37 protein-coding genes and 1 tRNA gene (1 of these 38 only partly in view) are annotated in these 44,778 nt (G+C 68.6%); 17 read left to right on the top strand and 21 right to left on the bottom strand.

What is annotated here, in order from left to right; all coding sequences use genetic code 11:
- Together QLH51_RS06330 and QLH51_RS06325 are read right to left on the bottom strand one after the other, a co-directional pair.
- Positions 1 to 521: pseudouridine synthase (locus tag QLH51_RS06330; protein ID WP_283514450.1), on the bottom strand; the 521-nt coding region annotated here is incomplete at its 3' end.
- A 31-nt stretch (positions 522 to 552) separates the two neighbouring features.
- On the bottom strand, positions 553 to 1,365 hold the full coding sequence (locus tag QLH51_RS06325; protein ID WP_125655967.1) for a DUF4253 domain-containing protein: 813 nt from the start codon (positions 1,363 to 1,365) through the stop codon (positions 553 to 555).
- Positions 1,366 to 1,458: 93 nt separating this feature from the next.
- Here QLH51_RS06325 and fghA point away from each other — a divergent pair, with 93 nt between their 5' ends.
- Positions 1,459 to 2,298 (top strand): S-formylglutathione hydrolase, encoded by an 840-nt coding sequence (fghA, locus tag QLH51_RS06320; protein WP_125655969.1) that lies wholly within the window; start codon positions 1,459 to 1,461, stop codon positions 2,296 to 2,298.
- Positions 2,299 to 2,440: 142 nt separating this feature from the next.
- Here fghA and QLH51_RS06315 read toward each other — a convergent pair whose 3' ends face one another.
- The gene (locus QLH51_RS06315; protein ID WP_125655972.1) at positions 2,441 to 3,154 is read right to left on the bottom strand and encodes a FadR/GntR family transcriptional regulator; all 714 of its coding nucleotides are present in this window, start codon (positions 3,152 to 3,154) and stop codon (positions 2,441 to 2,443) included.
- 103 nt (positions 3,155 to 3,257) lie between these two features.
- Between QLH51_RS06315 and QLH51_RS06310 the strand changes: the two genes are divergently transcribed.
- From QLH51_RS06310 to QLH51_RS06300, 3 genes are read left to right on the top strand one after another with little or no spacing between them, the layout of a single operon-like run.
- Complete coding sequence (locus tag QLH51_RS06310; RefSeq protein WP_125655975.1) at positions 3,258 to 4,838, top strand: sodium/sugar symporter; 1,581 nt, start codon at positions 3,258 to 3,260, stop codon at positions 4,836 to 4,838.
- The gene (locus tag QLH51_RS06305; protein WP_125655978.1) at positions 4,829 to 5,698 is read left to right on the top strand and encodes a 2-dehydro-3-deoxygalactonokinase; all 870 of its coding nucleotides are present in this window, start codon (positions 4,829 to 4,831) and stop codon (positions 5,696 to 5,698) included. Before QLH51_RS06310 ends, QLH51_RS06305 begins: the two co-directional genes overlap by 10 nt.
- A complete protein-coding gene (locus QLH51_RS06300) occupies positions 5,695 to 6,333 on the top strand; it encodes a 2-dehydro-3-deoxy-6-phosphogalactonate aldolase (RefSeq protein WP_125655981.1) in 639 nt (212 codons plus the stop codon). The genes QLH51_RS06305 and QLH51_RS06300 overlap by 4 nt, the downstream gene beginning before the upstream one ends.
- A 284-nt stretch (positions 6,334 to 6,617) precedes the next feature.
- Here QLH51_RS06300 and QLH51_RS06295 read toward each other — a convergent pair whose 3' ends face one another.
- From QLH51_RS06295 to QLH51_RS06275, 5 genes are all read right to left on the bottom strand, one after another.
- Entirely contained in the window at positions 6,618 to 7,013 is a 396-nt protein-coding gene (locus QLH51_RS06295; RefSeq protein WP_206428904.1) for a hypothetical protein, read from the bottom strand.
- A complete protein-coding gene (locus QLH51_RS06290) occupies positions 7,010 to 7,765 on the bottom strand; it encodes an exonuclease domain-containing protein (protein WP_125655984.1) in 756 nt (251 codons plus the stop codon). Before QLH51_RS06290 ends, QLH51_RS06295 begins: the two co-directional genes overlap by 4 nt.
- Positions 7,766 to 7,938: 173 nt before the next feature.
- Complete coding sequence (gene pgmG / locus QLH51_RS06285) at positions 7,939 to 9,306, bottom strand: phosphoglucomutase/phosphomannomutase PgmG (protein WP_125655987.1); 1,368 nt, start codon at positions 9,304 to 9,306, stop codon at positions 7,939 to 7,941.
- A gap of 256 nt (positions 9,307 to 9,562) precedes the next feature.
- Positions 9,563 to 9,817, bottom strand: coding sequence for a J domain-containing protein (locus tag QLH51_RS06280; RefSeq protein WP_125655990.1), 255 nt, complete (start codon positions 9,815 to 9,817; stop codon positions 9,563 to 9,565).
- Positions 9,818 to 9,823: 6 nt separating this feature from the next.
- A complete protein-coding gene (locus tag QLH51_RS06275) occupies positions 9,824 to 10,621 on the bottom strand; it encodes a division plane positioning ATPase MipZ (RefSeq protein WP_241217898.1) in 798 nt (265 codons plus the stop codon).
- 84 nt (positions 10,622 to 10,705) lie between these two features.
- On the opposite strand from QLH51_RS06275, the gene panC reads away from it, so the two are divergent.
- Positions 10,706 to 11,545, top strand: coding sequence for a pantoate--beta-alanine ligase (gene panC / locus QLH51_RS06270; RefSeq protein ID WP_125655997.1), 840 nt, complete (start codon positions 10,706 to 10,708; stop codon positions 11,543 to 11,545).
- A gap of 245 nt (positions 11,546 to 11,790) precedes the next feature.
- Here the strand turns inward: panC and QLH51_RS06265 are convergent, their stop codons facing one another.
- Positions 11,791 to 12,525, bottom strand: a complete 735-nt coding sequence (locus tag QLH51_RS06265) for a glutaredoxin family protein (protein ID WP_241217899.1) — start codon at positions 12,523 to 12,525, stop codon at positions 11,791 to 11,793.
- 271 nt (positions 12,526 to 12,796) lie between these two features.
- Entirely contained in the window at positions 12,797 to 15,472 is a 2,676-nt protein-coding gene (ppc, locus tag QLH51_RS06260; protein WP_125656000.1) for a phosphoenolpyruvate carboxylase, read from the bottom strand.
- A 126-nt stretch (positions 15,473 to 15,598) separates the two neighbouring features.
- Here ppc and QLH51_RS06255 point away from each other — a divergent pair, with 126 nt between their 5' ends.
- On the top strand, positions 15,599 to 16,042 hold the full coding sequence (locus tag QLH51_RS06255; protein ID WP_125656004.1) for a hypothetical protein: 444 nt from the start codon (positions 15,599 to 15,601) through the stop codon (positions 16,040 to 16,042).
- 104 nt (positions 16,043 to 16,146) lie between these two features.
- On the opposite strand, the gene QLH51_RS06250 is transcribed toward QLH51_RS06255, so the two are convergent.
- Positions 16,147 to 16,827, bottom strand: a complete 681-nt coding sequence (locus tag QLH51_RS06250; protein WP_125656007.1) for an HAD family hydrolase — start codon at positions 16,825 to 16,827, stop codon at positions 16,147 to 16,149.
- A 56-nt stretch (positions 16,828 to 16,883) separates the two neighbouring features.
- Here QLH51_RS06250 and QLH51_RS06245 point away from each other — a divergent pair, with 56 nt between their 5' ends.
- From QLH51_RS06245 to QLH51_RS06225, 5 genes are read left to right on the top strand one after another with little or no spacing between them, the layout of a single operon-like run.
- Complete coding sequence (locus tag QLH51_RS06245) at positions 16,884 to 17,993, top strand: ABC transporter permease (protein ID WP_125656010.1); 1,110 nt, start codon at positions 16,884 to 16,886, stop codon at positions 17,991 to 17,993.
- The gene (locus QLH51_RS06240) at positions 17,990 to 18,838 is read left to right on the top strand and encodes an ABC transporter ATP-binding protein (RefSeq protein ID WP_125656013.1); all 849 of its coding nucleotides are present in this window, start codon (positions 17,990 to 17,992) and stop codon (positions 18,836 to 18,838) included. The genes QLH51_RS06245 and QLH51_RS06240 overlap by 4 nt, the downstream gene beginning before the upstream one ends.
- A complete protein-coding gene (locus QLH51_RS06235; RefSeq protein ID WP_125656016.1) occupies positions 18,838 to 19,803 on the top strand; it encodes an MlaD family protein in 966 nt (321 codons plus the stop codon). The genes QLH51_RS06240 and QLH51_RS06235 overlap by 1 nt, the downstream gene beginning before the upstream one ends.
- Before the next feature lie 22 nt (positions 19,804 to 19,825).
- A complete protein-coding gene (locus QLH51_RS06230; protein ID WP_206428906.1) occupies positions 19,826 to 20,404 on the top strand; it encodes an ABC-type transport auxiliary lipoprotein family protein in 579 nt (192 codons plus the stop codon).
- Between the two features lie 12 nt (positions 20,405 to 20,416).
- Positions 20,417 to 21,031 carry a LysE family translocator gene (locus QLH51_RS06225; RefSeq protein WP_125656020.1) on the top strand — a complete coding sequence of 205 codons (615 nt, stop codon included), beginning with the start codon at positions 20,417 to 20,419 and terminating at the stop codon, positions 21,029 to 21,031.
- Positions 21,032 to 21,034: 3 nt separating this feature from the next.
- Here QLH51_RS06225 and QLH51_RS06220 read toward each other — a convergent pair whose 3' ends face one another.
- Positions 21,035 to 21,895: a peptidylprolyl isomerase gene (locus QLH51_RS06220; protein ID WP_125656023.1), complete on the bottom strand. Its 861-nt coding sequence runs from the start codon at positions 21,893 to 21,895 to the stop codon at positions 21,035 to 21,037.
- 91 nt (positions 21,896 to 21,986) lie between these two features.
- Between QLH51_RS06220 and QLH51_RS06215 the strand changes: the two genes are divergently transcribed.
- A tRNA-Ser gene (locus QLH51_RS06215) sits at positions 21,987 to 22,077 on the top strand.
- Between the two features lie 104 nt (positions 22,078 to 22,181).
- Here QLH51_RS06215 and QLH51_RS06210 read toward each other — a convergent pair.
- Complete coding sequence (locus QLH51_RS06210; RefSeq protein ID WP_164516094.1) at positions 22,182 to 23,354, bottom strand: TetR/AcrR family transcriptional regulator; 1,173 nt, start codon at positions 23,352 to 23,354, stop codon at positions 22,182 to 22,184.
- A 219-nt stretch (positions 23,355 to 23,573) separates the two neighbouring features.
- On the opposite strand from QLH51_RS06210, the gene QLH51_RS06205 reads away from it, so the two are divergent.
- Entirely contained in the window at positions 23,574 to 26,237 is a 2,664-nt protein-coding gene (locus QLH51_RS06205; RefSeq protein WP_125656029.1) for a TonB-dependent receptor, read from the top strand.
- 26 nt (positions 26,238 to 26,263) lie between these two features.
- On the top strand, positions 26,264 to 27,127 hold the full coding sequence (locus tag QLH51_RS06200; protein WP_125656032.1) for a tyrosine-protein phosphatase: 864 nt from the start codon (positions 26,264 to 26,266) through the stop codon (positions 27,125 to 27,127).
- Positions 27,128 to 27,299: 172 nt separating this feature from the next.
- Here QLH51_RS06200 and QLH51_RS06195 read toward each other — a convergent pair whose 3' ends face one another.
- The 7 genes from QLH51_RS06195 to QLH51_RS06165 all read right to left on the bottom strand — a co-directional run bounded on the left by QLH51_RS06195 (position 27,300) and on the right by QLH51_RS06165 (position 38,219).
- Positions 27,300 to 28,304, bottom strand: coding sequence for a pectinesterase family protein (locus tag QLH51_RS06195; RefSeq protein WP_206428907.1), 1,005 nt, complete (start codon positions 28,302 to 28,304; stop codon positions 27,300 to 27,302).
- Complete coding sequence (locus QLH51_RS06190) at positions 28,301 to 29,101, bottom strand: rhamnogalacturonan acetylesterase (RefSeq protein WP_125656034.1); 801 nt, start codon at positions 29,099 to 29,101, stop codon at positions 28,301 to 28,303. Before QLH51_RS06190 ends, QLH51_RS06195 begins: the two co-directional genes overlap by 4 nt.
- Before the next feature lie 7 nt (positions 29,102 to 29,108).
- Positions 29,109 to 30,710, bottom strand: coding sequence for a family 43 glycosylhydrolase (locus QLH51_RS06185; RefSeq protein WP_125656037.1), 1,602 nt, complete (start codon positions 30,708 to 30,710; stop codon positions 29,109 to 29,111).
- On the bottom strand, positions 30,707 to 31,984 hold the full coding sequence (locus QLH51_RS06180) for a family 43 glycosylhydrolase (RefSeq protein ID WP_206428909.1): 1,278 nt from the start codon (positions 31,982 to 31,984) through the stop codon (positions 30,707 to 30,709). The genes QLH51_RS06185 and QLH51_RS06180 overlap by 4 nt, the downstream gene beginning before the upstream one ends.
- Before the next feature lie 56 nt (positions 31,985 to 32,040).
- On the bottom strand, positions 32,041 to 35,472 hold the full coding sequence (locus QLH51_RS06175; RefSeq protein WP_206428910.1) for a TonB-dependent receptor: 3,432 nt from the start codon (positions 35,470 to 35,472) through the stop codon (positions 32,041 to 32,043).
- 44 nt (positions 35,473 to 35,516) lie between these two features.
- Positions 35,517 to 36,851: a pectate lyase family protein gene (locus tag QLH51_RS06170; protein ID WP_206428911.1), complete on the bottom strand. Its 1,335-nt coding sequence runs from the start codon at positions 36,849 to 36,851 to the stop codon at positions 35,517 to 35,519.
- 114 nt (positions 36,852 to 36,965) lie between these two features.
- Positions 36,966 to 38,219: a pectate lyase family protein gene (locus QLH51_RS06165; RefSeq protein WP_125656045.1), complete on the bottom strand. Its 1,254-nt coding sequence runs from the start codon at positions 38,217 to 38,219 to the stop codon at positions 36,966 to 36,968.
- A gap of 259 nt (positions 38,220 to 38,478) precedes the next feature.
- Between QLH51_RS06165 and QLH51_RS06160 the strand changes: the two genes are divergently transcribed.
- Genes QLH51_RS06160 through QLH51_RS06150 form a run of 3 tightly spaced genes read left to right on the top strand, consistent with a single transcriptional unit; the run spans position 38,479 to position 43,131 of the window.
- Complete coding sequence (locus QLH51_RS06160; protein WP_206428912.1) at positions 38,479 to 40,902, top strand: glycoside hydrolase family 95 protein; 2,424 nt, start codon at positions 38,479 to 38,481, stop codon at positions 40,900 to 40,902.
- A gap of 55 nt (positions 40,903 to 40,957) precedes the next feature.
- Positions 40,958 to 42,463, top strand: coding sequence for a tryptophan halogenase family protein (locus QLH51_RS06155; protein ID WP_125656048.1), 1,506 nt, complete (start codon positions 40,958 to 40,960; stop codon positions 42,461 to 42,463).
- Positions 42,460 to 43,131 carry a DUF6445 family protein gene (locus QLH51_RS06150; RefSeq protein ID WP_125656051.1) on the top strand — a complete coding sequence of 224 codons (672 nt, stop codon included), beginning with the start codon at positions 42,460 to 42,462 and terminating at the stop codon, positions 43,129 to 43,131. Before QLH51_RS06155 ends, QLH51_RS06150 begins: the two co-directional genes overlap by 4 nt.
- A 109-nt stretch (positions 43,132 to 43,240) precedes the next feature.
- On the opposite strand, the gene QLH51_RS06145 is transcribed toward QLH51_RS06150, so the two are convergent.
- Positions 43,241 to 44,778, bottom strand: partial view of a hypothetical protein gene (locus QLH51_RS06145; protein ID WP_125656054.1) — the 3' portion only. Its footprint extends 508 nt past the window's final position; the window shows 1,538 of its 2,046 coding nt (coding positions 509-2,046); its start codon lies beyond the right edge, outside the window; its stop codon occupies positions 43,241 to 43,243.

Below are 44,778 nucleotides of genomic sequence, written 5' to 3'. Positions count from 1 at the left end.
GGCGCCACCCCCTCGACGCTCCACCCCCCGACCTGCCAGCGCACCAGCCGCAGCGTCGGCAGCCCGACCGCCGCGGTCATCCGCCGCACCTGCCGGTTGCGCCCCTCGCGGATCGTGATCGACAGCCAATGGTCGGGCACGGACTTGCGGAAGCGCACCGGCGGCACCCGTTCCCACAGCAGCGGCGGATCGATCGCAGCGACCTCCGCCGGGCGGGTCGGCCCGTCGTTCAGCGTCACCCCGCGCCGCAGCCGGTCGAGCGCCGCATCGTCCCGCGCCCCTTCGACCTGTACCAGATAGGTCTTTGGCAGCTTGAACCGTGGGTCGGCGATCCGCGCCTGCAAGCCGCCATCGTCGGTCAGCAGCAGCAACCCTTCGCTGTCGCGGTCCAGCCGCCCGGCGGGGTAGACGCCGGGCACGGCGACATGGTCCGACAACGTCGCCCGCGCCCCCCCGGTCCCGCGATCGGTGAACTGCGACAGCACGCCATAGGGTTTGTTGAGCAGGATCAGCCGCGCCATGGCCGCTCCTTCGCAAGTCCCGCGTGGCCGTTCAATCCCACCAGAAGAACCACCAGTCGCTGGCCATCAGCGTCGCGGCCAGCGCCTCGATCGTACCCACCCCCTGATCGACCGTGTCGGGACAATATGCATAGCATTCGCTCGCTACCGCCAAAGCTTCCACGCCATCCGTCGGCCGCCGTTTCACCCGCAGGTTGATCGTATCGCGGTTGATGCCGACCAGTTCCGCACCATGGCGTTCCTGCCAGCCGCGCAACGCCGCACATTGATAGGCGGGCGGCGGACAGCCGTTCCAATTGCCCCAGCGCAGATAGGCCGGCACCTCCCAACCATGCGCGGTCGGCAGCGTGACGATATGGACCCTGGCGAACGTCCGCCCGTCCAGCAGGTTGGTCGCGACGGTAAGGTCCATTGCCGCGACATCGTCGGGCCACGGACCGCTGGCCGGCCGCCTGTCCGGATCAGATCCGTTCCAGTTCGCCAGATCGCGTGGCATGGCGATCGTCCGGCTGGTCGCGATGACCTGCGCGACGGGCGGCACCGGCAGGTCCTGTGCACCCGGCGTCAGCACCGATGGCGTATCCATGCTGAACTGGTCGCAGATCGCATACAGTCCTTCATCGTCGCCGACGATCACCGGCCAGCCCTTGCCCTCCGCCCGGATGCGCTCCCACGCCGCCAGTGCCTGCGTACCCGGCACGGTCGTCACCGGATAGGGAAAGGCCGCGCGCAATCTCGCTTGTGCCTCGCGCATCTGCTGCTCCATCGGGTCGGGCGCCTGCGCCGGCGCGCGCGCCGCGGTGATCAGCGCCAGCAGCCCCGTGATCCAGTTGCGTCGCGTCATCCAAACCCCCTGTCGCCTGCGCCGGGGAACCGCCTGTCCCCCCGAACCGTCCTTGCCCTATAGCCCGGTCGCAGCCCATTACGGAGAGCGCAGATGAAAACCGTTTCGACCGCCCGCGCCCATGGCGGCACGCAGGGCGTGTACGCGCATGAATCGACCGCCACCGGCACGACCATGACCTTTTCGGTGTTCGTGCCGCCGCTGGAACCCGGACGGCGCGCGCCGATCCTGTGGTATCTCTCCGGGCTGACCTGCACCCACGCCAACGTCACCGACAAGGGCGAGTTTCGCGCGGCTTGTGCCGAACACGGCATCGCCTTCGTCGCGCCCGACACCTCGCCGCGGGGGGCGGACGTCCCCGACGATCCGGACGGCGCATGGGATTTCGGGCTGGGCGCGGGCTTCTATGTCGATGCGACCGAGGAACCATGGGCGAAACACTACCGCATGCGGTCCTATGTCGAGGACGAACTGCCCGCACTGATCGCCGCCGGGTTTCCGATGCTGGACGGCGCGCGCCAGGCGATCACCGGCCATTCGATGGGCGGGCACGGCGCGCTGACCATCGGCTTACGCAACCCCGACCGCTTCCGCTCGGTTTCCGCCTTCGCGCCGATCGTCGCGCCGTCGCAGGTGCCGTGGGGCGAAAAGGCGCTGGGCGGATATCTGGGCGACGACCGTTCGGCGTGGCGCGGCGCCGATGCGGTCGCGCTGATCGAGGATGGCGCGCGGATCGGGGAAATCCTGATCGATCAGGGCGACGCCGACGATTTCCTGTCCGACCAACTCCGCCCGGAACTGCTGGCAAAGGCGTGCGCCGACGCCGGGATCGACTGCACGCTGCGGATGCAGCCGGGCTACGACCACAGCTACCACTTCATTTCGACCTTCCTGCCCGACCATATCCGCTGGCACGCCGCGCGGTTGCGGTAGGCGCGGATCGAGCGAACGCAACGACCGGCCAGCGGCGACCGTACCTCCGCAGGCGGGGGTCCAGCGCCAGGCAGAACGACGGTCGCGCTCGCAACCCCGGCCCCCCGCCTGCGCGGGGGTACGACAGGGCAGATGCGAACTGCTACCCCTCCCCGCCGCGTACCTCGATCAGGACCAGCACGTCGCCGATCAGCGCGCGCATCGCCTCCCGCGCCGTCACCGGATCGCGCGCGGCGATCGCGTCGGCCACCGCGGCGTGTTGCTCGACGCTCGCCGACCGGCCGACGATGGTGTTGGTGAAGCGGATCGAGGTGCCCAGCGCGGTCGCCACCATCTCGCGGAACTGCGCATAGAACGGGTTCTTCGCCGCCAGCAGGATCGCGACGTGGAACTCGATGTCGGCGGCCAGCGGGTCGTCCTCGCCGCGCTCGGCCGCGGCCATCCGCGCCAGCCCTTCGGCGATCCGCGCCATATCCTCCTCGTCCGCCGCCACCGCCGCCAGCGCCGCCGCCTCGGGCTCGATCGCGACGCGCAGCTGGTTGAACTGGCGCAGCAGCTCGACCGAGAATTTCCGGTCGAGCAGCCAGTGCAGCACGTCGGGGTCGAACAGGTTCCACGCCGATGCCGGGCGCACGACCGTCCCCTGCCGCGGACGCGCGCTCACCAGCCCCTTGGCGGTCAGCATCTTCACCGCCTCGCGCGTGACCGACCGGCTGATCCCGTGCACCTTGCCGATCTCCGCCTCGGTCGGGAACGGCCGGTCGTCATATTCGCCGGTCACGATCGCCCGGCCCAGCGTGTCGAGCATCGCCCGGGTCAGGTTTCCGCCGGGCATCCCGCTCATCCGCACCGCCATCGACCGCACCTTCTCCGTTTCCCGCGTGCCGCTTCGTGCTGGACACATCGCATTCGTCGTATAATTGTCCGCGCCAAAGCACCAGAGGGCGGGGAGGAATAGCATGCGTCTCTCGACGATCGATCTGGTCGTGGTGATTGTCTACGCGATCGGCATCTTCGGTCTCGCGCAGTGGGTCAGCCGCGACAAGGGGGGCCATCAGAAGGACTCCTCCGACTATTTCCTCGCCTCCAAGTCGCTGCCGTGGTGGGCGATCGGCGCATCGCTGATCGCAGCCAACATCTCGGCCGAACAGATCGTCGGCATGGCCGGGTCGGGCTATGCCATCGGCCTCGCCATCGCATCGTACGAATGGATGGCGGCGCTGACGCTGCTGATCGTCGGCAAGTTCTTCCTGCCGATCTTCCTGCGCAACGAAATCTACACGATGCCGCAGTTCCTCGAACAGCGGTACGGCCCGTCGATCCGCACGCTGATGGCGGTGTTCTGGCTGGCGCTGTACGTGTTCGTGAACCTGACCAGCATCATCTGGCTGGGCTCGATCGCGGTGACGCAGGTGGCGGGCATCGACCAGACGGTGGCGCTGGTCGGCCTCGGCCTGTTCGCGCTGCTGTACCAGTTGAAGGGCGGGCTGAAGGCAGTGGCGCTGACCGACATCGTACAGGTCACGCTGCTCGTGTTCGGCGGCCTCACCATCTCCTGGCTCACCCTGTCGCAGATCGGCGGCGATGGCGGGGTGATCGGCGGCTTCCACGAACTCACCCGGCGCGCGCCCGAAAAGTTCGACATGATCCTGTCGCGCGACAATCCGTTCTACAAGGATCTGCCCGGCCTGTCGGTGCTGATCGGCGGCATGTGGATCGCGAATCTCAGCTACTGGGGCTTCAACCAGTATATCATCCAGCGCGCGCTGGCCGCCAAGTCGCTGCCCGAAGCGCAGAAGGGCATCGTGTTCGCCGCGTTCCTCAAACTGCTGATGCCGCTGGTGATCGTCGTGCCCGGCATCGCCGCCGTCGTCCTCGCGCCCGACCTCGCCAAGCCCGACGAAGCCTATCCGACGATGATGCGACTGCTGCCCTCGGGGCTGCTCGGCCTCGTCTTCGCCGCGCTGATCGCCGCGATCATCGCGTCGACCGCGTCGAAGATCAATTCGATCGCGACGATCTTCACCCTCGACCTCTATGCCAAGCGCACCAGCCAGAGCGGGGCGATGGACGCCGCGCAGGAACGCAAGCTGGTCCGCATCGGCCGCATCGCCGCCAGTGTCGCGATCCTGATCGCGATCGTCGCGGCCAGACCGCTGCTCGGCGGCGCGGATCAGGCGTTCCAGTTCATCCAGGAATTCTCAGGGTTCTTCACCCCGGGCATCACCGTCATCTTCCTGCTGGGGCTGTTCTGGAAACGCGCGACCGAAGCCGGCGCGATCGGCGCGGCAGTCGCGTCGGTCCTGCTGTCATGGGCATTCCGCACCATCGCGCCGGGCATTCCGTTCATGGACCGGATGGGCCTCGTGTTCCTGCTCAGCCTCGGCCTCGCGGTCGTCCTGTCGCTGGCGATGAAGGGGCGTGGTGACGCCAACCGGATCACGATGGACGGCGTGCGCTTCGGCACCTCTACGGGCTTCAACATCGCCGGGGTCGGCGTCGTCCTGATCCTGATCGCGCTGTACGCGACATGGTGGTGAGCCCGTTAATCGCCCTCGACTGGGGTACGACCAACCGCCGCGCCTACCGCGTCGAGGACGGCCGGATCGCGGCGACGCTCCGGTCGGCGCAGGGGGTGTCGACCACCCCGGCCGATGCCTATCCGGGCGAACTGGCGGCGATCCGCAGCGAACTGGGCGACCTGCCGGTGCTGATGGCGGGGATGGTCGGGTCGACGATCGGCTGGCGCGTGGCGCCCTATGTCGCGGTGCCCGCCGGTATCGACGACATCGCCGCCGCGCTGACCCGGATCGACGACCGCACCGCGATCGTCCCCGGCCTGTCCTTCACGCAAGGCACCCGTGGCGACGTGATGCGCGGCGAGGAGGTGCAGCTGCTCGGCGCGGCGCTCGCCGGACAGGTGCCTGCGGACGCGCTGCTCTGCCAGCCCGGCACGCACTGCAAATGGGTCGAGCTGCGGGACAACCGCATCGCCGCCTTCACCACCGCGATGACCGGCGAACTCTTCGCGTTGCTGCGCGCGAACGGCGTCCTCGCCCCGCAACTCGCCGCGCCCGTGCAGGCCGACGACGCGTTCCGCGAGGGCGTCCGCGAAGGCGCGAAGCGCGACCTCGCCACCAGCCTGTTCGGCATCCGCGCATCGCACGTCCTCGGCCTGCGGGACGATACGCACGCCGCCTCCTATGCCAGCGGCCTGCTGATCGGCGGCGATGTCGCCGCGCGGATCGACGGCGGCCGCGACGTCCACCTCGTCGCAGATGGCGATCTCGCCACCCTCTACGCCACCGCGATCGAGACACTGGGCGGCCGGGCCCTTGTCAGCGGGTGCGAGGCTGCCTTTATCGCCGGTATCACCCAGATTCGAAAGTTGTCCGCATGACCCATCTGGCCGCCTTCGACGCCGCCTTCGCCCGCCTGCCGCTCGTCGCGATCCTGCGCGGAATCCAGCCGCACGAGGTCGACGCGGTCGGCGACGCGCTGCTCGACGCCGGCTTCACCATCGTCGAAGTGCCGCTCAACTCGCCCGATCCCTATGAGAGCATCATCCGCCTGTCGAAGCGCCTCGACGGCTATGCCGCGGTCGGCGCGGGCACGGTCCTGACCGTCGAACAGGTCGACCGGGTCGAGGCGGCGGGCGGCACGCTCATCATCTCCCCCAACGCCAACCCGGCGGTGATCTCGGCGGCGGCGGAGCGCGGGCTGGTCGCCATGCCCGGCATCGCCACCCCCACCGAAGCCTTCGCCGCGCTCGACGCCGGTGCCGCCGCGCTGAAACTGTTTCCCGCCGAAACCGCCAGCCCGGCGGTGATGAAGGCGATGCGCGCCGTCCTGCCGCGCGACGTGCGGATGCTGCCGGTCGGCGGGATCGTGCCATCGGTGCTGGCGGACTGGCATCAGGCGGGCGCGGCCGGCTACGGCCTCGGCTCGGCGCTGTACGTGCCGGGCATGGACGCCGCCACGGTCGGCGAACGCGCGCGGGCGTTCGTGGCGGCGTGGAACGCGCTGGAGAAATAGGCGTCGGTTGGCCGTGACGGTCGCTCAGCGCAGGCCGGGGCGGGGCGGCGGGCGCGCGCCAAGCTCTCGCACCGTACTCCCCGCGAAGGCGGGGGTTCAGCGCCAATCAATCGTCGCTATGCGGCCTCAGGATAGAGCAAGCGCTCCTCTCCCCTACGCGATCCGTTCGGTTCGAGCAGCTTCGAGCGAAGTCGAGAAGCGTCCGTCGAGAACGCAGCGTTCGGGCAACGCCTTCTCGACAGGCTCGAAGCAAACGGAGAGGTAAAGTTGAAGGAGGCGGCAGGCTACCGCCCGACCAGTTCCACCACCCCGACCTCGACCACCGGCACTTCCCACGGATGGACCGCGACGATCGCCGCCAGCGCCGCGTCGATATCCGCACCTTCGGCGGCATAGCTCTTTACCACCACCGTCGGCACGACCTCCGCCGCACCGGCCTGCCCCGCCGCCGGCACCGCAGCGACGCCGGGCACGAAGCTCTCCAGCCCGAACCCCAGTTCGAACACGCCGCGATACGGGCCGATCGCGCCCAGCACGTCGCTGCCGCGGATCACGGCCACGACGCCCGCCAGCACCGGATCGTCGGCCAGTGCCGCCGCCTCGCCCGCCTGCAACCGCGCCAGCACGTTGCCCGACACCGGACAGTGCACCCGCACGACCTGCATGCGCGCACGCGTCACAGCAACAGCCAGTCGTTGCGGTTGCGCTTCACCTCGCCGCCACCCTGCCGCCGCGCCAGTTCGGTCTCGGCGGTGAAGCGCACATCCTCGTCGCGATCGGTCAGGAAGCCGTCGAGCGAATCGTCGTCGATCTCGGTCCACGCCCGTCCGCGATCGGGGCCGTAGCGCACGCGCGGCAACAGCCCGGGCTGGCGCGACCATTCGAGCAGCTGCGCGACCGACGCCTCGTTCAGCATGTCGCGCAGGTGGAATGCGGTCACATAGGCATCGGGGAACGCCCGGTGCGCCGGCAGCCCGCGTTCGTGCTCGATGCCGTACGGCTTGCGCCAGTATCGCAGCATCTGGTTCGAAAACCCCGGACTGTCGGGCCACAGCCGCAGCGCGCATTTCCACGTGCATATCCACTCGGCGCCGTGGGTCAGCTGCGCGGTGCAGAATTTCTGTTCGAAATCCGCACGATGCGCCGCCAGCGCCAGCCGCTTCGGGTACGGGTCGAGCACGCGGCGCGCGATATCCTGCCACCACGGCGCATCGGCGACCTGTTCGTCGAGGATATGGTGCACCGCCTGCGTCACCGCCGGGATCGGCCGGCCGGGATTGACGAAATAGGCGCCACCCTCGCCCGACAATTCCCAGCGCCCGTCCTCGCCCAGGGCCACATCCTGCCAGCCGACCTCGCACACGCCATGCACCGGCGGGGCCTGCCCCGTGGTTTCGAGGTCGACGACACGGATGATCTGCGCTTGGGCCATAGGGTCCAGATGGCGCGTCGGGCCGCGAAAAGCCACCCCGCGTCAGACCAGAACCGTTCATGCCGAGTAGAGACTGAGCTTGTCGAAGGCTCGTATCGAAGCACCCTTGGCGGTCCTTCGATACGCCGCTTCGACAAGCTCGGCGGCTACTCAGGACGAACGGATCGGGCTTACTACCCCCGCATCACGCCCGACGCCGCCAGCTGCGCATCCACCTCCGCCAGCAACCGCGCCAGCCCGGCTTCGTCGCGCGCCTCGGCCCGCGCGGTCAGCACGTCCTGCGTGTTCGACGCGCGCAGCAGCCACCATCCGTCCGCCGTCGTCACCCGCGCGCCATCGGTCGTGTTCACCGCCGCGCCCGCCGCCTGCAACCGCGCCAGCACTTCGTCGACCACCGCGAACTTGCGCTCCTCGCTTACCTGAAAGCGCAGCTCGGGCGTGTTGACCATCTCGGGCATCGCATCGCGCAGCTCGGTGAGCGACCGCCCGCTCAGATGGATCGCGCGGATCAGCCGCACCGCGCCGTACGGCGCATCGTCGAACCCATGATCGTCGCCCCCGAAAAAGATATGCCCCGACATCTCGGCCGCCAGCGGTGCGCCGGTCTCGCGCAGCTTGGTCTTCATCGGACTGTGCCCGGTCTTCCACATCAGCGGCACGCCGCCCAGTTCGGCGATCCGGTCGAACAGCGCCTGGCTGGCCTTCACGTCGGCGATGATCGTGGCGCCCGGCGTTTCCTTCAGCGCCGGTTCGGCAAGGATGGCGAGCAGCTGGTCGCCCCACAGCACCCGCCCCCGCCCGTCGACCGCGCCGATCCGGTCGCCGTCCCCGTCGAAGGCCAGTCCGAAATCGAGCTGCTTCTCGGCGACAAGCCGCTGCAGGTCGACGAGGTTCTTCTCCTCGGTAGGATCGGGATGGTGGTTGGGAAAATGTCCGTCGACATGCGTGAACAACAGGTGATGCTCGCCCGGCAGATGCCGGACCAGCGCCTCGATGACCGGGCCGGCGGCACCGTTGCCGGTGTCCCAGCCGATGCGATAGCTGCCCCCGGCATAGCCCGCGACCAGCCGTCCGACATAGGCGTCGGTGAAATCATGGTCCGAAACGGAGCCTTCCCCGTCGTCCCATGCGCCCGCCGCCGCCATCTCCCCCAGCCGCGCGATATCGTCCCCGAAGAACGGACGATGCTGCATCACCATCTTGAAGCCGTTGTAATCGGCGGGATTATGGCTGCCGGTTATCTGTATGCCGCCATCGACCTCCAGCATCGCCTCGGCATAATATAGCATCGGCGTCGGGGCGAGGCCGATGCGGACGACATCGACCCCGCTCAGCGTCAGCCCCGTGACCAGCGCCGTCTCCAGCTCCGGCGACGACACCCGCCCGTCGCGCGCCACGACGACCCGCGTCCCGCCGGCCCGCCGCAGCAGCGTCGCGAAACACCGCCCGACCGCGGTCGCATCCGCCACCCCCAGCGTCCGCCCGACGATGCCGCGAATGTCGTACTCCCGCAGCGAACTTGGGTGGAAATTGTGGGACATACGGGAAATCCTGCCGGTTGAGGGCTGGCGACCTTATGCTGAAGCGGTCGGGCTGAGTAGGGGAAGAAGTCAGGGGTTCGCGCGGAGGCGCGGAGACGCGGAGGAGGTCAGCCCCGCAGCGACCCCATCGCTATCGATAGACCATATAGACCGCTGCAACCGGGCTTGAAGCCCGCTGGCGCGGGTAACGTCGCGCCAAACGCGACCCCTCCGCGTCTCCGCGCCTCCGCACGAACCCCTAGCTTCTTCTAACCCCTCAATGCCGCAACCGCCCCAACAGCACGTCCCTCGCTGCGTTGATCCGCCGCGCCAGATCCGCCGATCCGCCCCGGTCGGGATGCACCGCCTGCATCAACCGCTTGTGCGCCGCGCGGATCTCGCCGGGCTTCGCACCCTTCGCGACGCCCAGGATCGCCCGCGCCTCCGCTTCGCCACCCACCTTCTTCGGTTTCGCGCGCAGCCACAGCCAGAAGGCCAGCACGATCGCAACGATCAGGACCAGCTTGACCATCGGGCGTCAGGCGGCGGCCGGCGCGCCGTGCGGTTCGGGCAGTTGCAGCCCGCCCATCATCTCGCGCAGTTCCTGCCGCGCGGCGACATGCGCCAACCCCATCTCGCCCAGTTCGTTGCGGTCGAGCATCGTCAACCCCGACGGGAACAGCTCGCGATAGATCACCCGCTCCGACAGCCCCGGCGTGACGCGGAACCCGACCCGCTTCGACAGCTGGTTGATCGCCTCCGACACGCGGCGCATGTTGCGCGCCTCGATATGCTGCAACCGGTTGCGCAGCACGACCCAGTCGATCGTCGACCCGTCGATCTTCGCGCGATGCTTGCGCGTCTCCCAGATCAGCTCGGAATAGAAACTCGGTCGCGTCACCTTGAACGTGTCGGGATCGACCTGCCCGATCAGGTCGAAATCGACGAAGCTGTCGTTCATCGGCGTGACCAGCGTATCGGCGTTGGTCACCGCGATCCGCGCGAAGCGGTCGTCGCGGCCCGGCGTGTCGATGACCATATATTCCGCCTGCTCGCCCAGCCGGCCGAGACAGTCGTTGAACCACGCCATGCTTTCGCCGTCGTGCGTCTCGTACACCGGCATCGGCAGGTCGCGTCCGGTCCGCCTGATCGTCTCGGCCCGGTTGTCGAGATAGCGGCCCAGCGTCCGCTGGCGATGGTCGAGGTCGAAACACGCGACGCGCGCGCCCTTGGCCGCCAGCGCGATGGCCACATGGACCGCCGTCGTCGACTTGCCGGTGCCGCCCTTTTCATTGGCGAACACGATGACGTGCAACCGATCCGAAGCTTCGTCCAAAGCGCACTTACCCAAGCTTGTTGATCCGCGGCGGCATGCCCCATAGAAGCCGCCTCCCCCGTCCATATCGAAGGGCCATCGGCCGTGCAAATTATCCGTCGACTGGAGGCGCTGAATGAAGCGCTTGGTCTCTATGCCCAGGCGGGCGAGGCCGTGGCGCTGGTTCCGACCATGGGCGCGCTCCATGCCGGGCACATGGCGCTGGTCGACGCCGCGCGCCGCCGCGCGCCGCGCGTCGTCGTCTCGATCTTCGTGAATCCCAAACAGTTCGGTCCGAACGAGGACCTCGCGCGCTATCCCCGGCGCGAAGCGGCCGACGCGCAGATGCTGGGCGAAGCGGGCGTCGACATATTGTGGGCACCCGAGGTCGAGGAAATGTACCCGGCGGGCTTCGCGACCAACATCGGTGTCGCCGGGGTGAGCGACGTCCTCGACGGTGCGCACCGCCCGGGCCATTTCGACGGCGTCGCCACCGTCGTGACCAAGCTGTTCGGACAGGTCCGTCCTGCGGTAGCGCTGTTCGGGGAAAAGGATTTCCAGCAGCTCGCCGTCATCCGCCGCCTGACCACCGACCTGAACCTGCCCGTGGAGATCGTCGGCGTGCCGACCCAGCGCGAGGACGACGGCCTCGCCCTCTCCTCCCGCAACATCTACCTCGACGAGGGCGAACGCGCCCGTGCCGTCACCCTGCCGCGCGCGCTGGGCGAGGCGAAGCGCGCGATCGAGCGCGGCGACGACGTGGCGACCGCGCTATCCGCCGCGATCGCGACGCTGACTCGGGCGGGCTTCGATCCCGACTATGTCACGCTGGTCGACGCCGAAACGCTCGCCGACCCGATCCGCGGCCAACCGGCACGCCTCCTCGCAGCGGCAAAGCTCGGTACGACGCGCCTGATAGACAACATCGCGGTGGCGTTCGCATAGCCTGCTCCGTCACCCCAGCGCAGGCTGGGGTCTCCCGGTTACGAAGCGGACCGGTCGCCGCAGGAAGAAAGTTGGTTCACGCGAAGGCGCGGAGACGCGGAGGAGGTTGCGCCGCCGGCCAACGCCCCCCGCGCAAGCGGCCTCATCGCAAGCGTGCAGCGCGCGATATCGTCTCCCGAACGCGGACGATCCCCGCGAATGCAACTCTCCGCGCCTCCGCGCCTCCGCGTGAACCAGACCTTCTGCTACATCCGCACCAGCATCCACAACGCCATCGCCACCATCAGCACATTCTCCAGCAGCGACACGAACCCCAGCGGCACGTTGCTGTTTCCCCCGACGCAGGCGCATTTGAGCGAGCGTTTCTCGACATAGACCGCCTTCACCACCGACACCGCGCCGATCGTCCCGATCACCAGCGCCACCGGAACCGCGATCCACAGCAGCGCACCCGCGATCATCAGCACCCCCGCCAGCCCTTCCGCCCACGGATAAACCCACGCATAGCGCACCACCCGCTGCGCCAGCAGGTCGTAGTTCAGGAACCCGTTGGCGAACCCGTCGATGTCGCGCAGCTTCTGCAACGACAACAGGCACATCGCGATGCCAACGAACCACTCGGCCGCCCGCATCGTGAACACGTCGCCGAACGCCGAGAAACTGGCCGCCCCGGCGATCGCCGCTGCCATGCCGAAGATCGCCGCGACCGGCGCATAGGTCGTCGCCCCGGGATCGCGGACCTTCAGCCCCAGGAACCGGCGCAGGTCGTCGTGCCCGCCGATCCGCTGTCCATCGATGAAGGTCTGCGGCGTGGTCTTCACGCCATGCCCGGCCTTGAACGCATCGACCTGCTCGCGGGTCGTCAGGTGCCGGTCCTCGACCGCATAGCCGTGCCGCCGCAACAGATCGAGCGCGCGCCTGCCGAACGGGCAGACGTGATCGGGCATCACCATGCGGTACAGGGTAGCGGTCCGGGCCATGCGTCCTCCTTGTCGATGCAATGCGGGATACGCAGCCGGCACGGTCATCCCGCACGATGCGCTTTCCTACAGCGCACCAATTTGTCAGGCTCCGGCGGCTTTTTGACATCGCCGACATCCTCCCGCCGCTTGGGGGAGAAACAACCGTACCCCCGCGCCGGCGGGGATACGCCATAAGCACGAACCGTCGCGAGTGTGACCTTTGTGACCTTTGGCCCATCGCCACCCGACACGCAAACCGCGCGCGAGTGTGACTTTCGTGACCTTTGGCCTACCCGCTGTTGCGCAGCGCGGTCGCGATCGCATTGATCGACAACAGGATTCCTTCGCCGATCCGCGCATCCGCCTCGCCGGCACGGTGGCGCTTGAGCAGTTCGATCTGCAACAGGTTCAGCGGCTCGATATAGGGCGTGCGCAGCCGGATCGACGCTTCCAGTGCCGGACTCTTCTCCAGCAGCCGCGTCTGGCGCGTCACCGACAACAGCCCGTCATGCGTTTCCTGCCACCCCTCCCGGATGCGGCCGAAGATCGCCTCCGACAGCGCCTTGTCCTCGACGAGGCCGGCATAGCGTGCCGCGACGTCCATGTCGGACTTGGCCAGCACCATCTCCATGTTCGCCAGCGTCGCGGCGAACAGCGGCCACGCGCTCGCCATCTCGCGCAACAGCCCCTTGTCCTCGAACCCGCGCAGCGCCGCGCCGACCCCGTACCACCCCGGCAGCATGATCCGCGCCTGTGCCCAGCTGAACACCCACGGGATCGCGCGCAGATCCTCGATCGCGTCGGACTTCTTCCGGCTCGCCGGGCGCGATCCGATCTTCAGGCCGGCGATCTCGGCGATCGGCGTCGCCTGGCGGAAGAAGGTCGTGAACCCCTCGGTGCCATAGACGAGGCCGCGATAGGCGCGGAACGCGGTGTCCGACAGCGTGTCCATCGCCGCCGCAAAGCGCGCCGCATCGGCCGGATCGACCGAATCGGGCTCGAGGCTGGCGAGCAGCGTCGCCGACGTCATCGCCTCCAGATTCGTCACCGCGCTGTCGCGCGTGCCGTATTTCGCGGCGATCACTTCGCCCTGTTCGGTGATGCGGATGCGGCCCTGCACCGTGTCGTGCGGCTGCGCGCGGATCGCGGCGAACGACGATCCCCCGCCGCGCCCGACCGCGCCACCGCGGCCGTGGAACAGCTGCATGCCGATGCCCGCTTCCTCGAACACCGGCGCCAGCGCGGTCGACCCCTTCGACAGCTGCCACGTCGACGTCAGATACCCGCCGTCCTTGTTCGAATCGGAATAGCCGATCATCACTTCCTGATGCCCGCGCGCGCGGGTGATCGCCGCGACCTCGGGCAGCTTCAACCACCTGGTCATGATGGCGGGCGCGGCTTCCAGATCGGCGACCGTCTCGAACAGCGGGATCGCCATGATATGCGCCTGCGGCGTCTCGCCGGGGACATAGAGGCCCGATTCCTTGAGCAGCAGATGGACCTCCAGCAGGTCCGACACCGACTGCGCCATCGACACGATATAGTGCCGGATGCACTCGCGGCCGTAGCGGGCATGGGCATCGGCCGCCGCGCGCAGGATCGCCAGTTCGGACGCGGTCTGCTCCGAATAGTCGGCATAGGGGCTGACCAGCGGACGCGGACTTTCCAACTCGCGCCGCAGCAGCGCGACCCGCGCCTCCTCGTCCAGCGCGACATAATCCGCCTCGACGCCCGCTACCTTGAGCAGCTCGGCGACGACGCTCTCGTGAATCACGCTGTTCTGTCGCATGTCGAGCGTGGCGAGGTGGAAGCCGAACGTCTCGACCGCGCGGATCAGCCGGCCGAGCGCACCGCCGGTAGACAGCGGCCCGTTGCCCTGCTGCACCAGCCCGCGCGCCAACGTGGCAAGGTCGGCGCGGAACGCGGCGGGATCGGCATAGGGTTCGCCGGTCAGGTTGCCCGGACGCGGCGCGGCCTTGCCGGTCAGCTTCTGGTAGGTGGCGGCAAGGCGCGCATAGACGCCGCTGATCGCCCGGCGGAACGGCTCGTCGGCGCGCGATGCGGCATTGTCGCCGCTCTTGTCGGCCAGCGCCGCGATCGCCGCGTCGACCGCGACATGCTCGGTCGAGATCGACAGTTCCGCGCCGAGGCTGTGGAGCTGGTCGAGATAATAGCCCAGCACCGCCTCGGCCGCCCTGGCCAGCGCGAGGCGCATCGCGGCGGCATCGACGAACGGGTTGCCGTCGCGGTCGCCGCCGATCCAGCTGCCGGGCTTCAGGAACGATGGCGGCCGCTCGCCCAGCACCCGCTCCCACCGCGCGTACAGCGCGGGCAGCGTCGGCAGGAACACGTCGCGCAGGTAGCTCAGCGCCGTCTCGACCTCGTCGGCGACGTACAGCCGCTCACGCCGCAGCACGCGGGTCTGCCACAGCAGCGCGATCTGGCGCAGGATCGCCTCGTCCACCCGGTCGCCCTCGGGCGTTTCCTCGGCGCCGTGATCCTTGAGCAGCATCAGGTCGGCGATGCGGTTCTTGTGGTCGATCATCGACTTGCGCCGCACCTCGGTCGGGTGCGCGGTCAGCACCGGTGCGATCAGCGCCTGGTCGAGCAGCGCCAGCACCGCCTCGCGCCCGATCCCTCCGGCCTTCAGCTTCTCGATCGCGGTCGCGACGTCGGCGCCCGGCTCGGCGGCGATCCCCTGCCGGTCCTCGGCCAGGTTGGCGAGCATCGAGAACAGCATGAACCCGCGCACGAACGCGATCGTGTCGTCGAGGCTGAGGCTGTCGAGCCCCAGCTCGATGCCGTCCGCGCCCGCCACGCCCCGGTGCCGGTCGACCGACGTGGAACGGATATGCTCGATCCGCTTGAACAGCGCCTCCCCGCCATAGGTGCGGATGACATCGCCCAGCAGCCGGCCGAGGAAGCGGATGTCGGGATTGTTCGTGATGGGGGGCAGAGTCGTCATGGCCACTTGCTGCAATGCGGCAGGATGCGGGTCAAGGCATGATGACTGCCATGGCGCGAAGTGCCGCCATCGCGTAGGGCATGGGCGCTGCACCCGTTCGCGGCGGACCGTTCGAGGGAATTACCGATGACGACGCCGATGACCGCCTGGTGGCAGATCTGGACCGACAGCGCGAGGACCGGCCTGCGGCTGTGGGAAACCATGGCGGCGTCCGCCGTGGTGATCGACCGGCGGATGCCGATGATCGATGCCGGCATGCGCAATCCGTGGACCGCCGATCATGTCGAACTGACCGGCATGGTCACCGAAAAGGCGCAGGCCTTCGCCAGGGCGGGCGATTCGATGGCGCACGACATGGCGGCGATGCAGCGGCTGTGGATGCAGGTCGTTCAGGACGCGTGGTCGATCGGTACTGCCGGACGGGTACCGTCGCCTACGCGGATCGCGGCGGGCAATGATCGCGCGATGCGGCTGGCAGCGGGGATGATCGGTGCCGGTGGACGCGCGCTGAACCCGATCCACGCCACGGCGACCGCGAATGCCAAACGGCTTAGTCCGCAGAAAAAGTGAGCGCTCGCTCACAAAAATTGAACCGTTCGCCGTACGTAACGTTTAGCCGATCGATCCAGGGTCCACGTACGAGCCGCGCCATTCCCATTTTCCCGCCCACTGCGTCACGTCCGCCAGTCGAGTACCGGCCAGCCGCGCTTGCGTGCCAGCGCTTTCAGCGGGGCATGGGCGTTGACCGGAAACGGTTCGTCGGCCCAGTCGAACACCGGCGCGTCGGATACGTGGTCGCTGTAGAAGCGGACCGCCACATCGCCCCGCGCGATGCCCTGTCCCGCCGCCCACGCCTCGATCGCGCGCAGCTTGGCCGCGCCGTAGCAGTTCTCGCCGTCGATCCGCGACAGCACGTCGCCCGCCGCGCCCCGCGCGCTGTCGGTGGCGATCACCGCGTCGAAGTCGAGCAGCGTGGCAATCTCCTGCGCATAGAAGCGGTAGGAGGCGGTCGCGAGCACCAGCATCCGCCCCTCCGCCCGGTCCGCCTCGATCCGCGCCCGCGCGCCGTCGAGCAGGCCGGTGGCGACCGTCGCCCGTGCAAAGGCGCGCGCCGTCTCGACCAGCCGCGCATCGGGCACCGCGCGGCCCAGCACCAGCCGGTGGGTCATTTCCTTCAACCGGTCGCGGCCATAGAGCTTCAGCGCATAGCCCGCGACCGCGACGCCGGCGACCGGCAGCAGCCACAGCGCGCCCCGGTCACGTTCCTTGAGCGCATGGCGCAGGAACGGCGTCCAGGTCGCGACGCGGGTGATGGTCTTGTCCATGTCATAGATGGCGAGGTCGCGATGGCCCATGGCGTACGCGCGTACCACCTTGCCGCGGCGCCGCAAATCGCCGATGGGTGGCGGTGATGAGCGCCTCCGCCGATTTTTCGCACGACCGGGCCGATGGCGGCGGCGTGCTGCGTTTCACGGGCGACCTGTCGCTCAGCGCTGTCGGGGACCTGCCCGAACGGCTGAACGCCGTCGACGGCCCGGTTTCCCGTATCGACCTGTCGCAGGTCGACCGGATCGACACCGTCGGCGCATGGCTGGTCCATCGCTTCGCCCGCGACCGCGACGTCACGATCGACGGGCTGAACGCCGACAGCCAGCATCTGTTCGACCAGGTTGCTGCGGCCGACGATCCCGTCGTCGCCAAGCAAAAGGCGCTGAGCCCCCCCTTGCGCGTGCTGGAGGAGGTCGGCGACGCCGTATCGGGCAGCGCGAAGCAGTTGCTCGGCCTGCTCGGCTTCATGGGCGCGACCGTCATCGCCTTCATCAACGTGCTGCGCCATCCCCGGCGCTTCCGCTTCAACGCGACGGTGCAGCGCTTCGAGGTCGTCGGCGTCTCGGCGCTCGGCATCATCGGGCTGATGAGCTTCCTGATCGGCATGGTCATCGCCCAGCAGGGCGCGGTGCAGTTGCGCCAGTTCGGCGCGGAAGTGTTCACGATCAACCTGATCGGCCGCCTGACCTTCCGCGAACTGGGCGTGCTGATGACCGCGATCATGGTCGCGGGCCGTTCCGGTTCGGCCTTCGCCGCGCAGCTCGGCACGATGAAGCTGACCGAAGAGATCGACGCGATGCGCACGATCGGCGTCTCGCCGATGGAGGCGCTGGTCCTGCCGCGCGTCATCGCCGCGATCGTCATGATGCTGCTGCTCGGCTTCTACGCCTCGATCGTCGCGATCATCGGCGGCGGGCTGCTCAGCTGGGCGCAGCTCGGGATTCCGCCGATCACCTTCGTCACCCGCATCCGCGAAGTCGTACCGATCACCGACCTCTATATCGGCCTCATCAAGGCGCCGGTGTTCGGTGCGATCATTGGCATCTCTGGCTGTTTCCACGGGATGCAGGTCGAAGGCGACGCGGAACAGGTCGGCGGCCGCACGACCGCGGCGGTGGTGCAGGCGATCTTCCTCGTGATCGTGCTCGACGCGTTCTTCGCCATCTTCTTTGCCTGGATCGGATGGATATGAGCGACGACGACGCCATCATCCGCGTCCGCGGCCTGAAGAACCAGTTCGGCGAACAGGTGATCCATGAGAGTCTCGACCTCGACGTGCGGCGCGGCGAAATCCTCGGCGTGGTCGGCGGGTCGGGTACCGGAAAGTCGGTGCTGATGCGCTCGATCATCGGCCTGCAGACACCCGCTGCCGGCACGATCGAGGTGTTCGGCGAGAATACGATCGGCCGCGAGGAAACCGAAGCGACCGAAATCCGCAAGAAATGGGGCGTGCTGTTCCAGGGCGGGGCACTGTTCTCGACGCTGACCGTTGCCGAGAACGTGCAGGTGCCGCTGAAGGAATTCTACCCGAAGCTCAAACCCGCGCTGCTCGACGAGATCGCCGGGTACAAGGTCGTGATGACCGGCCTGCCCGCCAATGCCGGCCCCAAATACCCGTCCGAACTGTCGGGCGGCATGAAGAAGCGCGCCGGCCTCGCCCGCGCGCTGGCGCTCGACCCGCAGCTGTTGTTCCTTGACGAACCGACCGCCGGGCTCGACCCGATCGGCGCGGCGGCGTTCGACGAACTCACCGCATCGTTGCAGAAGACGCTGGGGCTGACCGTCTTTCTCATCACCCATGACCTCGACACGCTGCACGCCATCTGCGACCGGGTGGCGGTGCTGGCGGACAGGAAGGTCATTGCCGTCGGCACGATCGACGAACTGCTCGCGCTGGACCATCCGTGGATCCAGGAATATTTCAACGGACCCCGTGGCCGTGCCGCCACCGATGCGCAGGAACGCATCGCCAAGGCGCAGGACCACCCCCGCGATCCCGGCACCCAGCCGGTCTCGCCGCAAGCCCAGAGGCGCTGATGGAAACCCGGTCGAACCATGTCCTAGTCGGCGCGGTGGTGCTGATCCTGCTGGTCATGCTGGCGCTGTTCACCGTGTGGCTTGCCCGCGTCGGCGGCGGCAGCGAAAAGGAATATGACGTCTTCTTCAAACAGGCGGTCGACGGCCTCGCCAAGGGCTCGCCCGTCTCCTTCTCCGGCGTGCCGTCGGGGCAAGTGGAGGACATCGCGCTGTGGCCGAAGGATCCACAGTTCGTCCGCGTCCGCCTGAAGGTGAAGGAAGAGACTCCCGTCCTGCTCGGCACCACCGCGACGATCGTCGGCAGCTTCACCGGCGTGTCGACGATCACGCTGGACGGTGCGGTCAAGGGCGCACCGCCGATCGCCTGCCCCGAAACCAACCGCGAACAGTCGTGCCCGATGGGCGTGCCGGTCATTCCGCCGAAGGCCGGCGGCGTCGCCGCGCTGCTGAGCTCGGCGCCACAGCTGCTCGAACGCGTGACGACGCTGACCGAACGGCTGGCGGACGTGCTGTCGGACCGCAACCAGAACTCGATCGCCGCGATCCTCGACAGCACCAACCGGCTGACCGACGCGCTGGCCGATCGCGGTCCGGAAATCGCCGCGACACTGGCCGAGACCCGCATCGCGATCCAGCGCGCGGGCGTCGCCTCGCAGCAGATCGGCGAGCTGGCGGCCACAACCAACGGCGTGCTGGCCAACGACGTCCGGCCGACGATCCAGCAGCTCAACCGCACCATCGCCAGCGCACAGAAGAGCGCCGACACGCTCAACGACGCGATCGGCGAGGCGAAGCCGGGGCTGCAAGCGTTCAGCAAGCAGACCATTCCGCAGGTCAACCAGCTGGTCGGCGACCTGCGCGCGATGACCGGTGCCCTCGCTTCGGTCGCCGAAAAGCTCGATCAGGGCGGCGCCACCGCGCTTGTCGGTCGCTCGAAGCTGCCCGATTACGACCCCAAGAAGTGACGCGGACGATATGAGGCCCCCCATGAAGAAGCTGTCCGTTCTGCTCCTCCTGCCGCTGGCAGCCTGTATCCGCTTCGGTGCCGAGCCGCCGCCCGCGCTGCTGACGCTGACCCCCGCGACGCCGATCGCCGCGGGGCAGACCCAGACCTCGGCCGCGGCACGCTCGATCACTGTGCAGGTGCCGGTCGTGCCGCAGGAGCTGGCGGTCAACCGGGTGCCGGTGCAGTCGACACCGACGACCATCGCCTATGTCAAGGAAGCGCAGTGGGTAGAACCGCCCGCCCGCCTCTTCGCACGGCTGGTGTCGGACACGCTGACGTCGCGCGCGAACATGGTGGTGCTCAGCCCGCGCCAGGGCTTCACCGATCCGGGCGCACAGCTGACCGGCGAACTGCGCGAATTCGGCATCGACGCGACCCGCAACGAAGCCGTCGTCGTCTATGACGCGACGCTCCAGCGCGTCGGCGCCACCACCTTCGAAAAGCGCCGCTTCGAAGCGCGCGCGCCGGTCGCCACGATCGACGCGAACAGCGTCGGCCCGGCGATCAATCAGGCGGCGAACACCGTCGCGACCGCCGTCGCCGACTGGGTCCGGGGCTGACGGACGGCGGCGATGGCGCTGCATGGCTGGTTGCTGTTCGTAGCGGCGGTCGTCGTGCTATGTGGAACGCCGGGGCCGAACATGCTCCACGTCCTGACGCGCAGCGTCGCGCTGGGCTGGCGTGGCAGCGTGCCGGCGATGGCGGGGTGCCTGACGGCGCTGGTGGGGGTTCTTGCCGCGTCGGCGGCGGGACTGGCGGCGGTGCTGAGCGCGATGCCCGGGCTGTTCGACGTGTTGCGCTACGCCGGCGCCGCCTATCTCGCCTGGCTGGGTTTTCGCGCATGGACCGCGCGGTCGGCGCCGGTCGATCTTGCTTCTGCCGAACTGCCCCGCGCGCACCTGTTCCGCGGCGGCTTTCTCGTCGGGATCAGCAACCCCAAGCTGCTGCTGTTCGCCACCGCGTTCCTGCCGCAGTTCGTCGACCGATCCGCCCCGCAAGCCCCGCAGTTCGCGATCCTCGTCGCGACCTTCGCACTGGTCGAATGCCTGTGGTACGCTGCCTATGCGCTGGGCGGCATCTCGCTGGCGCGCCATCTTGCCGGCCCGCGGGTCCGCCGCTGGTTCGACCGCGCGACCGGCGGGATCTTCGTCGGCTTCGGCACCGCCCTGCTCGTCGCGCGCGCCTGACCGTCAGGCTGAGGCCTTGCGTACCGGCGGCATCGCGTTGCACACATCCGCCCCGCCCGCCGGCACGGTAAAGAAGGGCGGCTCGCGGCTCTCGCGCCCGCGCAGCCACGCCGCGAACCGGACATTGTCGGCGGCACGATATTGATAATGCGGCCGCGTCGCGGCGGGCAGGTCGCTGGCCAGCCGCACCGACAGGATCGGCGTCGGCGCCTGATCCGGCGCGTAAAATCCCAGATTGCCGGTCCCGCGCGGCAAGGACGACAGATGTTCGATCCCCTCGATCACCCGCCCGACCAGCGCGATATTGCGGTCGAGGTGGCGCGGCGCATGGCCGATGACCGTATAGAGTTCGGCGCCGCTCCCGGTGCTCGGCGCCAGGTCGCGACCTACCCCGACCATCGCATAGCAATGCGTCAGCCACGCGCCCGTGCCGTCCCCCGCCACCGGCCAGCCATCCGCGCTATGCCCGCTCTTCGCCGCATAGGGATCGGGTCGCGTCATCCGCGTGACGGCATCATAGCGGCTGCCGACATATTCGGGCGGCGGATTGGCGACGACCCCGGCGGGCAGCGGCTTCTTCTCGGTCACGTCGCCCCATTGCGCGACATAATTGTCCTGAACGCGGTAGACCGACGTGCCGTCCCACCAATGCGCGCGCGCCAGCGTACGCAGGTTGGCGACATGCACCGGGGCATAACGCGGGGCCAGCCGGATCACGACCCGCCGGTCCCCGGCAAGCGTCATCACCAGCAGTTCGTCATCGGGGATCGCCCGCCAATCGGCCGCAACCGGGTCGGAGGAGGACGGCGCGGCGGCCGGTGCGGCGGCCTGAAGCAGCGCCGCGATCAGGGGAGCGAGGATCATCGGCACATCGTGGCACGCGGGCCACCCGTCCCGCAACTGCCGCTTGCACGAAACCCCGCCGCGCCCTAGGGAACCCACCTCCCGGCAATGCGGAGCGGTGGCCGAGTGGTCGAAGGCGCTCGCCTGGAAAGTGAGTATACGTCAAAAGCGTATCGAGGGTTCGAATCCCTCCCGCTCCGCCACCTGGTCGCCTGACCCGCTTTGCGGCTGGCGAGATTCATCGCGCGATCGCAGTTTCGCCGATGCGATGTCTCGCCATAGCGTCGCACCCGCCGTCGCGCGATGCCTATCGCCCCGACAACCGGTCCAGTATCGTCACCACGCCCTCGTCCAGCCTGGGCGTTCCGCCCCCCGTCAGACGCGCGCGGGTCTGGCCGGAGAACAGGGCCGACAGCAGCGCGCCGTCCGCCGCCGAAGGGACGCGGCCGGTCGGAAGGATCGCGCGCAGATGACGGATCGACGTCCGCCCGCGCAGGTAGCGCAGTTGCGCGGCGAAGGGCTGCAATGCCGGATCCCGCGACGCCGCCAGCGTCAGTTCGAAGAACGCCCGCAGCGCCAGGTCGTCGCCGGTGCGTTCGGTCCGGCTGGCGATCAGGTCGACCGGCGCGTCGCCATCGCCCAGTGGACGGACGATCTGCCGGTACAACGCCTCGCACGCCGCCCGCAACAGGTCGGCGCTGCTGCGGAACCGGCTGGAGACGATGCCCAGCGTCTGCTCTGCTTCCGCGGCGACCGCGCGGTGGGTCAAGCCGGGAACGCCGCGTTGCGCCACGGTGCGCGCCGCGGCGGCGGCGATCCGTTCGGTCGCCGCATCCCAGTCGGGCACGGCCGGCTGCCCGGCCAGTGCCTCGCGAATCGCCAGCATACGCCACGGCGCGGGCATCCCGGCGCGCCCCTCGATCCATCCGGCCCATGTCGCACAAAGCTCGGCCATTGCCGACCGGTCGATCAGCCGCCGCCAGCGCACCAGATGCAGCGACGTCTCGCCATCGAACAGCAGCACCACCGACGGCGCCAGCGCACCGACCCCGAACCGGTCGCAGATCGGCTGCCAGAACTCCGTCAGCAACCGCCATCCCGCCTGCGCCACGCCCTGCCAAGCGGCGTGACGCATCGCCTGCGACTGGACCTCGCGCCAGGCATAGGCAAGCCCGCGCCGCTCCTCACACCAAGCATCGATCGTCGCCGCGAGCAGGTGGGCGAGGTCCGCCGCCCCGCCCGTCGCGCCGGCCAGCAGCCGCGCCTGCGTCGCGAACCAGTCACTCGCGCGTGCCATCACCGTATCGGCGGCCAGCAGCAACAGCCCGTCCATTTCGCCGAAATGATGGTAGATCGACGAAACCGGTATCGCGGCGTCGCGCGCGACGCCGCGTGCGGAAATGCCGGCCGTCCCGGCAACTTCCCATTCCCGGATGACCGCGCCGATCAACCGGTCGCGCGTGGGCTCGTTCGCGTGCATGGGCATGAGATAGGCCGTCGATACCCTGAAGTCTCGTTGATACGTTCGTTCTATTCGTTTTGCGGCATGCCGAGGAAGCTGGACCAGCTCCCGCGCCATCAAGCGATAGCTTGACCTTAGTTGTACGCAAATGTCACGGAACTGACGTCGTACTGACGACGTGCTGCAATACATATGTTCTAGCGACGCCCCCAGCAAATATTTCCGGGGGAAAAGACCATGCCGACGTTCCAGCAGACCACGGTGTCGGGCGTCGCCATCGCCGTCGCTACCATCGCCGCAATCCCTGCGTCCGCGCAGCAGCTTGCGATGTACGCGACACCCGCCGGCGACGCGGGTTCGCCGGCCGGAGATCCGGCGGCGTCCGACGAAATCGTCGTCACCGGTTCGATCGTCGAGGCGCAGCGCTCGTCGATCCGTCAGAAGCGGATGGCGGACAACGTCGTCGACATCGCCGCCGCCGATGCCGTCGGCCGCTTTCCCGACCAGAATAGCGCCGCGGCGCTCGCCCGCCTCCCCGCCGTCGCGGTGCAGCGCGACCAGGGGCAGGAACGCTATATCCAGGTGCGCGGCGCGCCGAACCGCTGGACCTCGGTCAGCATCGACAATGTGCCGGTCATCGGCGTCGACGAGGGCGGCACGACCCGTGCCTATCGCTTCGACGCGATCCCGGCGGTGTTGCTGAGCGGCCTCGCCATCAACAAGTCGCTGACCTCGAACCTGCAGGCGGAGGCGATCGTCGCCAATATCGATCTGCGCACCTATTCGCCGATGAGCGAGAAGGGGCTGAGCGTTCAGGGGGATCTCGGCTACGGCGTGATGGGGCTGGGCAGCGGGGAACAGCGGCAGGGGTCGCTCCGCGCCAGCTGGTCGAACGACGTCTTCGGCGTGGTGCTGGGCGGGTCGCATTATCGGCGCCACCAGGTGACCGACAATCGCGAGGTCGGACTGTACGACGAACCCACCGGCGCCAGCGATACCCAGTTCGGCCCGACCGAGATCGACATCCGCAGCTATCGCCTGATCCGCGAGAACAACGGCCTGTTCGCCGGCGTGGAGTACCAGCCGGTCGAAGGCCAGCGGCTATGGGCCAAGGCGATCTACACCGACTTCGGCGACAACGAACAGCGCAACCAGTACGAACTGCGCCTCGACCGCGCGGCATCCGGCACGCGCAACCTGACCGCCGGCGATCTGGTACGGGTGCCGGTGCGCGGCACGTTCAACGACGGCCGGTATCTGACCCGCAACTACATCAATACCATCGGCGGTGAACTGGACGGCCCGAGCGGGTTCAAGGCCGCGGTCGCGCTCAACTATACCCGGACCGAGAACACGACCTACCTGCCGCTGGTGCAGGCGAGCACGCCGGCATCGGCCTCGCCGTCGCTGACCTATGATTTCAGCGACCCGCGCTTTCCCTTCGTACAGCTCTACGCCACCAATGCCGGCACCGTGCCGGGGCGCGGTGCGCCGCTGCCGGGCTTCGACCAGCGCACGCTCGCCGGCCCGATCGCGATCATCGGGCGGCAGGACAGCTTCACCGACAGCTATACCGTCAAGCTCGACCTGTCGCAGGAACTGGGTGCGGTCACGCTGTCGGCGGGTGGGCTCTATGCCGACCGCACGATCACCGGCTTCACCTTCGCTACTGCCAATATCGTCAATCTCGCCAGCTTCCCCGCCGGGTCGGGGCTGGTCTTCGACGTGAACCGCTACGTCACCGACCAGCGGTGGGATACCGGCTTCCCGCTCGGCTTCACGCTGAACACCATCGATAACAAGGCGATGCGCCGCGACCTCGATACGATCCTTGCCCGGCTGCGGACGCTCGGCACCTATGATCCGGCGCGCGACGTTCCGGTCAGCAACCGCTATGCGCTCGGCGAGAAGCTGCTCGCAGGCTATGGCATGGCTAGGCTGGCGTTCGACGGTGGACAAGTCGTCGCGGGCCTCCGCGTCGAGCATTTCGATCTGGACAATCGCGGTACCGCGACGCTGGCGGGCGGGCGCCCGCAGCCGCTGTCGGTCGGCCAGCGCTATACCGACCTGTTCCCGAGCGTGGACACGCGCTTCGACCTGACCCGCGCCCTCGTCTTCCGCATCGCCGGACAGCGCGGCATCGCCCGCCCGTCCTTCGGCGAGATACGCGTCGGATCGTCGATCGACGACACCGCCTCGCCCGGGCAGATCGGCGGCGGCAACCCGACGCTGCGGCCGGAATATACCTGGGGAATCGACAGCAGCCTGGAATATTACCTGCCGGGCAGCGGCATCCTGTCGGTCGCGGGCTTCCACCGCTGGGTCGACAACGTGCTGTACGGCAATACCCGGCGCGTCGGCAGCGATGCGTTCGACGCCGGCGGCATCGATCGATCGAACTACCTCCTGTCGTCGACGTTCAACGGCAAGGCGGGAACGCTCTACGGCGTCGAACTGAACTACCAGCAGCAATTCGCCTTCCTGCCCGGCGCGCTCGACGGTTTCGGGTTCCAGGGCAATGTGACGCTGATCGACGGGAGCTTCGACACCGCGGAGCGGCAGGACATCCGCTTTCCGGGCACGTCGAACCGTATTGCCAACGCCTCGCTCTACTACGAAAAATTCGGCCTGTCGGCGCGGGTCAGCTATCAGCATCGCACCCGCTGGCTCGATACGCTGGGGGGCCTGGGGCTGGGCGGCGGCAGCGACGAATATCGCGCCGGCTACGACAATGTCGACGTCGCGATCCGCTATGCCGTGACACCGAACCTCTCGCTGTTCGCCGATCTCAACAACCTGACCGACGCCGTCTACTCGGCGTATCAGGGCAACGCCGGGCGTCCGACCGAGGTCGAGCAGATCGGCCGCCGCTATCTGGGCGGCATCCGCTTCAATTTCTGACCCGCCTGCCAACGAAGGATTCCGACATGCGCCATCTCTTTGCGCTGACCGCGCTGCTTGCTCTCGCCCTGCCCCCCGCCCCGCTCGCCGTCGCCCGGCCGGGCAAGGTCGCCGTCGCACACCAGCGGGTCGTGCCGCTGGAAGGCGGCCAGAACTTCCGCGACCTCGGCGGCTACCGCACCGCCGACGGGCGGCAGGTCAGATGGGGGCTGCTCTATCGATCGGGCGCGATGAACGGCCTGACCGATCGCGACTTCGCGCAACTGGAGGCGCGCGGCATTCGCACCGTCTGCGATCTCCGTTCGACCCGCGAACGCACCGGCGCGCCGGTCCGCTGGCCGGGCAGGGCGAAGCCGGCGATCTTCGCCGATGACTATAGTATGGACCGCGACTTTGCCGGGCTGATGCGTCCGGACCTGACCGGGGCGCAGGCGGCCGATGCGATGACCGCGGCCTATGCGCAGATGCCGCTGCGTTTCGCGGGCCAGTATCGGCGGATGTTCGGGGAAATTCTTGCCGGACGCGTACCACTCGCCTTCAACTGCTCCGCCGGCAAGGACCGCACCGGCATCGCGGCCGCGCTGATCCTCGCGACGCTCGGCGTCCCCTATGCGACGGTCACCGAGGATTACCTGTTGTCGAACCGCTATTACGACCCGCGCAAGAGTGCGAGCGGCACCGCCGCCGACGATCAGACGGCCAGCTTCATGAAACGCCTGCCGCCCGACGCGATAAAAGCGCTGATCGGTGTGGATCGCCGCTATCTCGACGCGGCCTTTGCGACGATGCGGGCGCAGCCCGGCGGGTTCGACGGCTATCTGCGTGACCAGCTCGGACTCGACAAGGCGGCGGTACAGACGTTGCGCGCGCAGTACCTGACTCGCGGTTGACGGCACCTTGCGACCGGTCCGCGGGACGGTCCAAGCCGCCTTCGAACGCCGGCACCCATGCCCGGCCCCCGGATCCCCAGCGGGATCATGGCGGACATGGGTGCCGTCACAGTACCATTGACAGGCCGGCCCGACGGTCACTTCGTGAACCTGACTCGTCCGAGCCTCACCCTTACGGCGTGCGAACCCAGTCCCCATCGGCACCGAAGAACGCGCCGAGGCGCCAACGGGCCGCCTGATCCGGGCGCAACTGGTGTGTGCGCGGTTCGCGGGTGGTGGGGGCGGCGCCGCGTTTGGTCGAACGATATTCAACGAAATAGGCGGTATCGAGCGTATGCGTCTTTCCGGGCGTCCACTCGGTCCACCCGGCGGGAAGGATCGGCGCATCGAGGCGTGCGTTGAGCAGTATCACCCGGGCGTAGGGCCGCCATGCCCGTCCCAGCGCGATGTTTCGCGCGCCCGCATCCGCCGTGAAGCGCGACCGGTCGAAGACATAGGCGCTGCCGTCGTCATCGGGGGCGTTGCGGCTTTGCGCGGTGTACCACACGCTGTCGTTGGCCAGCGCGTGGATATGGCAGCGATCGAAATAGGCCATCGCATCGCCGAAGATGAAATCGACATGCCCCTCGATATAGCAGTCGCGGAAATACTGGCGCGTCGTCCGCCGGTTCGGCCCGCGATTGGCATAGAGCGTGTCCTGATGCCCGAGCAGCCGCACCCGGCGCACCACCGCACGGTCGCCGGTCAGCGCGAGCGCCACCGCCTGCGACGGAGGATGCGCCGGGTCGAGCCAATAGTCGTTCTGCACCGTCAGATTGGTCGCGCGGAAGTCGTCGCCGCTGACGGTCAACGTCGCGGACTTGAGCGTGCCGCCGACCGTCGCCGACGCATCGCCGAACACCAGCACCACCTCGGCCGGGTTCCGCCCGGTTCCCCGCAGCCGGACACCATTGCCCCGGATGGTCAGCTTCTCCCGGTAGCGCCCCGGTGCGATCAGGACCGTGCCCCCGGTCGCGGCCAGCGCGTCGATCGCGCCCTGTACCGTCCGGAACGCTCCCGGTCGGTCGGGCGAGACCTGCACCATCGGCGATACCGCCGGGCGCGGGGCGGCCGGGGCGGCGACGAGGATCGCGGCGACGGCAAGGAGCGGCAGGAAGCGCATCGATCGTCCGGTCACCGCAGCGGCAACGCGGCCGGCTGCGTCGGATAGAGCATCGGTCGCATGTCCGGCACCGCCTGCGCCAGCGCACCGGCCATCAGCGCCGCGACGTGATCGGCACCGGCCCGGCCGAGATGGGTGCGATCGAACGACAGCTTGCGCTGGGCAAACGGCGTGTCGTTCACTTCGCCCGCCCTGGCCGGCCGGGCCACCGCGGCGGCGGTCGGCGGCAGTTGCGCGAACCGTTCGGCCCAGCCCTCGCCATTGCGGTTCAGTTCGGCCAGCGTCAGCGCGTTGAGATCGACCATCGGCACGTCCATCTCGCGCGCGACGCGGCGGACGGCCTCGGCCCAGGGGGCAAGGTCGTTGTCGACCTTCCCGTCCCTGTAGATGCGGCGGCTGAGCGGGGTCACGAGGATCGGCACCGCCCCGGCGGCGCGTGTCTCGACGACGTAGCGGCGCAGGTTCGCGGGAAATTCGGTGGCGAGGTCGGTCGAGCGGCCGGGCTTGCCGGGTTGGTCGTTGTGACCGAACTGGATCACTACCCACGTCCTTGCGAACCCTGGCGTCTTCATTTCGGCCAGCGCGAGGTCCCATGACCCTTCGGTGCGATAGCTGCCCGAAGATCGCCCGCCGCGGGCCAGGTTCACGCAGGCCAGAAAGGACGCGACATGCTCCGCGCAGAAGCTGCCGCCCCACCCGCCGCTGACCGCGGTGGTCGAATCGCCAACCAGCACGACCTTCGACGCGCGGATCGGCACGACGGGGGGAGCCTGTCCGGCGAGGAGCGCAGCGAGCAGCAGCGACATCGTCATTCCCCCCTCACAGTGCGGTGAAGCGGAAGTCGCGGAAGCGGGCGGTGCCGCTGCCCGCCGAATACAGCCCCGGCCGCAGCATCAGGAACCCGCCGCGGACATTGTGGTGATAGCCCGACACCTCCATCCCGCGATCGAAACGGTTCCAGGTGCGCCCGTCGTCGCCGCTGGTGTGAAAGGACACGATATGCCGGTCGTTGGTCACCCGCATCCGCATCCTAGCCCCATGCGGATTGGCCGGCCGCCCGCGTTCGATGCCATATTGGTGCGTGACGAAGCGCTTCTCATCGAAGCCGAGCCCGCAATACAGCTTGTCGTCGTAGAACAGGATCAGCCCCGCCGTACCGCCGGGCGCGATCTCGACATCGCATTCGAAGCGATAGCCGGTATCGCCCGCGATCAGCAGCAGCGGCGCGCCGTCCGACGGCGCCTTGCCCTTGCCATCGAGCAGCAGCGCGCCGCGATCGACCCGCACCCGCGCACGGTCCTGCGGCGTGGGGCGGAAGAAATTCCATTTGGTGCCGAGCGCCAGCTTCGCGAAATCGTCGGACAGCGCCTGTCCGTGGCGCACCGCCTGCCCGCCCTTCGGCTTCGCGATCGGCTGCGACAGGTCGCCGCCGGTCATCCGGAACCACCCATCGGGCGTCCATTCGACCGGATCGAGCAGCGCCTGCCGCCCGAGCGTCCAATAGCCGTTCTCATAGCCGTGATAGACCGACCACCAGCTGCCGTCCGGTCCCTCGATCAGCGTCGCATGGCCGCGCGACCACCATTTCTCGCCGAGCGACGTGGTGCGCACGATCGGATTGCCGGGATGATGTTCCCATGGCCCGTGGATCGAGCGCGAGCGGGCGGCGATCACCATGTGCCCGGTCGGCGGCCCCGCCGTGCCGCCGACGGCGGTGACGAGATAGAACCAGTCGCCGCGCCGGGTGACCTTCGGCCCCTCCGGGCTGAACCCCTCGACGTCCCAGGTGTCGGGATAGCGCCACGGGTCGTAGACATGCTCGACCTTGCCCACCGTCTTCAGTCCGTCGTCGGACAGGCGGATGCGATCGCCGCCCGACAGGAACAGCCAGCGCGACCCGTCCTCGCCCACGGCATGGCCCGGATCGATATGGTCGGGCAGCTTCAGGTCGATCGGTTCCGACCATGGCCCGTCGATATGATCGGCCCAGATGACCCAGCTGGTCGTCGGATTCTTGGTCGGGATGTAGAGGTAATAGCGCCCCTTGTGCTTGGTCAGCTCGGGCGCCCACACCGCGCCGATATTGGTGGTGAGCGCGGCGGTGCGGGGGGTCCAGTTCACCAGATCGCGCGAATGCCAGATGACGAGGCCGGGATAGGAATCGAACGTCGAGAAGGTCATATAATAATCGCGACCATCCTTCAGGATCGTCGGATCGGGATGATCGCCCGCCATCAGCGGGTTGAGGAAGCGCCCGTCGCCCAGATCGGCGACGCGCTGGTTGTCGAACCCGCGGCGATAGCCGGGCGTGCCGCCGGTCGGGGCGACCGGCCCGGCCGCCGCGGTCCCGATCGTCGCCGGCAGGGTCGCGACCGCGCCGGCCGCTCCCAGCGTGCAGAATGCGTCGCGGCGTGAAATCATGTGGTTGCTCCCGGGGTAAAGCGACGTTCGGCAAAGGGCTGGTCACGGTGGAACACCACATGCCCGCGCGCGTCGAAATCGATCCGGGCAAGGCCCGGCATCTCGCGGAACGGCGATGGCGAACCATTGCCGAAAAAGGTCACCCACCATCGTCCCTGATGGTCGCGAAAGACGTTGCCGCCGCCGCAATCGGGCAGTTCGTGGCGTTCGCGATACGGGCCGGTGATGCGGTCGGCGATCCACATCGCGAACGAATAGCGCCCGTCATAGCGGTCGACGACGCCGAGATAATAGCGTCCGTCGCGCTTGAAGAGCGTCGCGCCCTCATAACCGAAATGCGCGAAACCCTTTTCGGCGCATTGTTCGCGGTGATGGCGCGGATCGAGGTCCCACGCTTGCGCCGTCAGCTTCTGCCACGGGCCGGCAAGGCCGCTCAGATCGTCCTTCAGCCGGACGATTTCATCGGCGGAACCGGCCGTCAGCCACACCGAACCGTCGTCGTCCTCGAACAGGGTCGCGTCGATGCCGCCGCGGATCGGCCTGTCGGGCGAAAAGGCGTGGACATAGGGCCCCTCGGGCCGGCCGCTGGTCGAACGGAGCACCGCGATGCCGCCGCGACTGACCGAATGGCAGATCAGCCATTGTCCGCGGATATGGTGGATCTCGGGCGCCCACAGCGCGCGGAACGGTACGCCCTTGCGCATCCGCCACGATTTCTCCCACCCGCCGTCGCGGTCGAACGACCATACCAGCCCGCGATAGTCCCAGTTGGCGAGGTCGCGCGACTGCCACAGTTCGACGCCGTCGTTGGTCGCCCAGATATTGTCGCCGGTCGAACCGGTCATCCAGTAGCTGCCATCGGGGGCGGGCCGGATGATCGTGTCGCGGATATGGACGTGGTGGATCGGCCGCAGCGCGGGCAGCACGCCGTCGCGCACCGCGGTGCCCGCCGCCGCATCCCGCCATGGTTCGACCGGATATCGCGGCCGGTCGGGGCCGCGGTAGCGGACGCCGGGCAGACCCGACACCCAGCCCTGGCCGATGCTGGCCGCGCTCGCCGGCCGCCCGGGGCCGCTTGTCCCCGAATAGGGCCAATATCCCGCAGGCGGCGGCGGCACCAGCCGGCCGCTGTCGTCGCCCCCCGGATCGAGCACGTCGCCGGTCAGCCGCGCCCGGCCATAGGGCGCACCCGCCGCTCCCTGTCCGAAGGCATCGCCCGCGATCAGCAGCGTCGCACCCGCGGCGAGCACCCCCCGCCGGTCGATCCGGGACAAGACCCCCGCCGCCGGCGCGGGGCCGGCAGCGGGGAGGCGGCGTCCGGGGAGGGACATCAGAACCGCAACCGTGCGCCGACGCGGTAGATCGGACCGGCCGCGCTGTACTGCGTCACCGCTTCCTGCCCCTGATAGGCATAGCGTTCGCTCGGCTGGTTGGTCAGGTTCAGCCCCTCTGCGCTGACCGACAGCCAGTCGGTGAACTTGTAGCTCATCGACGCATCGACGTTGGTCGTGTCGCGGCTGAAGACGAAGTCGTTGACCAGCGGCGCGTCGCACGGCGTGCCGGCGACCGAGGGGTTGGCCGGGCTGTTCTGCAACCCCGGCGCGCAGGAACCGCCCGCGATCGGATAGGTCTGCGAATAGCCCTTGCGATAGGCGACCGAGACGCGCGCGCGGAACTTGCCGGTTTCATAGGCCAGCGTGCCGTTCACCGATTGCGGCGAGACGCCGAGGAACGGCGCGGTGCCGGTGGTCGCCGGGATTGCGGCGAGGCTGCCCGATGCGGCCCGGCCGGGGTCGAGGATATAGCTGAGTTCCGACTTGATATAGGTGTAGTTCAGCTGGAGCCCGAGGTTCTTGAAGTACCATGGCAGGAAATCGAGCTCCTGCTGGTAGCTGATCTCGAAGCCGCGCAGATAGCCGCCCGGCGCATCGGCGAATTGTCGGGCGACGAAGGGGTTGTTGGCATTCAGATAGGCAAGCTGCGCCGGGTTGGTGAGCTGGGCGCGGATCGCGTCGATCGTGGCGGCGTCGGTGAATTGCGACAGCGGCCCGGAGAACGAGATCGTCTGCGGGAAGCTCAGGATCTGCTTGTTGAACCCGGCGAGGCTAAGCAGGCCGCCCGGCGCGAAATACCATTCGATGCTGGCATCGAGGTTGGTCGAGCGGAACGGGTTGAGCCGCGGATTGCCGATGGTCAGCGTCGCGCCGACCGAGTCCCCGGTATTGGGGATGCTGAGCCCGGTGATCGACGGCGACAGGTTGCCCAGCAGCGGGCGGGCCATCACCCGCGACGCGCCGAGGCGGACCAGCACGTCGTCGACCGGCTCGAACACTGCGTTCAGCGACGGCAGGAAATCGGTGTAGCGGTTGCTGCCGACGATGCCGCGTCCGGCGGGCGTGGTGCCGTTCGAGGTGACGTCGGTGATCGCGATGCGCGTACCGGCATTGCCGCGGAAGGGACGGCCGAACAATTCGCTGGTCCAGTCGAACTGGACGTAGAAGCCGGTATCCTTTTCGAGGACGTCGAAATTCTCGCGCCCGCCGTTGCGCCGGTCGGTCAGGCGCCAGTCGCCCCATTTGTTGACGCAGTTGCAGGTGAAGTCGAACAGCTGGTCGAACGCGGCGATGTTCGGCGCGTAGAAGCTGGTCAGCGATCCTTCGGGGACGTTCAGCCCCTGACCGAAATCGACCACCTGCCCCATCGCCGACGCCCGCGTGCCCGCTTCCCGCAGGGTCGGGTTCAGCAGGTCGTTGTTGCGTTCGAACTGGCGGGTGGAAAATTCATATTCGCGATAGTTGCCGCCGAAGCCGATGCTGAAATCGGGGTTCACGCGCCAGTCGAAATCGACCTTGCCCTGCTTGTAGGTGTTCGTGGTGTAGCGCAGGTAGCGGCGAATGCCCGAAAAGCCCTTCACCGTATCCCAGTTGTTCGGATCGGCGGCGTCGAAGCCGAGATCGATCAGCGGCATGTTGCCGCCGCCGCGGGAGTCGAACACGAAATTCCCCGGCGAATCCATCCGGTTGAATTCGACCAGCGTGCCTTCGGAATCGTTGGTCGATTCCGACATGCCGCCGATGAACACCGCGCGGAAATTGTCGGTGAATTCATGTTCGAGCTGCAGCGACGCCTGCTTGAACTTGGTGGTGTAGATCGACTGGTCGACGCCCGAGCGGAAATCGACGTTGTTCGCCACCAGATAGTCGACATTGCCGTTGGTGACGTTGACGTCCTGCACCCGCACCGCCGGACGCCCGATCAGCGACCCGCGATAGGCGAGCCGGTTGCTCGACGGGATGTAGCCGACCGAACTGGGGTTGTTGTAGTAATCATAGGGATCGAGGTTGAACGGGTTGGTGCTGAAGATGTTCGACGTGGCCGGATCGCCTGCCGCCACCGTGCCCGGCACGACCGCCGACGGGGCGAGCACCGATGCCACCAGCTGCCCCTGCGCATTCAGCGCGGTCGAAAAGGCCGGCGTGGTGCCGTTGAGCTGCTGTCCGCAATCCTGCGCCGGCACCAGCGCCGATCCGGCATTGGGCGCGCAGATGCCGGGATAGAGCGCGCGCGCCGCCGACGGCGTCAGGTTGTTGCCCGCGGTGTTGTAGACCGCGTTGGTATTGTTGCGGTTCAGCCCGACCGGCGACACCTGATAGATCGAGCTGCGGTTCCTGAAGCGCGAATACAGCCCGTCGATGCTCAGCCGCGTGCGGTCGCCGATCTGCCACTGGTAGGCGGCGGTGAGGCCGAGGCGCTGATATTCCACGTCCTGCTGCTCGACCGAGGGCAGCGCGGGGAAGCGGACGGTCGAATTGTCGAAACGGCCCGGCGTGTTGAACGGCGCGCCGGGATAGAGTTTCGCATAGGCCTCCGGGTTCGATCCGGTCAGCGCGGCGATGGCGTCGGGATTGGTGATCGCGCTGCCGAAGCCGGTCCCGGCCGGCGCGGCGAAGCCCGCGCGCTGCGGGTTCTCGTTCCCGGCCCAGGTCGATCCGCGATAGACATAGTCGGACTGGCCGGCGCCGCGGCGATACTGGTCGATCGAGTTGCGCGACTCGCTCCACGCCGCCGACACCAGCAGGCCCATCGTCCCGCCGGCAAAGGTCTTGGACGCAAGCCCGGCGAGGCGCGGGGTCCATTTGCCGATATTGTCCTGATAGCTCCCCTCCGCCGACAGCGCGAACGCCCCCTTCTTGTAATCGAACGGGCGACCGGTCTGGAGATCGATGGTGGCGCCGAGCGATCCTTCGTCGGTCTCGGCCGAGGGCGTCTTTTGCACCTTCAAGGAACTGAACAGCTCGGATGCGAAAGTGTTGTAGTCGAACGAGCGGCTGCGGTTCGGGCTGGTGCCCGAATCGTTCGAGCCGGCGGTCGCCAGCGCCTCCAGCCCGTTCAGGCGGGTCCGGTTGAAGTCGCCGCCGAGGCCACGGACGGTGATCGAGCGGCCCTCGCCATTGTCGCGGTCGATCGAGACGCCAGGCAGGCGCTGCAGCGATTCCGCCAGATTGTTGTCGGGGAAATCGGCGATATCCTCGGCATTGATCGAATCGATCTGCACCGATGCGTCGCGCTTCTCGACGATCGAGGTGCGCAGCGACGCGCGATAGCCGGTGACGATGATGTCGGCGGCGGTCGCATCGTCCGCTACCGGCGCTTCCCCCTGCCGTGCGGCGGGCGCGGCGGCGTCCTGCGCATAGGCGGTGCCGCTGCCGGCGATGGCCAACGCCAGTCCCGATACTCCCAGGAAATCCATCTTGCGAACCATCATCATCGTCCTCCCCAGACATTCTATTTTGGAAACCGGTGTCATCACCGCGTCAGAAAATCGAGATACGCCTCGAGACTGGTTCGTCCGTCGGCAGGACGGACGCGGTTCCCGTCGGCGCGTCGCGGGTTCAGTCCGTTCGCGCGTTCCCACGCATCGGCCATGCCGTCGCCGTCGCTGTCGCGGGCCGGCGTGCCGCCGCGCAGGGTCGGCCAGCCGCCGGCATCCGCCTCGGTATCGATCTGGCGCCCGGTACGGCGACGCACGCCGTCGATGACGGCCAGATCGACGGCGTCGCGCACCTTGCTGGCGCCGGCCCGTGCCAGCACCCGATCCGCCGCCGTGGCGGCCGGTTCGGCGGCGATCGGCGGCATGTCGATCGGCGCGGCCAGACGGTAGGCACCGCCGGTTTCGCCCGACACCAGCGACCAGGGATCGGACGGCACCCGGCCATCCATGCTGTTGCCGGCGAACCACGCGCGGGCGTGACGGTTGCTTTCGGCGAAGGCGATCCGCCCCTTGCTGTCGGGGCCGGGCAGATAGGTGTTGGCGACGAAATTATACCGCGCGACGCTTTCGGTATCGGCGTTGTAGCCCGACCGGCCGCCGCCCCAGTTGTAGAAGACGTTGTTGCGAAAGTCGAAATCCGCCCCGCGCGGATCGGCGTCGAACCGGGCGTAATTGCCCGGGCGCGGCATGCGCGCGGCATGGTTGGCCCACAGATTGTGGTGGAAGCTCATCCGCGACCCGCGTCCGCCGCGCACGAGGCTGCCATAGCCATGGTCGCCCTTCATATGGCCGGCGCGGCGCAGCGAGTCGGCGATCACGCTCCATTGCACGGTCAGGTCGCCGATGCTGTTGGCGGGATCGCGGTAGTTGGCGGAGGCCGACAGCGTCTCGTCTACCGACCAGCTGGCCGACACATGGTCGAGGATGATCCGCGTCCCGCCGCTGATCCAGATGGCGTCGCCCTGCGTCTTCGACGCCGCGCCCAACCGCGAGCGGATGTAGCGGACGATCACGTCGCTGGCGGCGATCTGCAACGTCTGGTCGCGCAGGGTGATGCCGTCACCGGGTGCAGTCTGGCCGGCGATGGTGATGCGATCGTTGCGGACGACCAGCGGCGAGCGCAGGGCGATGGTGCCGGCCACGTCGAAGACGACGGTACGCGGCCCGGCAGCGTCGATTGCCGCGCGCAGGCTGCCCGGTCCGGCATCGGCGAGCGTGGTGACGCGGATGACCCGTCCCCCGCGACCGCCGGCAGCGAAGCGCCCCGCCCCTTCGGCTCCCGGAAACGCCACCACCTGACCGGCGGCAGGCACAGCCACGACGGCAGCGGCCAGCGATGCGACCACGATGGTCGTCGGCGATGCGAACATCCTCGTCTCTCCTGCTCGTCCCTGCGCCTCGTTGATCGGGCAACATTGGAAACCGGTGTCATTACGAAGGTTAGCGGTAACCTTGTCAACCCCGACAATCGCTTGCAGCCAATTTTACCCGCGATCGCTCGCGCCGCGGGCGAGCACGTCGTAGCCGCCGACGCTGCGTTCGTCGTCGATCACCCGCCCCTCGCCCGATCGCAGCTGCGCGACGATCCGGCGGTCGACGGCGTCGCGATCCCATGGGCGTGCGCCGGCACGCGCGCCGACCAGCGCCTCGACCCGATCGGCGGGCAGTCGCTGCAACCCGGCCGGCCAGACGACCGGCCGCGGGCGATCGAGGATCCGCGGCGTGCGTTCGGTCGGGATGATCCGGATCGGCCGCATCGGCCGGCCATCGGCATGATGTACGTGGTTGTCGGCCATGTGCAGGCCGAGGTCGCCATCGCCCTCGACGATCAGGAACGGCAGGTCGGCGCGCGTCGACCGCCCGCCGCGCACGACGTTGCCGACGATGCTCATTTCGCCGGTGACATACGGACGGTCGCCCCATTCGAAGCCGTTCAATGCGTAATGGATGCAGCGATTGCCGGGATCGTAGATCAGGTTGTTGACGCAGGCGACCTGCGCCCCGCCCTTCACCAGCGGATGGCGTTCGTAATTATGCGCATAGAGGTTCTGGGCGACGAGGATCCCGGTGGTGTTGTCGTGGATCAGCGAACCCTTGCTGTGTTCGCCCTTTGCGTGCGACGCGTTCGACAGCCCCTCCGCAACGATGTTGCGGGTAAGCGAGATGTTGCGCGAGGTGTGGGCGCGCCAGTCGGCAACGCCGTCACCACCGGCGAAGCGCGGTCCTGATGCCGACAGATTCTCGTCCGTCGCCCATGCGAACGAGCATTGGTCGATGATGACGTCGTGCGCGGCGGTGCAGGACAGGCCGTCGACTTCCCATCCGCTGCGCGGCGCGGCGCCATCGGCCCCCGCCCGCACGCGGATATGGCGGATGACGACGTCATGGGTCGCGACCGAGAGGCCGCCGCGGATCAGGGTGATGCCCGGGGACGGCGCGGTTTCGCCCGCGATGGTGACGAACGGGTTGCGCAGGTGCAGCGTCGTGCGGCCGAGGTCGATGATACCGGCCACCGCGAAGGTGATGCGGCGCGGCCCCGATGCCGCCAGCGCCTCGGCAAGGCTGCCCGGACCGCCGGGCGCGAGCGTCGTGACGATCAGCGTACGCCCGCCATCGCCGCCGCGCGTCGCGGTCCAGCCGGGCAGCCGGTCGTCCGCCGCAGCGGACAGCGGCACGGACAAGCCGGCGGCCGAAGCGGCGAGCGGGACGGCGACGATCTGTCGGCGGGTCAACTGCATGGCGCTATCCGATATGATGAAGGCCGAAACCGCACTGTCGCGCACCGCGAAGGACCATCGATGCGGCGGGTGACGGGATCGACCCGACGAATGATGCTGTCCTTATGGGTAAACCGGTCACCCCACGCTGTCTATCGCTGGCAATTGTTTTTATTAGAGAAAATACGTTGCGCAAATGGATAATCGGTAGCAATTATCGGGCGTTGCGCGAACGAGCCGAACGCGATCGGCCAGAACAGCGCGCAGCGGGAGAGCGCGGATGCGGCAGTCGATCGAAGTGAATCGTCGGGAAGCGGTATCGCTGGTGGCAGGGCTGACCGGCCTTGCCGCGGCGGGGGGCGTGTCGGCCCGCGCTGGCGATCGTCCTGCCCGACCGGGCGATGCGCTGCTATGGTATGCGCAGCCCGCGGCGTCGTGGGTCGAGGCGCTGCCGGTCGGCAACGGGCGGATCGGCGCGATGGTGCATGGCGGGACCACGACCGAATATCTGCAGCTGAACGAGGACAGCTTCTGGACCGGCGGGCCCTATGATCCGGCCAGTCCCGAAGCACTGGCCGCGCTGCCCGAGGCGCGGCGGCTGATCTTTGCCGACCGCTTCACCGAAGCGGTCGAACTGATCGGGGCGAAGGTGATGGCGCGGCCGTTGCGGCAGATGTCCTATGGCACGTTCGGATCACTGGTGATCGGCCCGGTCGACGCGGCCGGGCCGCGGCCCGCGCGTTCGCCCGGCGGCCTTGCCAGCGCGGTGACGCCCGACGTTCCCGCCGCCCTCCTGCCCGGCTATCGTCGCGAACTCGACCTCGACCGGGGCGTGGCGACCGCGCGGTGGCGCGACGGCGGCGTGGGCTATCGCCGCGAGGTGCTGGCCTCCGCCGTCGACCAGGTGATCGCGGTGCGGATGACCGCCGGGCGCGCCGGGGCGATCACGACCGCATTGTCGTTCGACACGCCGCTCAAGCGCTGGAGCGTCGCCGCCGATCCGGGCGAACTGGTCCTGTCAGTCCGCAACGACGCGGCGCACGGGATCGACGGCGCGCTGCGCGGCGAGGCACGGGTGCGGGTCCGCGCGCCCGGCGGCACGATCCGCGCCGAGGGCGATCGGCTGATCGTCACCGGCGCCGACGAACTGGTGCTGCTGATCGCGATGGCGACCAGCTATCGCCGGTTCGACGACGTGACCGGCGATCCGACCGCGATCACCGCTGCGCAGATCGCCCGCGTCGCGGACAAGTCGTTCGATCGCATCGCCGCCGATGCGCGCGCGGATCATCAGGCGTTGTTCCGGCGCTGCTCGATCGATCTCGGCCGCAGCGCGGCGGACCGGCTGCCGACCGATCGCCGGATCCGTGCCGGCGAGAGCGGCAAGGACCCGGCGCTCGCCGCGCTGTATTTCAACTATGCCCGCTACATGCTGATCGCCTGTTCGCGGCCGGGCAGCCAGCCGGCGAACCTGCAGGGGCTGTGGAACGACGCGACCAACCCGCCCTGGGGCAGCAAATACACCGTCAACATCAACACCCAGATGAACTACTGGATCGCCGAGCCCGCAGCGCTGCCCGAATGTGTCGCGCCGCTGGTGGCGATGGTACGCGACCTGGCGGTGACCGGCGCGCGCACCGCCCGAACGATGTACGGCGCCCGGGGCTGGGTGTGTCACCACAATACCGACCTGTGGCGCGCGACCGCGCCGATCGACGGCGTCAATTTCGGCATGTGGCCGACCGGCGGGGCGTGGCTGTGCACCCATTTGTGGGACCATTACGATTATGGCCGCGACCGGGCGTATCTCGCCTCGGTCTATCCGTTGCTGCGCGGGTCGGCGCTGTTCTTCCTCGATACGCTGGTGCGCGATCCGGGGACCGGGTTCATGGTGACGAACCCGTCGATCTCGCCCGAAAACAACCATGGGCCGGGCGGCGCGCTGTGTGCGGGGCCGACGATGGACATGGCGATCCTGCGCGACCTGTTCACCCAGACCGCCGCCGCCGCCGCGATCCTCGGGCAGGACGCCGATCTCGCGCAGGCGATGACGGCGATGCGCGATCGATTGGCCCCGTTCCGGATCGGCGCGCAGGGACAGTTGCAGGAATGGCAGCAGGACTGGGACGCGCGCGCACGCGATCCGCATCATCGTCACGTCAGCAACCTCTATGCCGCCTTCCCCTCGCGCCAGATCGATGCCGAACGCACGCCCGCGCTGGCGGCGGCGGCGCGCCGCTCGCTCGACCTGCGCGGCGACGAGGCGACGGGTTGGGCGACGGCCTGGCGGATCGCGCTGTGGGCGCGGCTGCGCGACGGGAACCGGGCGCATGACATCCTGCGCTTCCTGATCGGGCCGAAGCGCACCTATCCCAACATGTTCGACGCGCATCCGCCGTTCCAGATCGACGGTAATTTCGGCGGCGCGGCGGCGATCGCGGAGATGCTGCTGACGGCGGACGGCGACACGATCCGCCTGCTGCCCGCGCTGCCCGACGCATGGCCCGACGGCGCGTTTCGCGGGTTGCGCGCGCGGGGTGGCTACACGGTCGACCTTACGTGGCGAAAGGGTCGGTTGCGCGACGTCGCGGTGGAGGGCGTCGTCGCCGGCCGCTGCACCCTCGCCCATGGCACGGCGACCACGACGATCGACATCGTTCCGGGGCGGCGGGTCCGGCTGTCGGAGGCGGCGTTCCGCGGCTGACGAGGCACGCATCCCGGCAGTTCTCAACCGGCTGCGGCGTGGCTACAACGGGGGCATGGAAGCACCGGACCGAATCCGGCGGGTCGTGATTCTCGGCGGGGGGACCGCCGGTTGGATGACGGCGGCCGCGCTGTCGCGCAGTTTCGGCGAGACCGTCGCGGTGACGCTGCTGGAATCGGAAGCGATCGGCACGGTCGGTGTCGGCGAGGCGACGATCCCGACGATCCACTGGTTCAACGAGCTGGTCGGGCTCGACGAGTCCGAATTCCTGCGCGCGACGAAGGCGACGTTCAAGCTGGGCATCGAGTTCGTCGACTGGACCGCGCCCGGCCACCGCTATTTCCACCCGTTCGGCCAGTTCGGCCCGGCCCTGCCCGGCGTCGCGTTCCACCATCGCTGGCTCAAGGCGCAGGCGGACGGGCTGGACGTGCCGCTCGACGCACTGTCGCTGGCGGCGCAACTGGCGGCGCAGGGACGCTTCGCCGCGCCGGCGGGCGACGCGCGTTCGATCCTGTCGACGCTCGGCTATGCCTATCATTTCGATGCCGGCCTCTACGCCGCCTATCTGCGCCGGTTGAGCGAGGCCGGCGGCGTCACGCGGGTCGAGGGGATGCTGCGCCATGTCGAGCGCGACGGCGAGACAGGCTTCGTCACCGCGCTCGTCACCGAACGCGGCGAACGGATCGCGGGCGACCTGTTCATCGACTGCTCCGGGTTTCGCGCGTTGCTGATCGGCGGGGCGCTGGGCGAGGGCTATGAGGACTGGTCGCACTGGCTGCCGTGCGACCGCGCGGTGGCGGTGCCGTGCGCGCGCGTCGCGGCGACGACCCCCTATACCCGTTCGACCGCGCGGGCGGCGGGGTGGCAATGGCGCATCCCGTTGCAGCATCGCACCGGCAACGGCTATGTCTATGCCGGCCGCTACCTGTCCGACGACGAGGCGGCGGCGACGCTGCTGGCGAATCTCGACGGAGAGGCGCTGGCCGAACCGAGGCTGCTGCGCTTCACGGCGGGCACGCGACGGCGACCGTGGCGCGACAACGTCGTCGCGATCGGGCTGTCGTCGGGGTTCCTCGAACCGCTCGAATCGACCAGCATCCACCTGATCCAGAGCGGCATCGCCAAGCTGCTGACGCTGTTCCCCGACCGCGGCTGCGATCCGGCGCTGGCCGACCGGTTCAACACCGTGTTCGCGCGCGACATGGACGGGATCAAGGACTTCCTGATCCTGCACTATCACGCGACCAGCGGCCGCGACGAACCGCTGTGGCGGCATTGCCGGACGATGGCGCTGCCCGAAACGCTGGTCGCGCGCGAGGAACAATATCGCCGTTCGGGGCGGCTGATCCTCGATGCGGACGAACTGTTCCGCGAGGCGAGCTGGCTGGCGGTGCTGAACGGCCAGGGCATCACGGCGGCGGGCTACAATCCGCTCGCCGATACGATCGACGCCGCGACCAACCGCGCGCAGGTGTGCCAGATCGCCGAGGTGGTGGCGCGCGCCGCGCCGACGCTGCCGCTGCACGATGCGGCGCTGGGCGAACGGATCGGGACGGCGTGACCGCGCCGGACATCGTGGCGCGCCGGATCGGCGCCGAACGACAGCCGATCGCGGTCATCGACCATTTCCATCCCGATCCGGATGCGCTGCGCCGCTTTGCGCAGGCCGCGACCTTCGGACCGGCGCGCAACCATTATCCCGGCGTGCGTGCCGACCTGCCGCCCGGATATTTCCATGACGTTCGACCGGCGCTGACGACCGTACTGGCACAGGTGTTCGGCCATCGCGGCGGGATCGCGCTGCTCGATGCCAGCCTTTCGCTGGTGACGACCCAGCCCGACCGGCTGTCGATCGAACAGCGGCTGCCGCATTTCGATGCGGTCGATCCGGCGCGGATCGCGCTAGTCCATTATTTGGGCGACGATCAGGGCGGCACCGCCTTCTACCGCCACCGCGCTACCGGGTTCGAGACGATCGATGCCGCGCGGGCGCCGGGCTATCTGGGCGCGGTATCGCGGGAGGTCGCCAGGCAGGCGCCGCCGCCCGCCTATATCGCCGGGTCGACGGCGCAGTTCGAACAATTGTCGACGATCGAGGCGCGGTGCAACCGAGCGGTCGTGTATCGCAGCGCGCTGCTGCACAGCGGGGCCATTGCGCCGGACGCGACGCTCGGCGACGATCCGGCGCGGGGGCGGCTGACGGTGACGGCGTTCCTGCTGCTGACGTAGGCTGGAATGGACGTCATCCCAGCGCAGGCCGGGAACTCCCGGTGATGGCACGCAGCAGGCGCCGATGGAGACCCCAGCCTTCGCTGGGGTGACGTCGTCCGGTCGAACGCTACCGCATCGTGCGCGGTGGCCGTACCGCCAGATAGACGGTGCTCCACAGCTGCGCGGCGTTGGATTCGTCGACGTCCTGCTTGCCTGCGCCGAACGCCACGACCTGATATCGGCCGCCCGTGTACGCCCATGACCACAGCTCGGAGCTTTGCGTCGCGCGCGTCGCGTTGATCGCGCGCCACAGGGTCGCCTGCGCCCGCGTCAGTACCGCGCGCGTCGCGGGCGGCAGGTCGCGACGGGCGAGCTGGCGTTCGAGGCCCGTGGCGAACAGCGCCTGCTGCCACGACCATACCACCGCGCCGTGATAGGCCGCCGGGGTGAAGCGCGCCTGCACCGTGGCGTCGGTCTGCGCGGCGTTGGCGACCAGCATGCCGATATCCGTCATCAGCCCGGCGGGGAACGGACGCATCGCGGCGGTGACAAAGGTTTCGAGATCGGCCGCCGACGGTTCGGCGAACATCAGCGCGAAGCCTTCGTCGGAGTTGACGATCGGAATCGGCCGCCCGCCATCGTCGAGCGCGATCGCATGGAACGTCAGCGGCGCGGTGCCGAGCGACGCCACCGCCGGGCCGGCGGGGATGCCGAGGCTGCGGGCATACCCCTCGATCCGCGGCTTCGCCTGCGCAGTCGGCAGCGACACCCGGAACAGCGCCGGCGCGCGAGTGCGCCAGACGGTCGCCATCGCTTCCGCGCGCGCCAGCGCGGTGCGGTCCTCCGCGGTCAGATAGCGGTCGAGCAGCCCGGCGCGCAGCAGGCGCCCGGCCGATTCGAGCGCGGCGGGCACGAACACCGCGTTGACGTCATAGGCATAGCGGCCACGCCCCAGCCCTTCCTCGCTGTCACGCCACTGGCCGGTCAGCCGCCCCTTGCCGATCGCGACCAGCCGCTTCGGGTCGGGACGATCGGCGAACGGTCGCGCGGTATCGAGGACGAAGCGCAGGTTGCGGACCAGCGCCTTGCCGGCGGGCGCGGTGGTGCCGGGGACGCCTTCGCTGACCATCGGCCTGGCGAGAAAGGCGCGGGCGGCGGCGGGGGTGCCGTGGTCGAGGAGATAGGCGGCGGCGACGGGCGCGAGCATATAGTCGTCGTCGACCATCGCGTAGTCGAGCACCGCCGCATCGCCGCTGCCGCCATGCTGGCGGCGGTCGACGACGGCGAACTCGCCGATCCCCTCCTCATGCGCGACATCGCCGCGCGCATCGAGCCGGGCGAGGACCGAGCCCAGCCCCGCCTCGATCGCCTGCGGTTGCAGCACCGGCATCAACAGCCGCAACGACATCAGCGTGTCGCGCCCGAAATAGGTCTGGAACCGCCACGACCCGGCGAGGAATTTCTCGCGATAGCTGAGGAAACGCAACGCGTTGCGCGCGCCCGGATCGTTGGCGGCGCGGGCGTTGAGCAGTTCGTTCGGCGCAAGGCCGGTCAGCGGCGTCTCGCCGCTCGACGCGGTGATTTCCATGCGGATCGCCCGGCCGGCATCGGCGACGATCGCGCCGCGGCGGATACTGCCCGACAGCAGCCGGACCTGCAGCAGGT

The organism is Sphingomonas sp. 2R-10, from assembly GCF_030062225.1.
In the GTDB taxonomy this organism is placed as follows: Bacteria; Pseudomonadota; Alphaproteobacteria; order Sphingomonadales; family Sphingomonadaceae; genus Sphingomonas.
Note: the sequence above shows the minus strand (reverse complement) of the source record. Positions and strands in the feature narration are given on the sequence as shown.

Coding starts and splice junctions, on each gene's coding strand:
- QLH51_RS06205 (WP_125656029.1), top strand. CDS start 23,574: ATGCCGACGTTCCAGCAGACCACGGTGTCGGGCGTCGCCATCGCCGTC.
- ppc (WP_125656000.1), bottom strand. CDS start 15,472: ATGACGACTCTGCCCCCCATCACGAACAATCCCGACATCCGCTTCCTC.
- fghA (WP_125655969.1), top strand. CDS start 1,459: ATGAAAACCGTTTCGACCGCCCGCGCCCATGGCGGCACGCAGGGCGTG.
- QLH51_RS06190 (WP_125656034.1), bottom strand. CDS start 29,101: ATGACGATGTCGCTGCTGCTCGCTGCGCTCCTCGCCGGACAGGCTCCC.
- pgmG (WP_125655987.1), bottom strand. CDS start 9,306: ATGTCCCACAATTTCCACCCAAGTTCGCTGCGGGAGTACGACATTCGC.
- QLH51_RS06210 (WP_164516094.1), bottom strand. CDS start 23,354: ATGCACGCGAACGAGCCCACGCGCGACCGGTTGATCGGCGCGGTCATC.
- QLH51_RS06185 (WP_125656037.1), bottom strand. CDS start 30,710: ATGATTTCACGCCGCGACGCATTCTGCACGCTGGGAGCGGCCGGCGCG.
- QLH51_RS06165 (WP_125656045.1), bottom strand. CDS start 38,219: ATGCAGTTGACCCGCCGACAGATCGTCGCCGTCCCGCTCGCCGCTTCG.
- QLH51_RS06230 (WP_206428906.1), top strand. CDS start 19,826: ATGAAGAAGCTGTCCGTTCTGCTCCTCCTGCCGCTGGCAGCCTGTATC.
- QLH51_RS06225 (WP_125656020.1), top strand. CDS start 20,417: ATGGCGCTGCATGGCTGGTTGCTGTTCGTAGCGGCGGTCGTCGTGCTA.
- QLH51_RS06250 (WP_125656007.1), bottom strand. CDS start 16,827: ATGGGCCATCGCGACCTCGCCATCTATGACATGGACAAGACCATCACC.
- QLH51_RS06200 (WP_125656032.1), top strand. CDS start 26,264: ATGCGCCATCTCTTTGCGCTGACCGCGCTGCTTGCTCTCGCCCTGCCC.
- QLH51_RS06170 (WP_206428911.1), bottom strand. CDS start 36,851: ATGTTCGCATCGCCGACGACCATCGTGGTCGCATCGCTGGCCGCTGCC.
- QLH51_RS06280 (WP_125655990.1), bottom strand. CDS start 9,817: ATGGTCAAGCTGGTCCTGATCGTTGCGATCGTGCTGGCCTTCTGGCTG.
- QLH51_RS06290 (WP_125655984.1), bottom strand. CDS start 7,765: ATGGCCCAAGCGCAGATCATCCGTGTCGTCGACCTCGAAACCACGGGG.
- QLH51_RS06305 (WP_125655978.1), top strand. CDS start 4,829: ATGGTGGTGAGCCCGTTAATCGCCCTCGACTGGGGTACGACCAACCGC.
- QLH51_RS06325 (WP_125655967.1), bottom strand. CDS start 1,365: ATGACGCGACGCAACTGGATCACGGGGCTGCTGGCGCTGATCACCGCG.
- QLH51_RS06310 (WP_125655975.1), top strand. CDS start 3,258: ATGCGTCTCTCGACGATCGATCTGGTCGTGGTGATTGTCTACGCGATC.
- QLH51_RS06240 (WP_125656013.1), top strand. CDS start 17,990: ATGAGCGACGACGACGCCATCATCCGCGTCCGCGGCCTGAAGAACCAG.
- QLH51_RS06315 (WP_125655972.1), bottom strand. CDS start 3,154: ATGGCGGTGCGGATGAGCGGGATGCCCGGCGGAAACCTGACCCGGGCG.
- QLH51_RS06220 (WP_125656023.1), bottom strand. CDS start 21,895: ATGATCCTCGCTCCCCTGATCGCGGCGCTGCTTCAGGCCGCCGCACCG.
- QLH51_RS06255 (WP_125656004.1), top strand. CDS start 15,599: ATGACGACGCCGATGACCGCCTGGTGGCAGATCTGGACCGACAGCGCG.
- QLH51_RS06155 (WP_125656048.1), top strand. CDS start 40,958: ATGGAAGCACCGGACCGAATCCGGCGGGTCGTGATTCTCGGCGGGGGG.
- QLH51_RS06175 (WP_206428910.1), bottom strand. CDS start 35,472: ATGGTTCGCAAGATGGATTTCCTGGGAGTATCGGGACTGGCGTTGGCC.
- QLH51_RS06300 (WP_125655981.1), top strand. CDS start 5,695: ATGACCCATCTGGCCGCCTTCGACGCCGCCTTCGCCCGCCTGCCGCTC.
- QLH51_RS06265 (WP_241217899.1), bottom strand. CDS start 12,525: ATGGCCCGGACCGCTACCCTGTACCGCATGGTGATGCCCGATCACGTC.
- QLH51_RS06245 (WP_125656010.1), top strand. CDS start 16,884: ATGAGCGCCTCCGCCGATTTTTCGCACGACCGGGCCGATGGCGGCGGC.
- QLH51_RS06160 (WP_206428912.1), top strand. CDS start 38,479: ATGCGGCAGTCGATCGAAGTGAATCGTCGGGAAGCGGTATCGCTGGTG.
- QLH51_RS06235 (WP_125656016.1), top strand. CDS start 18,838: ATGGAAACCCGGTCGAACCATGTCCTAGTCGGCGCGGTGGTGCTGATC.